Raw genomic sequence first — 53,169 nt, 5'->3', positions numbered from 1 at the left:
CGACCGCGACACCGGTGACCGCGGCGACCAGCGGCTTCGACGCGCTGCTGATGGCGCGCAGGAAACGGAACACCGGGGCATTCTCGCCGCGCGGCGGATTGCTGAGGAAATCCTGCAGGTCGTTGCCGGCCGTGAAAGCACCGGCCACGCCGGCAATCAGCACCGCGCGCACGGCGGCATCGGTCTCGGCGGCTTCGAGCGCATCGGCCATGGCGCCATACATCGCCTGGGTCAGCGCGTTCTTCTTGTCAGGCCGGTTGATGGTGATGGTCAGCACGCCATCGCTGGTCTGGGTGACGATCTCGGACATTGTTTTCAGCCTCCCTGGTCGGCGAACAGCAAAATGGCATAGTCGCCGATCCGCGTGAAGCCTAACGCCACGTAAGCCTGCTGCGCCGCATGATTGTCGTCGCCGGTGAACAGGATGGCGTCCGTCACGCCGCGGTGGCGGGCGTATTGCAGGGCGCCGGCGACCACGGCGCGGGCATGGCCGCGGCCGCGCAGCTCCGGCGGCGTCCAGACATTGCCGATTTGCACCATGTCGGGCAGCGTGGCGTTGAAACAGCAGCCGGCGACCGGCCGGTTGCCGTCGCACAGCACGAACTGGCTGCCCTCGGCGACCCAGCGTTCCACCATCTCCTGCGCATGGGCCCGCGCGGCGGCAGACTCCGTCGCGCCGTTCATCGCGACATCGAAATCGAAGCGCCAGCCGGCCAGCAGCGGCAGGTCGGGCACCGCCGCCGGGCGGCAGTGCACCCGGCCGTCCAGCAGGGCCGGCGGCACCTGCAGCCCGGCCAGCGGCAGACGGTAGAGTCCCTCGCGGCTGTCGACGCTGACCGGCCGGTCACGGGCGGCCAGCGCCGCGCGCGCCGCGGCGACTTCCGCCGGCAGGCCGATCAGTCCGGCAACATGGCGGCCGGCGGCGGCCGTGGCGGCGAGCACGGCTGCATGGTCACCGGCCAGCAGGATGACGAAGCCGTTCCAGTAATGCGCGGCGACACCGGTGATGGCATCACCGGCAAAGGCGGCGGCATAGCGGCCCTGATAGGGATGCACGCCATCGACCAGACCGCTGTGGGCGAGGTTGGCGCGCAGGAACATCGCCCGCGGCGCATGGGCCTGCAGAAACGCATCCAGCGCTGGCCGGTCCTCCGCGGCCAGCAGTCGGACGGCAGCGGTCATCCCTGCGTCTGGTTCAACCGCTCGAAGCCCGCCTTCAGGTCGGCCATCAGGTCGTCGGTCGCTTCCAGGCCGATATGCAGGCGCAGCAGCGGGCCATGGTCGCGCCACGGCTCGGCGGTGCGCATCTGGTGCGGCATCGCCACGGTGACCAGGCTCTCGAAGCCGCCCCAGGAATAGCCGATGCCGAACAGGTCGAGGTGATCGACGAAGGCGGCCACGGCCTCCTCGCCGTATTTGCGGTCGAGTTCGAAGGCAAACAGGCCGCAGGCGCCGAGGAAGTCGCGCTTCCAGATCGCATGGCCCGGGTCCTGCGGCAGGGCGGGATGGCGCACGGCAGTGACTTCCGGCCGGCCGCGCAGCCAGTCGGCAATGGTGATGGCGCTTTCCATATGGCGGGGCAGGCGTACCGCCATGGTGCGCAGGCCGCGCAGGCCGAGATAGACCTCGTCGGGCCCGGCCGCCGTGCCGAGCGCGCGCGTGCTGTCGCGCAGCTCGGCCCACATCTCCCGGGTGGCGATGGCAACGCCCAGCATGGCATCGGAATGGCCGACGATATACTTGGTCGCGGCATGCACCGAGATGTCGACGCCGTGGCTGAAGCTCTTGAAATAGAGCGGCGTGCCCCAGGTGTTGTCCAGCGCCACCTTGGCGCCATGCTTGTGGGCGATCTCGCAGATCATCGGCACGTCCTGCACCTCGAAGGTCAGCGAGCCCGGCGATTCCAGGAAGACCAGCGTGGTGTTGGGCCGCAGCAGGTCGCGGATGCCGGCGCCGATGGTCGGCGCGAAATAGGTGGTCTCGACGCCCATCTTCTTCAGCAGGGTATCGCAGAAATGCCGGGTCGGGCCGTAGGCGCTGTCGGTCACCAGAATATGGTCGCCGCTTTTCACCACGGCGAGGATGGCGCCGGAACAGGCCGCCGCGCCCGACGGATAGCTCATGGCGCGATAGCCGCCTTCAAGCTCGGCCAGCATGTTCTCGAAGGCATAGGTCAGCGGCGTGCCGATGCGGCCGTAGGAGGTCACCTGCTCGTCGCGCAGCCGCGCCGCCTGCACCTGCTTCAGGGTCTTCAGGTCGGGCTGCAGGATGGTCGAGGCGCGGTAGACGGGGATATTGACGGCGCCGTGGTGGCCGTCGGGATCGCGGCCCAGCGTGGCGAGCTTGGTTTCGTCTTTCATGTCGGACTCCGGTTGCTGGGTCCGACTATCGCAAAGCCCGGGCGTGCTGAGAAGGCCCGGCCCCCTGAGAAGGCCCGGGCCTTGCGATCAGACGTGCGGTGACGGCTCAGAAACCGGCCAGCACCAGCTTGCCGCGGGTGCGGCCGCTTTCGATGGCGGCATGGGCCTTGCGCAGGGTCGCTGCGTTGATCGGTCCCAGCACCTCGGCCAGCGTGGTACGCAAGGTGCCGGCATCCACGAGGCGCGCGACCTCGTTCAGCAGGTCATGCTGGGCCTGCATGTCGGCGGTCTGGAACATCGAGCGCGTGAACATGAATTCCCAGTGCACGGCGATGCTCTTGCGCTTGAACGGATTGATGTCGAGCGTGGCCGGATCGTCGATCAGGCCGAAGCGGCCCTGCGGCGCGATCATTTCGACGATGGCGGGCAGGTGCTGCGCCGTCTCGGTGGTTGAGAAGATGTACTCAACGCCGGCAAGGCCCAGCGCCTTGATCTGGTCGGGCATCGGCTGGCTGTGGTCGATCACATGATGGGCGCCGAGTTGCTTTACCCAGTCCCGGGTCTCGGGCCGCGAGGCGGTCGCCAGCACGGTCAGGCCGGTGAGCTGGCGGGCGAGCTGCACGGCGATCGAGCCGACACCGCCGGCGCCGCCGACGATCAGGATGCTGCCCCTGCTGTCGCGCGTCAGGCCGAAGCGGTGGAACAGCATCTCCCAGGCGGTGATGGCGGTCAGCGGCAGGGCGGCGGTGGCCGGGAAGTCGAGGCTCTGCGGCTTCATGCCGGCGATGCGCTCGTCGACCAGGTGGAACTCCGCATTGGTGCCGGGCCGGGTCAGGTCGCCGGCATAGAAGACGGCATCGCCGGGTTTGAACAGCGTCGCCTCGGGGCCCACAGCCTCGACGATGCCGGCGGCATCGAAGCCGAGGATGCGGGTGCTGCCATCCGCCGGCGCCATGTTGCGGCGGACCTTGGTGTCGACCGGATTGACCGCCACGGCCATCACCTTGACCAGCAGGTCGCGACCCTGGGGGGCGGGCTTCGCGGTTTCGAAGTCGATCAGGGCTTCGGCATCGCTGATCGGGCGGGGGGTCTTGTAACCGACGGCTTTCATGGTGGTCTCCGGGATGGGCGGACGGGTCAGGGGCTTAGGATGGTGCAGCTCAATCCATATTGGAAATTAATAGTTGCTATTTCTCATATTCGATTTAGTTATCAATTTCATGCGCTATCCCGATCTCGACCTCGATGCCCTGCGGTCCTTTGTTGCTGTCGCCGATACCGGCGGCTTCACCACTGCCGGTGCCCTGCTGGGCCGGACCCAGGCTGGTATCTCGATCAAGATCAAGAAGCTGGAAGAGACCCTGGGCCGTCGTGTGTTCGAGCGCACCAGCCGGTCGCTGAAACTGACCCGCGACGGTGAGATGCTGTTGGGCTATGCCCGCCGCCTGCTCGAACTGAATGACGAGGCGGTGCGCCGCTTTACCGAGCCCGAGGTGACCGGCGAGATCCGCCTCGGCGTGGTCGAGTATTTCGTGCCGGCCCATCTGCCCGGCGTGCTGGCGCGCTTCGCCCGCATCTATCCCCGTGTGCATATCGACGTAAAGGTCGGCATGAGCAGCAGCCTGACCGAGGCGCTGGATGCCGGCCAGCTCGACCTCGTGATCGCCAAGCGCGACGACGGCGAGACGCGCGGCCGGGTGATCTGGCGCGAAAGCCTGGAGTGGGTCTGCGGGCCCGATTTCGTCGTCGACGCCGGCGCGCCACTGCCATTCTGCGCGATGCCGCCGCCCTGCGTGTTCCGCGCCCGCGGGCTTGCCGCGCTGAAGGCGACGGGGAAAAGCTGGCGCGTGGTCTATACCAGCGAGAGCGGCATGAGCGTGCTGGCCGCGGCGCGCGCCGGTCTTGGCATCGCGGTCACCGGCATGAGCACGGTAACCGCCGGACTGCGCCGGCTGGGTGCGGTCGACGGCTTCCCGCCGCTGGGCGAGATCGAGCATGCGGTGTTCGGCGAGGGCGGAGGCCAGGCCGAGATCAAGGCCGCGCTGGTCGGATTCATCGAAGACAGCCTGCAGGGCTTGGCGGCGGGGCGTCAGGCGGCTTAAATCAGGGCTCCGTAACAGAGAGGTTGCCCCGTGTCCCGCGCTGCCGCCGTCCAAGCCGCTACCGATTATCTTGACCAGGGCGGTTTCACCGCCGATCTCGCCCGTCGCGTCGCCATCCCGACCGAAAGCCAGAATCCCGACCGCGCCGCCGATCTCGGCACCTATCTCGACCGCGAGATGCGCGCTGCGCTGGAGCCGCTGGGCTTCACCTGCACGATCCACAAGAACCCGGCGCCCAACGGCGGCCCGTTCCTGGTTGCCGAACGCCGCGAGGCCGGCGCGAAGAAGACGCTGTTCTCCTATGGCCATGGCGATGTGATCCGCGGTCTGGACGCTCAGTGGCGCAGCGGCATCGGCCCCTGGGCCCTGGTGCAGGAAGGCGAAAAGCTCTATGGCCGCGGCACCGCCGACAACAAGGGCCAGCATACGGTGAACATCGCGGCGCTGGCCGCGGTCATCAAGGCGCGTGGCGGCAAGCTCGGCTTCAATGTCGTGCTGCTGATCGAGACCGGCGAGGAGGTCGGCTCGCCCGGCCTCGATGCCTTCTGTGCTGCCCAGCGCGAGGCCTGGGGCGCCAACCTGTTCCTTGCTTCCGATGGCCCGCGGCTGTCGCCCGAGCGGCCGACGCTGTATTGCGGCTCGCGCGGCGCGATGAATTTCGATCTCACCGTCGACCTGCGGCCGGGCGCGCATCATTCCGGCAACTGGGGTGGGCTGCTCGCCGATCCCGGCATTATCCTTGCGCATGCCATCGCCAGCATTGCCGGTCCGACCGGGCAGATCCGCATTCCCGAATGGGTGCCGGCGGAACTGCCGGCCGGCGTGCGACGCGCACTCGCCGACTGCACGGTCGGCGGCGGCGAGGACGGCCCTGCCGTCGATGCCTGGTGGGGCGAACCGGGCCTCAGCCCGTCCGAGCGCGTCTACGGCTGGTGCAGTTTCGACGTGCTGGCCTTCAAGACCGGCAACCCGGACGCGCCGGTCAACGCCATCCCCGGCAAGGCCACCGCGCATTGCCAGATCCGCTTTGTCGTCGGCGTCGATTCCGAACAGTTCCTGCCGGCCCTGCGCCGCCATCTCGACCGTCACGGTTTTCCGCAGGTGCAGGTTACGCTGGCGCGTGCCGCTTACTTCCGCGCAACCCGGCTCGATCCCGATCATCCCTATGTGCATTTCGCGCTCGACTCCGTGGAACGTACGCTCGGCACGAAGCCGGCGCTGCTGCCCAATCTCGGCGGCTCGCTGCCCAACGACGTATTCGCCGATACATTGGGCCTGCCCACGGTGTGGGTGCCGCATTCTTATGCAGCCTGCTCGCAACATGCCCCGAACGAGCACGTGTTGCTGCCCGTGATGCGGCAGGGCCTCGCGATGATGGCCGGCATCTTCTGGGACCTGGGCGAAGCTGACGACGCCATCGCCGCCTGACGCGTTGCGGCGCGATGCAGGATCCGTCGCTGCTGGCCGGCTGGGTGCGCGATTGCGGCCTGGCCGGCCTGTTCTTCTGGTCGCTGCTGGCGGCGACCTTGCTGCCGCTGTCGTCGGAAGCCGCACTGGCGGCCGCGCGCGGTGCCGGAATGGCGCCAGTTACAACATTATTTCTGGTCGCCACCGCCGGCAATGTAGGGGGTGCACTGATTAACTGGGGCCTCGGCGCCTATTGCCTGCGCTTTAAGCACAGGCGGTGGTTTCCGGTCAGCGATGTGCAGCTGCAAAAAGCCGGTACCCGATTTTCGCGCTGGGGCGCCGTAGCCCTGCTTTTTAGCTGGATTCCGGTGATCGGCGACCCGCTGACCTTTGCTGCGGGTGCGCTGCGCTACCCGTTGGCCCGATTCTTGATTGCCGTAACCATCGGCAAGGCGGCGCGCTATGCCTTCGTCCTCTGGATCACCGGCGCCGTCTTGCCCGTTTTCGCAGCCTCGTGATAATTCTACATCGGTGCTGCGGAAACGCAGTCCAGTCACAACAGGGAAGGGTATTCAAATGAAATTTCTTGCAACGGCCGCGGTTGCGGCAGCGGTCGTCTTTGGTGCGCACGCTGCCCATGCGGGTGCGACCTTTGACGCGGTGAAGGCGAAGGGCTTTGTCCAGTGCGGCACCAATACCGGCCTCGGCGGTTTCGCCGCGCCGGATTCCAAGGGCGAGTGGAAGGGCCTCGATGTCGATGTCTGCCGTGCCGTCGCCGCCGCCATGTTCGGCGATGCCAGCAAGGTCAAGTACACCCCGCTGACCGCGCAGCAGCGCTTCACTGCCCTGCAGTCGGGTGAAGTCGACCTGCTGGTCCGCAACACCACCATCACCCTGACCCGCGAAGGGTCGCTCGGCCTCATTGGTGTCGGCATCGACTATTATGACGGCCAGGGCTTCATCGTGAAGAAGTCGCTGGGCGTGAAGAGCGCCAAGGAGCTGAATGGCGCGACCGTCTGCGTGCAGCCGGGCACCACCACCGAACTCAATCTGGCCGACTACTTCCGCGCCAACAAGATGGAGTTCAAGCCGGTCGTCATCGAGAAGCTCGATGAGGTCGTCGCGGCTTACGATTCGGGCCGTTGCGACGTCTACACCACCGACAAGTCCGGCCTGGCCGCTACCCGCGCAACCCAGCTCGCCAAGCCGGATGATCATATCATCCTGCCGGAGACCATCTCCAAGGAGCCGCTCGGCCCGATGGTGCGTCAGGGCGACGACCAGTGGCTGGTGCTGGTGCGCTATGCGCTGAACGCGATGATCGAGGGTGAGGAATACGGCATCACCTCGAAGAACGTCGATGACGAGCTGAAGAGCGACAACCCGAACGTCAAGCGCATCCTGGGCGTCACCCCGGGCATGGGCAAGGCGCTCGGCGTCGACGAGAAGTGGGCCTACAACATCCTCAAGCAGGTCGGCAATTACGGCGAGAGCTTCGAGCGTAATGTCGGCAAGGACAGCCCGCTCAAGCTGGATCGTGGTGTGAACCAGCTGTGGACCAAGGGCGGCGCGCTCTACGCGTGGCCGATCCGCTAAGGGCGGTGTAACGATGCAACCCGGCGACGATACAGGGCGTCGCCGGGTTGCGCTTTCTCCGCAGACGCAGACAGTCTGTTTTCAGTTATCTTTGCCATGGGGGGCACATGGCGAATAAATCTTCCGGCGGCGCAGCATCGGCACCGCCCCGGCGACTGAACTGGAACGATCCCGATGTTCGTTCCGTCGTCTATCAGGTCGTCGCACTGGGGCTGGTCGCCTTTGTCGGCTGGTTCCTGATCTCCAACACCTTGCACAACATGGAAGTCCGGAACATCGCGTCCGGCTTCGGGTTCCTCAGCCGCGAGGCGGGCTTTGCCATCGGCGAGAGCCCGATCTATTTCGGTCCGGAGAATACCTACACCCGCGCCATCGTCGTCGGCATCCTGAACACCATCCGGGTGGCGGCGATCGGCATCATCCTCGCGACCATCATCGGCACCGTCGTCGGTATCGCCCGGCTGTCGAAGAACTGGCTGATCAGCAAGCTGGCCATGGTCTATGTCGAGGTGGTGCGCAACGTGCCGCTGCTGCTACAGCTGTTCTTCTGGTACTCGGTGATTTCCGAGAACCTGCCGGGACCGCGCCAGGCCCTGCATCCGTTGCCGGGCATCTTCCTGTCCAACCGCGGCATCAAGATTCCGGCAACGACCGACCATATCGCCTTCGACTTCGCGGCAATCGGTTTCCTGCTCGCCATCGTCGCCTGCATCTTCGTCGCCCGCTGGGCCGGCAAGCGGCAGGAGGCGACCGGCCAGGCCTTTCCGGTCTGGTGGACCGGCTTCGGCCTGCTGATCGGCCTGCCGGTCGTCGGCTGGCTGGTCGGCGGCGCGCCGCTGCAGCTCGACGTACCGCATCTGCAGGGCTTCAATTTCGTCGGTGGCTCCACGCTGACGCCGGAATTCGCCGCCCTGCTGTTCGGCCTGGTCTTCTACACGGGCGGCTTCATCGCCGAGGTGGTGCGTTCCGGCATCCAGGCGGTCAGCTACGGCCAGTGGGAAGCCGCTGGCGCGCTCGGCCTGCGGCGCAGCCAGATACTGCGGCTGGTGGTGCTGCCGCAGTCGCTGCGCGTCATCATTCCGCCGATGACCAGCCAGTACCTGAACCTGACCAAGAACTCCTCGCTGGCGGTGGCGATCGGCTATCCGGACATCGTGTCGGTGGCCAACACCATGCTGAACCAGACCGGCCAGGCGATCGAGGGCATCATGATCATCATGGGGGTGTATCTCACCATCAGCCTGTCGATCTCGGTCTTCATGAACTGGTACAACAAGCATATAGCGCTGGTGGAGCGGTAAGATGGCAAGCACGACCGAATCCATGGCGCCGCCGAACCTGCAGACCGGGCCGATTGCCTGGGTGCGCGAGCGGCTGTTTTCCTCGCCGCTGAATGCCATCCTGACCATCCTGTCGATCTGGCTGCTGGCGGCGACGATTCCGCCGATCATCGAATGGGGGCTGATCCAGGCGCATTTCACCGCTGCGACCTCGGCGGAATGCCGCGGCCAGCCGGGTGCCTGCTGGGCCTTCATCGGCGAGAAATACCGGCTGATCTTCTTCGGCCTGTATCCTTATGCCGAACAGTGGCGGCCGCTGATCGCCGGCCTGATCCTGATCGGCATGATCATCGTCAGCTGCATGCCCAGCTTCTGGAAACCGCGGCTGCTGGTGATCTGGATCGTCGGCCTGGTGGCAGTGGGCGTGCTGATGTGGGGCGGCATCTTAGGCCTGCGCTTCGTCGAGGACACCCTGTGGGGCGGCCTGCCGCTGACCCTGATCCTCGCCACCTTCGGCATTGCCATCGCCTTTCCATTCGGCCTGATCCTGGCGATGGGGCGGCGCTCGAAGATGCCGGCGATCAAGACGCTGTGCATCATGTATATCGAGCTGATCCGCGGCGTGCCGCTGATCTCGATGCTGTTCATGTCGTCGGTGATGCTGCCGCTGTTCCTGCCGGAAGGTTTCAGCATCGACAAGCTGCTGCGGGCCCAGATCGCCATCATCATGTTCGCGGCGGCCTATATCGCCGAGGTGGTGCGCGGCGGCCTGCAGGCGATCCCCAAGGGCCAGTATGAAGGCGCCGACTCGCTCGGCCTGTCCTACGGCCAGAAGATGGGCCTCGTCGTGCTGCCGCAGGCGCTGAAGGTGGTGATCCCGCCGATGGTCGGCCTGTTCATCGCCGCCTTCAAGGATACCTCGCTGGTGGTGATCATCGGCATCTACGACCTGATGCAGTCGACCAAAGTCTCGCTGACCGATCCCGCCTGGCGCGGCTTCTCGATCGAGGCCTATGTCTTCATCGCCTTCATCTACTTCATCTTCTGCTTCTCGATGTCGAAATACAGCAAGGCCCTGGAAGACCGTCTGGCCACCGGGCACAAGCGCTGAGGGGATTCGCAATCATGGCTCAACCGATTATCGAACTGCAGGCCGTCAACAAGTGGTACGGCGAGTTCCACGTCCTGCGTAACATCAACCTGACCGTCACGCGCGGCGAGCGCATCGTGATCTGCGGTCCGTCGGGCTCCGGCAAGTCGACCATGATCCGCTGCATCAACCGTCTGGAGGAACACCAGAAGGGCCATATCATCGTCGATGGTACCGAGCTGACCAACGATCTGAAGAACATCGAACAGATCCGCCGCGAGGTCGGCATGGTGTTCCAGCACTTCAACCTGTTCCCGCATCTGACCGTGCTGGAGAACCTGACCCTGGGGCCGATCTGGGTGCTGAAGCAGCCGAAGGCCGAGGCCGAGGCCACCGCGATGAAATACCTCGAGCGGGTGCGCATCCCCGAGCAGGCCAAGAAGTTCCCCGGCCAGCTGTCCGGCGGCCAGCAGCAGCGCGTCGCCATCGCCCGTTCGCTGTGCATGAACCCGAAGATCATGCTGTTCGACGAGCCGACCTCGGCGCTCGATCCGGAAATGGTCAAGGAAGTGCTCGACGTGATGATCGGCCTGGCCGAAGAGGGCGGCATGACCATGCTCTGCGTTACCCACGAGATGGGCTTCGCGCGCAAGGTGGCCAACCGGGTGATCTTCATGGACCGCGGCGAGATCGTCGAGCAGAACAAGCCCGACGAGTTCTTCAGCAACCCGCAGAACGAGCGCACCCGGCTGTTCCTCAGCCAGATCCTGCACTGACAGGGCCTGGAAAGCCGGGTGGCCGTCCGAAGGCATGCTATACTCCTCCCCGTAACAGGGGAGGAACGCCATGCGCCGTCATGCCATTGCCCTTCTGTGCCCGATCCTTCTGGGCCTGCTGGTCGCGGCGCCCGCCGCGGCCCAGCTTCCCACTATCCAGCTTCCTGCCGTTGATGCTCCCGGGCAGTACCGCCTGATCGGTCCCGACGCGGGCCGCAGCGACAGCCGCTGCATCGGCCGGCCCGACACCCCGCTCTGCGCCGTCGAGACCCTGCTGGCCTGTTTTGCCCGCCGCGAGGCAGCACTGTGCTGGCGGGTCTGGCAGCCGCGGCTGGCGGGCGGCGAGCTGTTTCCCGGCGAGAAACGTCCCGGCTACTGGTGGAGCTATCGCGTGGCGGCGGCCGAGCCGGCCGGGGCCGGCGAGGTGGTGATCGCGGTGGCGGGGCGCAATTGCGGCCTGCTGCTGGCGGCGCCCGACTGCGTCACCACCCCGGCGGCGCCGACCCGCTATCGCCTGCGCCGGCAGCCCGATGGTGGCTGGCGGGTGGTCGACTGGCAGTCGCCGCCGGGCCGGCCGGAAGCGCTGCCCTGAAGCGCTGTCCCGAGGCGTCACCCTGAACGATCCATCGCGGGAACTTTCTAGCTTTCCGGGATGTTATAGACTGTTGTGAATCTTCTTCGTCAGCAGGACATGCCATGACCGGGCCGTTTGAATCTCTGCGCCACATGCCGGCCGGCTGGCGCCTGCTGCTCTGCCTGGCTGTCGGCGCTCTCGTTTTCGTGGCGCCGTTCCCGCCCCGCGATGTCGCCGTGCATGCCGGCGCCGCCTGGGTGCTCGGCATCCTGCTGTTCCTCGGCCTGACGGCGCATGCCATCCATGGCGTCACCACGGCAGTGCTGCGCCGGCGTTCGCGTGAACTCGACGATCGCGCCTGGGTAATCACGGTGCTGGTGGTGATCGCCGCCGTCATCAGCCTGCTGGCGCTGGCGCTGATCCTCTACAGCCGCCAGACCGTGCCGCCGCAGATCATGGTGTGGCGGCTGGTGGTCGGCGCCGCCGGCATGATCTGCGCGTGGTTCCTGATCCACACCGTGCTGGCGCTGCATTATGCGCATCTCTACTACGGCGATGTCACCGAAGGCGGCAAGACGGTCGACCGCGGCGGCCTCGATTTCCCCGAGACCAGGGAACCCGATTACTGGGATTTCTTCTACTATGCCTTTGTCATCGGCATGACCTGCCAGGTCTCGGACGTCGCCGCCGTGTCGCGCAGCATGCGGCGCCTGACCCTGCTGCACAGCGTGGTGGCCTTCTTCTTCAACACCACGGTGATCGCGCTGACCGTCAACCTGGTCGCCAGTGGTCAAGGTTAAGGTGGGGCCAGGGTGGCTAAGCCGGTCAGATGCCCAGCAGTCGCAGTCCGGCGGCCAGCGCCATGCCGGCCGCCACCGCAAGATCGGGCTCAGCTTCCTGAATCTTTCAACCAGGCGGCAATCGTCTGATTCAGGTAGTCCGGCACTTCATGCTGAATGAAGTGGCCAACTCCGGGCACGATTTTGACCGTGAGATTGTCGGGATTTTCAATCCATGACTTTTCCAAATCGATAGTGCTTAGCAAAGCGTGGCTCTCCTCGATTCCGTGCACATGCAAGACCGGGCATTTGATCGTGGCACCGTAGAGTTTCTTCATGGCTGGATCGAAAAGATTGAGCGTAAGCTGGGAAAACGCGTAGTTGGCTTTGTAATAATTCATCATCGACAAGATGGAAGATTTCTCGAAAGCCTCGATGTATCGACTCTTAGCCTGTGGATCGACAACCCAGTATGCCAGGTCTTGCGCCGTCAGATTGTCGCCTTTGCCTTGAGCGAAGAACCGTGTGGCGTAGGCGCTGGCCCTGGCCTGCGCGATTGGATGGTTCCAAGGCAGCAATTCCCGCGTGATGGCGCCGGGATGAGGAACGCTGAGGACGACAAGTCTTTCGATTAGATCCGGATTTTGCCCGGTGAAGAGCCACGACAAAGCGGCGCCCCAGTCGTGCCCGATCAGGATCGCCTTGCGGCCGTTTCTCTCTGCATCGATCACGGCACGGATGTCATCGAGGAGAACCGGAAACTTGTAGTTCTCGACACCTTCTGGCCGATCGCTCAAATCGTACCCGCGCAGATCAAGAGCGACCACCTGATAATTTGCTGAAAATGCCTGGATCTGATTTCGCCAGGAATACCAAAAGTCGGGAAATCCGTGCACGAACACCATAAGCGGTTTTTGATTGGAGCCCATTGTGACGTAGTGGATTTTCGTTCCCGCATTTTCCGCATATTTGTGCAGAAGGTTCGGATCCTTATCGATATCAACGGCAGGCTCGCTCAAAGCGACAGGGATCTTATTGTGCCAGATGGCATCGCTTGAAGGCTCTCCGGCAGCAACGCCAGCGAACATCGCAGTGAACATGGCAGCTCCTAAAAGCATCATCGGGCAGGGTCTGGAGGTCATCTCAGTGGTCCCGTTCGCTGGAACAGTTGCCGAAATCGTAGGTGCTCGAGTTCATTTTGAGTCTTTCCTGTGCCGCAATCCGGGGGAGTGGCATGTGCCTGCGTGCAACGTCTGGATCGGGATCTGATAACGGTGAGGCGGCGGGGCGCATTTACTATGGTGATCGCCATAGTATGGCGATCACCATAGCCGTGTCAAGCTCGGCGTGGTATGCTTTCGGCATGCCCCGTAAGACCGACGCCCGCGATCGCGCGATTGCCACTGCCGAACGACTGTTCCGCATCCAGGGCTACACTGCGACCGGATTGAACCAGATCATTGAAGAAAGCGGATCGCCTAAGGGGTCGTTCTATTTTCATTTTCCGCGCGGCAAGGCGCAGCTCGCAGAAGAAGCCATCGATCATTACGTTGCGACTAGAATGGCCGTCTTGCGGGATATCTCGGCGAATACGACGGGTGATGCCCTGCGTTTTGTTCGTCAGATTTTCGGCACGTTCGCGGCCGAAATGGTCGCCTCTGATTTCCGGTATGGATGTCTGATGCAAAATCTGGCGAATGAGCTTCCTGCACTCGACGCGGATCTGACCAAACGGGTCGCGCGCGGATTTGTCGATTCAACCGAGATCGTTGCGGAGCATTTCAGGGGGTGCGGTTTCACGTCCGCGCGCGCATCTTCTGCCGCGGCCGCATTGGTCGCTGCCGTCGAAGGCGCACGCACGATCGCTCGCCTGGAACGCACGACGGCTATATTCGAGGCGCTGGCGGATGTGAGTGTCCAGGGTTGGGCGGCCCCCGGGGGGAAACCCGGTATCGAGGTCAGCTCTCGACGGCGCGGACGGTAGCTGCGACCCCGGACTTCGGCAAATCTTCCTCCGCAACGAAACCGGAAAGCCCCGATCTGTTTGGCCTCGATCCGGATCTGGCTGCGTGCGAATGAGCCCACGCCCCGGATCGGGAGGGCTAGACGCCCAGCAGCCGCAGCCCGGCGGCCAGCGCCATGCCGGCTGCCATCGCCGTCATCGGCCGGCGCAGCCACAGCATGAGGGCGATGGCCAGCGCGAGGCCGGCCCACATGGTGCGGTCGCCGTTGACCACCGCCGCCGTGACGATCGAGACCAGCACGCCGCCGGCCATATGGCGCAGGAAGCGCTCGATGCGCGGCGAGATCGCCACATGGCCCATCAGCCAGAAGCCGCCGGCCCGGGTGAGATAGGTCAGCACGGCCATGGCGAGGATGGCGGCCAGCGCCGCGCCATCGACGGCGAGGGAGTCGAGAGTCAGCAGGTCAGTCATGGCGGCGCAACAGTCCGGCGAGGCCGGCGCAGAGCGCGCCCATCAGGATGTACCAGTTGCCCGGCAGCCACAGCAGGGCGGCCAGCGTGCCGGCGACGGCGCCGAGCCACGGCAGGATGTCGCCGCGGCCGCGATACAGCCCGATCACCGCGGTGGCGAAGACGGCGGCGATCAGCACGTCGAGGCCCCATGCCTTCGCAGCCAGCCCGGTGGCGCCGATCACCGCGCCGAGCGCGGTGCCGCCGACCCAGACCGGCCACTGCATGATGATGGTGCCGGCCAGCACGCCGAAATCGCGCTGGCCGCGCATCATCGTCTGCAGGGTGATGGCAAAACCGCCGTCGGTCATGCCGCCGGCCAGCGGCAGCACCAGCCGGCCCGGCAGGCCGCGGGTGAACGGCTGCAGTGCGGCGCCCATCACGATATGGCGCGCATTGACCAGCAGGGTGGTCAGCGCGATGGCCAGCACCGGCAGCGGGCTTGCCCACAGGCTGAGCACGGCGAACTGCGCGCTGCCGGCAAAGGCCAGCGCGCTCATCAGCACCGCCGCGCCCGGGGTCATGCCGGCGGCAACTGCGGCGGCGCCGAACGCCAGACCGAAAGGCAGCGCGCTGATGCTGTAGGGCAGGGTCAGTTTCATGCCGTGCCAGACGCCGGCGCGGGTGAAGCTGGCGGCCGGTGGCGATGTGGCGGAATCGGTTGGTACGGCAGAGTCGCTCATGGCCGGCACGCTAGGTCTTGGCGCAGCGGCCGTCAACCGGTATACTGGTTAGAATGCCCGTGTACTGGTGAGAATGACAGGCCATCGAACATGACCGAGACGTCGCGCATCCTGGCGCTGGACCTGCTGGGCGGGCATCCGGCGCTTGATTTCATCAACACCGTGGACTGGCGCGACCGCGCCGACGCGGAGGACTGCCTGGTCTCCTATGCCGCCCTGCTGGCCTGGGCGAAGCGGGTCGGCCTGCTCGATGCGGCCGAGGCGAAGGCGCTGGCGCAGGCGGCCGATGCCGAGCCCGAGGCGGCCGATGCCGCGCTCAGCGCCGCCGTCGATTTGCGCGAGACGCTGCATCGCCTGCTGACCCATGCGGGCAAGCCGGCCGCGGCGGATCTGGAGCGACTCAACCACTGGCTGGCCGAGATGCCGGCGACGGCGCGGCTGGTGGCCGCGAAAGGCGGTGGCTATGCCTGGGCCGAACCGCGCGCCGGCCTCGGCCTGTCGGCGCCGATCCTGCGGCTGGCCCATGCCGCCGCCGGGCTGCTGGCGTCCGACCGGCTGCCGCGGGTGCATGTCTGCGGCGGGCCGGGCTGCGGCTGGCTGTTCCTCGATACCAGCCCAAGCGGCCGGCGCCGCTGGTGCGCGATGGAAAGCTGCGGCAACCGCGCCAAGGCGCAGCGGCATTACCGGCGGGCGAAGGCGGGGGAGTAGTCGTTCCTGAGGTGTTTCACGTGAAACACCCTCGAGATTATCTCCTCAACATAAGCACGTAATTAGGAGTGGAATCCTCGGTCTTTATCCCGCTAAGGTGGTGAGAAACTAGGGGGAGAGCCGTGGCGGAAATTGTCATTGGGTCGGAAGCCGACCTTTGGGATTTGTTGGGGCAATGGGAAGCCGACCCAATCGGGCAACTTGGCCCGACCACAATCCGAGTATCCGGGTGGAATCCAACGATACTTCGCTTCCCTGATGAGCCGATCAACCATTCTCTTACGCGGCATACGGCGCGGGCGCTAAGCGAATTTTACGATGCTCTGGAGAAGAGCTACGCACTAGTTAAGCATGGAACAACGAATCGTAATCGACTGACGGCCGAAGACAAAGCGGCGCTGGACGACATTAAGATCGTTATCATGAAGGGGAGTACAGGCGCCGAAGCCCCCGATTCGACGGTTGAAGACTTCTTCAAGAGCCTGGTTGGGAAGATGACGGACAAGCAGGTTTTCATAATCGCGGCGCTCGCGGTCTTACTTTACTTCGGCGTGACTCCCTTCACGGAACACGTGAAGCAGACGGCTGAGGTAAAGAAGGTCGAGATTGAATCGACCACCCGGCTTGAGATGAGCAAGGAAGAAACCCGCCGACTAGAAATCATGGCATCGGCAGTCGCTAGGGCTCCCGTAGCCAAGCAGCTCGCCGAGGAAGCGGGTGAGGCTCACATTGCGCTACTGAAATCGGCTGGTAAAGCTGAGCAAGCCGAAGTGCATGGGCTTCCCTTAACCGGGGAAGAGGCAAGGAAGTTGCTGTCAAATGACAAGCAGGATGGTATCGGCAAGCCTCTTGATGGAAGGTTTGAGGTTGTAGATATCAATAACGAAATTGATGGGGGCTTCCGCGTTCGTTTTAAAAAGAAAACGGATGGTGAAAAGGTCGTTGTCACCGTTAGAAGGATCGAGGTCCCCACCGAGGATATCGCCAACCTTCTTTGGGCGCTTGACCATCCGGGGGCTGAACTGGACGTCAAAGCGAATGCGTACTACGTAAACAACGAGATCGACAAAGCTTTTCTGGTAAGGGCGGCGCGTGTAAAGAGCGGTGAGGACTGACGGCTATCCTGATCTCGAAGAAACGCGCCACGAAATATCGCGCCGGCTTCACACCCGCGGATCGAACGGTGCCTGCCGGGTCTGGTAAGGGCGGAAGCCGATCTTCTGATAGAGCGGCAGGGCGGCCGGGTGGTCGAGGTTGCAGGTATTCACCGTCAGGCGCCTGGTGCCATACGAGAACGCCTGCCTGACGCCCGCGCGCAGCAGCCAGGGGCCGACGCCGCGGCCGATGAATTCCGGCGCCAGGCCGAAATAGGCGATGTTGACCGGCCTGTCGTCGGATGCGGTCTCGTCGCGGCGGTCGAGTTCGACATAGCCGGCCGGCACGCCGCCGATATAGGGCACCCAGATCTCGACACGCGGGTCGCAGATGATCTGGCCGAGCGCCAGGTCGCTGAGCCGGTTGCGGTCGACCCAGTGCCAGGCGCGGCCGACGGTCTCGTAGAGATAGCGGTAGAAGCCGGTGGTCGGCTTATCCAGTTTCAGCAGCGAGAGCTTCGGTACCAGCGGCGGCGGGTTCGGCGCATCGGCGGCCGGGCCCTGCAGCATCTCGAGATAGACCACGGTGACATTGTAGCGGCCATCGTCCAGCAGCTCCGGCGGCGGCAGGCGGAACACCGCCTGCTCGACATTGCTGCTGAGGTCGTCGCGCGCCGCCGTCACGGAACCGGCCTGCGGTTCAGCGTTCGACCGGCAGGTCGGGGCGGCCGCCCCATTCGGTCCACGAGCCGTCATAGACCGAGACCTGGCGATGGCCGAGCAGATGCAGGCCGAGCGTCAGGATGCAGGCCGAGACGCCGGAGCCGCAGGTGGTCAGCACCGGCTTGCCGAGGTCGACGCCGGCCCTGGTGAAGATGTCGCGCAGCGCATCGGCCGACTGGAACTGGCCGGTCTTGGGATCGGTCATCAGCGAGGACGGCACGCTCAGCGAGCCGGGGATATGGCCGCCGCGCAGGCCGGCGCGCGGCTCGGCCTCGGTGCCGGCAAACCGCCCGGCGCTGCGGGCATCGACCACCTGCTCGCGGTGGCTGCCGAGATTGCCGCGCACCTGCTCGACATCGCGCACCAGCAGGTCGTTGCGGCGCGCGGTGAAATGCCGGTCGCGCGGCAGCGGCGGCAGGTCCTCGACCGGGCGGCCCTCGGCCAGCCATTTCCCGAAGCCGCCGTTGAGCACGGCGACATCCTCATGGCCGAAGACGCGGAACATCCACCACACCCGCGGCGCCGAGAGATGCACGCCCGAGCCGTCATAGACGACGATGCGGTTGCCGTCGCCGATGCCGAGTGTGCGCATGCGGCTGGCGAATTTCTCCGGGCTCGGCAGCATGTGGGGCAGGTCGCTCGCCGTGTCGGAAATCTCGTCGATGTCGAAGAACACCGCGCCGGGGATATGCTGCCGGGCATATTCGGCCTTGCCGTCGCGGTTCATCGCCGGCAGGTACCACGAGGCATCGACGATGCGCAGGTCCGGCGCATTCAGATGTTCCGCCAGCCATTCGGTCGAGACCAGCGCCTCGCTGTTGACGTAATCCATTGCGGGACTCCCCAGACTGGATCGCGGCGTCAGGCCGCGAATTCGATGTTGACGCGCCGGTTCTGCCGGCCCTTGTTTTCCACCTTGCGCACGCTGACCGCGCCGATCTCGCCGGTGCGCGCGATATGCGTGCCGCCGCAGGCCTGCAGGTCGAGCGGCTGGTCGACGCCGACCACCTCGATCAGCCGCACGCGGCCGAGGCCCATCGGCGGCTTCACCGCCATGGTCTTGACCAGCTCCGGGTTGCCGAGCAGGTCCTCGTCGGTGATCCAGCGCGCGGTCACCGCATGGTCGCCGGCGATCAGGGCGTTCAGCTTTTCGGTCAGCGTCTCCTTGTCGGGGATGCTGTCGGCCATGTCGAAATCGAGCCGGCCCTTGCCGTCGCCGACCTGGCCGCCGGTGACCGGGAAGGGCACCAGCGCCGACAGCAGATGCAGGCAGGTATGCATGCGCATCAGCCGGTGGCGGCGTTCCCAGTCGATTTCGAGCTTGCCGCTGGCGCCGACCTTCAGTGCCGCGCTGCCGCTGCCTGCCACATGGATGATGCCGTCCGGGCCGTCGCCCTTGATGGTGTTGGTGATCGCGATGATCTCGCCGGACGCCAGCAGCAGCCGGCCGCTGTCGCCGGGCTGGCCGCCGCCGGTGGGGTAGAAGACCGTGCGGTCGGTCTGGAAGCCGCGCTCGTCGACGGCGGTGATCACCGCGTCGCAGTCTTTCAGATAGGCATCTTCGCGGAACAGGAACTCGGTCATCGCCAGCCTCACGCCATCCACGGCGGAACCGGCAGGTTCTTCGACCGCAGGAATTCCGGATTGAACATCTTGCTCTGGTAGCGCGCGCCGCCGTCGCACAGGATGGTGACGATGGTGTGGCCGGGGCCCATCTGTTTCGCCAGCCGGATCGCCGCGGCGACGTTGATGCCGCTGGAGCCGCCGAGCACCAGGCCCTCGTGCTGCACCAGGTCGTAGACCACCGGCAGGGCTTCCTCGTCGGGGATCTGGAAGGCGTCGTCGGGCGTGATGCCTTCGAGGTTGGCGGTGATGCGGCCCTGGCCGATGCCCTCGGTGATCGAGCTGCCCTCGGATTTCAGTTCGCCGGTCTTGTAGTAGCTGTAGAGCGCGGCGCCCATCGGATCGGCCAGCGCGACCCGCACCTTCGGGTTCTGCTCCTTCAGGGCCATCAGGATGCCGGCGAGGGTGCCGCCGGAGCCGACCGCGCAGGTGAAGCCGTCGACCTTGCCGCCGGTCTGCTGCCAGATTTCCGGCCCCGTGGTGCGGTAATGCGCCTCGCGGTTGGCGACATTGTCGAACTGGTTGGCCCAGATGGCGCCATTCGGTTCGGTCTTCGCCATTTCCTCGGCCAGCCGGCCGGAATATTTCACGTAGTTGTCGGGGTTCTTGTAGGGCACTGCGGGCACCAGCCGCAGGTCGGCGCCGCACAGCCGCAGGAAGTCCTTCTTCTCCTGGCTCTGGGTCTCCGGCATCACGATGACGCTCCTGAAGCCCATGGCATTGGCCACCAGCGCCAGGCCGATGCCGGTATTGCCGGCGGTGCCTTCGACGATGGTGCCGCCGGGCCTGAGCGCGCCGCGGCGGATCGCGTCCTGCACGATGAACAGCGCGGCGCGATCCTTCACCGAGCCGCCGGGATTCATGAACTCGGCCTTGCCGTAAATCTCGCAGCCGGTGCTCTCGGAGGCATGCTTCAGGCGGATCAGCGGCGTGCGGCCGATGCTGTCGATAAAGTCCTTGCGAATATCCATGACGCTTCCGGTGGATGGGCCGCAACCGCAGGTGCCGGGCCGGTGAAATCTCCCCCTGCCATCCTATACCGGCGGGGGGTCAGGGTCGCAAGCCGCGCGGGTCGCGCCAGGCCTGCTGCAACTGCTCACGGTAGACCTTCAGCCACAGCAGGCCGATGGTGGCCGGCGAATTCGGCATTTTCCCGGCTTCCCACTGGGAAAAGGCCTCGGCGAAGGGCAGGGCGAAAACCCGGATATCCTCGTGCTCGTGGTCGAGGCCGTGGATGCCGCCGGCCTTTGACGCATCGACCTGCGCGCAGAACATGTGAAACCGCTCGCAGCAGAAGCCCGGTGTGGCATAGATCATGCCGATCGGCAGCAGCTCGCCGGTGGCTTCGAGGCCGCTTTCTTCCATCAGCTCGCGGCGGGCGACCTCCTCGATGCTCTCGCCGTCCTCGATCAGGCCGGCAACCGCCTCGACCATCCAGGCGCGGTCGCCGTTGTACAGCGCCGCGGCGCGGAACTGCTCGATCAGCACCACCTGGTCGGTGCGCGGATCGTAGGGCATCACGCAGACGGCATCGCGGCGCCACACGACTTCGCGTGACATCTCCTCGCTCATGCCGCCGCTGAACAGGCCGTGGCGCAGATGCAGTTCGTCGATTTTCAGGTGACCGCGGAACACCGGCTCCTGGCGGATGACCTCGACGGGGAGGGGCTGGTCTTTCACGGATGGGCGCATGGAACCGGACCTTGTGTCAGAAGCGATTGCAGGAAGCGCCGCTTGTCGCGCCGCTGCCACTGCTGTGGATGCCAGTCGGCGAAGTCCGCCGGCAGGCAGGAACCGCCGCGCGGGCTGCGGGCGGCGACGAAGACGCAGGCCCGGCCGGCGGCCTGCTCGTGATCCGGCAGCCGGCGGACCGGCAGCCGGCGTGCGGCATAATCCGGGCCTTCGTAAGCAGCCAGCCGTTCATGGTCGCGCGGCCGGCCGGGTTGGAAGACCAGCCCGCGGATGCAACCGGCCGGTGCCGGCACCAGCACGGGATAGCGGCGGCCCTTGGCGATTTTGCGGCGAAAACCTGTCAAAATCGCGGGCGTGAACTGGCGCCGGCTCGGCCGGTAGCCGAGCACGAGGCGCAGGACATCCGGATCGCACAGCGTTCCGTAGAAGAAATACGACATGGCAGGGCAGCCTGACGGGTCTGGGGATTGATCCACGGGCAAAAAACCTGCGTACATCTAGTAATCCAGTAGCGGAAGATTCGCAAAGACCATGCCTGCAACCGATCGCCATGACGCTGCACCGGCCGGCGCCACGCCGAATCACCATATCCCGGCCGAGTTGCTGCTCGATTACGCCGCCGGCAGTCTGGCCGAGTCGTGGTCGCTGGTGGTCGCCTGCCATCTGACGCTCTGCCCGCACTGCCGCCGCGAGCTGGCGGCGCTCGAACAGCTTGGCGGCCGCCTGCTGGAGCAGGGCGAGGCCCGGCCGATGCAGCCGGGCGCCTTCGCGGCAATTGCGGCACGGCTCGGGCCGCAGGAGCCAGTGAACGACCGCATCCGCCCGGCCGGTGACGGCCGGCTGCCGGCTCCGCTGCATGACTATATCGCCGGCGGCGTCGACCATATCCCCTGGCGCTGGAGCGGTACGGGGCTGAAGGCCTGCTCCCTGCCGGTGCGCAAGGCGCGCGGCGGCATGGCCACATTGCTGCGGGTCGCGCCGGGTGCCGGCCTGCCGCTGCATACCCATGGCGGCGACGAGATGACGCTGGTGCTGAGCGGCGGCTATACCGACGAGCGCGGCGCCTTCCGGCGCGGCGATGTCGAGGTCGCCGATGGCGGCATCAAGCACCGCCCGGTCGCCATGCCGGGCGAGCCCTGCATCTGCCTGGCGGTGACCGACGCGCCGCTGCGCTTCCGTGGCCGGCTCGGCTGGCTGCTCAATCACTGGGCCAGGCTGTCGTCGTGACGGCCCGGCAATGAGCGCCTCGGCCGTGAGCACGCCCGGGGTCGTCTGGATCACCGGTGCCGGCTCCGGCATCGGACGGGCGACGGCCCTGCGCTTCCTGCGTGCGGGCGCCATGGTCGCCGGCACCGCGCGGCGGGCGGAGACGCTGGAGGCGGTCGCTGCCGCGGCCCGCGATTTCACCGGCCGGTTCCATGCCCTGCCGGCCGACCTGACCGACAGCGCGGCCACCGGGGACGTGGTGCGCCGGATCGAGCGGGACATCGGCCCGCTGCGGCTCGCGCTGCTGAATGCCGGCAGCCACGAGCCGACGCCGGGCAATGCTTTCCGCGCCGATGCGGTGCGCCGCCTGCTCGACAGCAATGTGATGACGGTGGCCAACAGCCTGCAGGCGGTCCTGCCGCCCCTGCTGGCGCGCCGGGCCGGCCAGATTGCCATCGTTGCCTCGGTGGCGGGCTACAGCGGCCTGCCGACGGCGGCGGCCTATGGCGCCAGCAAGGCGGCGCTGATCAACATGGCCGAGGCACTTCGTCTTGACCTGCAGGACAGCGGCGTTGCCGTGCGTCTGGTCTGTCCGGGTTTCGTGCGCACGCCGTTGACCGACCGCAACAGCTTCCCGATGCCGTTTCTTATGCCCGTCGAAGCGGCCGCCGAACGGCTGTGGCACGGGCTGGAATTCGGCCAGGGTTTCGAGATCGTCTTCCCGCGCCGTTTCGCCCTGATTCTCAAGACGCTGCGGCTGCTGCCCTATGCAGCCTATTTTCCGCTGGTGCGGCGGATGACGCGATGACCGCTGCGCCGCAGGATGGCCGCGACGCGGTGGGCGAGGGGCTGGACCGCTATCTCCGTTTCCTGGCCGGGCTGACGCCGGAAACCCTCGACGGGCTCGACGGTCTGGTCTGCGACGATGTGCATTTCCGCGACCCGTTCAGCGACGTGCGCGGCCGGGCGGCGATGAAGACGATTTTCGCCGCGATGTACCGCGACTGCACGGATGTCGCTTTCGTCATCGACGGTGTGCTGCGCCAGGACGCCATGGCCATGGTGAAGTGGAGCTTCCGCTTCCGCCCGAAACGGTTTGGCGGCGCGCAGCCATGGACCGCCATCGGGGTGAGCGAGCTGCATCTGGCACCCGATGGCCGCATCGCGGCGCATCTCGATTACTGGGATGCCGGATCGCAGTTCTATGCCCGGCTGCCGTTGCTCGGCCCGCTGGTGCGCTTCGTGCGGCGCCGCCTGCAGCATCACTGAGCGGCATCACTGACTGGCCGCCGGCATCAGGCCCGACGGAAGCCGTAATGCGCCACGTCGATGGTGCCGGCGTTGAAGCCGCCCTCGCAATAGGCCAGATAGTACCGCCACATGCGGCGGAAGCGGTCGTCGAACCCCATCTCGCGGATTTCCGGCCAGGCCGCCTCGAACCGCTGCCGCCATTCGCACAGGGTGCGCGCATAATCGGCCCCGAAGCTGAAGCGGTCGGTGACCGCGAGGCCGGCCGCCGCGCCCTGTGCCGTGATGGCGGCGGGCGGCAGCAGCATGCCGCCGGGAAAGATATAGGCCTGGATGAAATCCATGGTGCCGCGATAGTCATCGAAAAGATCGTCGGCAATGGTGATCGCCTGCAGGCCGATGCGGCCGTCCGGTTTCAGCCGCGCGCGCAGCTGGCGGAAATACACCGGCCAGTATTTCTCGCCGACCGCCTCGATCATCTCGATGGAGGCGATGGCGTCGTAGCGGCCACCGAGGTCGCGATAGTCGCGCAGCTCGACCTGCACGCGCTCGCCCAGTCCTTCGCGCTGGATGCGCGCCGCCACATAATCATGCTGCTCGCGGCTGATGGTGACGGCATGGACCTGTACACCGAATTCGCGCGCCGCCAGGCTGGCGAAGCCGCCCCAGCCGCAGCCGATCTCCAGCACGCGGTCGTTGGGGCGCAGGGCCAGCACCGCACCGGCCAGCCGGCGGTACTTGTTGGCCTGGGCTTCTTCCAGGCTTTCGTCGCCGCGCTGCCACAGCGCCGCCGAATAGGTCATCGAGGCGTCGAGCCAGCGGGCATAGAAGGCATTGCCGAGATCGTAATGGCGGGCAATGTTGCGCCGGCTGCCGCGCCGGCTGTTGGCGGCCAGCGCGAAGCCGATGCGGCGCGCGAGCCGCAGCCAGGGCCGGCCCATCAGGGTGTCGTCGAGGTCGCCGTTGCGGCAGGCAAACTCGGTCAGGGCTGCGAGGTCGTCGCTGTCGAAGGCGCCGTCGATATAGGCACCGCCGACCGCGAGGTTACCGCCCAGCAGCAGGTCGCGGGCGAGCCGGTGGTCATGGATCTGCAGTGTCGCGGCCGGGCCGGGCTCGCTGCCGCAGACGGCCACGCTGCGGCCGTCCGGCAGGGTGATGGTCAGGCTGCCATGGCTGATGCGCGGCGCCAGCGACAGCATCAGCCGGGTCCAGCGCGGCACCCCGCGCAGGTGCAGGCCATGCTGGATCGACTGCAGCCGGATCGGTTCGCTGTCGGTGCGCCGGGCGGCCGGTTCGTCCTGCCAGGTCAGGCTGCCCTGTGCGATCGCTTCCGCTGCGGCCTGCAGCGGCGGCTTGCGGTCGGCATAGGCGTCAGTCATCCGGAGTCTCCGTTCGGGTCATGGGCGTGTCGCCGGCTGACTGCCGGAGACCGGTTCGGCCGGCGGCCGGCGCCAGCGGAAAAACGCGGCGCCCTTGCGCCAGAGCTGCAGCGCCTGCCAGTGGATGCCGGCGATCACTTTTACGGTCATCAGCGGATGGCGGATGACGGCGGCCAGCAGATTGCGGTCGGTCAGCGGTTCCTGCCGGCCGGTCTGGCTGGCGATCAGTTGCAGCGCGCCGCCCGGGCCGGTCTGGCGGATCACCAGGCCGATGGTGCGGCCGGGCGGCAGCACGCGGAAGCGGTAGGCGCCGTCGAGCGGCAGGAATGGCGAGACATGGAACCGCTTGGCCGCCTGCTGTTCGAAGGGCGCCGCCGCATCGGCCGTGTCGGGCACCGCGATCAGATAGCCGTGCTGGTCGCCGAAGGTATTCTTCACCTCGTAGAGCGTGGCGCGCAGGCGGCCAGCCGCGTCATGGCAGAAATAGACGCTGAGCGGATTGAACACATAGCCGAACAGGCGGGGGAAGCAGAACAGCAGGATACGATGGCCGGCCTCGGCAAGGCCATGCTGCTGCAGGGCCGCCTCGACCCAGGGCCTGAGCGGCGTGCCGTCGCGCGGGCCATGGTCGCGGTCGTGGAAGCTGACCAGGCCGAAGCGGTTGTGTCGTAGCAGGCGCGAGGCCCGGGCGACCTGCGGCAGCCGGTCGATGTCGAGCAGCAGCGAGAAGACGCGATATTCAAAGCGGTGGCGGAACGGCAGCAGCCGCTCATGCACCACCCGGCAGCGATACAGGCTCGCGTCAGGCAGCATCATTCGGCCGCCTGCTGCCGTGGCGGAACGCTGTCGGCAAACGGAGCGTCGACGCCGAGCGCGGCCGCCACCTGCAGGCCGGCGGTCAGGCCGTCCTCGTGGAAGCCGTAACGGCACCAGGCACCGCAGAACCACAGGCGATCCTTGCCCTGGATCTCCGGCAACCGCGCCTGGGCGGCGATGGCAGCGCTGTCGAACAGCGGATGTTCGTAGGCGAATTCGGCGAAGGTCTTGTCGGCCGCCGGCTCGGTCACCGGATTGAGCGTCACGAACAGCGGATGGCGGTCGTCGATGCCCTGCAGCCGGTTCATCCAGTAGGTCAGTGCCACCCGGCGCTGCAGGTCGCGGCGCGGTTCCGAGAGATAGTTCCAGCTCGACCAGACCTGGCGGCGGCGCGGCATCAGTGCCGGATCGCGGTGCAGCACGGCGCGGTTCGGCTGGAAACGGAAACACGACAGCAGGGTCCGCTCTTCCGGCGTGGCGCCGTCGCCCAGCAGTTCGAGCGCCTGGTCGCCATGGCAGGCCAGCACGACCTGGTCGAAATGCCGGGTCTGCCCGCCGGCAACGAGGGTCACGCCGCGGCTGTCGCGCAGCAGGCTGCGCACCGGCGTGTCGAGATGCAGGGCGAAGCCGCCGGTGGCGATCAGGCGGCGCACATACTTGCGGCTGCCGCCGGCCACCGTCGACCATTGCGGCCGGTCCTGCAGGCCGAGCAGGCCGTGGTTGTGGAAAAAACGGATGAAGGTCTCGGCGGGAAAATCCGTCATGCCACCCAGCGGTGTCGACCAGATCGCCGCGCCCATCGGCAGCAGATAGTCCAGCATGAAGGCTTCGCCGTAGCGGCCGTCCTGCAGGTATTCGCCCAGCGTACGGCCCGGCAGCCGACCGGTATCGAGGTCGGCCACGGCATGGCGATTGAAGCGCAGGATGTCGCGCAGCATGCCGTGAAAGGAGGGCCGCAGCAGGTTGCGCTTTTGCGCGAACAGCGTGGCGAGGCCGCTGCCGCTCCATTCAAGCCGGCCGCGCCGTGCGGCATCGCCGACCGACACGGCGAACGACATGTCGCTTGCGATCGACGGCACCTGCAACTGCGCGAACAGCCGCAGCAGGTTCGGATAGTTGCGGTCGTTGAAGACGATGAAGCCGGTATCGACCGGAATGCTGTGGCCATCGTAATCGACGGTGACGGTGTTGCTGTGGCCGCCGGCATAGCGGTTGGCCTCGAAGACAGTGACGTCATGGCGCTGCGCCAGCGCCCAGGCAGCGCCGAGCCCGCTGACCCCGGCGCCGATCACGGCGATGCGCTGCCGCCGGCCACTGTTGTCTGTCATCAATCCCCCACTGCCTCGCGGCCATCATTACGCAGGCTGGCGAAAGCCGCCAGTGCCGCCTTGCGCGCCCGGTCGTGATCGACCACCGGCTCCGGGTATGTGCGGCCGAGGCTCACGCCGGCCTGCCGCAGCACGTCTGGCGGGGCGGTCCACGGCTTGTGAATGAATGTGTCGGGCAGCTTTGCAAGCTCTGGCAGCCAACGCCGGATGTAGCGGACGTCCGGATCGAATTTTTCGCCCTGCAGCACCGGATTGAAGATGCGGAAATACGGCGCGGCATCGGCGCCCGATCCGGCGACCCATTGCCAGCTTGCGGCATTGCTGGCGAGGTCGGCGTCGACCAGCGTGTCCCAGAACCAGGCGGCGCCATGGCGCCAGTGCTGGCGCAGGTGCTTGACCAGGAAGGAGGCGGCGATCATGCGCACCCGGTTGTGCATCCAGCCGGTCTGCCACAGCTCGCGCATGCCGGCATCGACCAGCGGATAGCCGGTGCGGCCGCGCTGCCAGCAGTGCAGCAGGGCGGCGTCGTCGCGCCACGGGAAGGCGTCGAAATCGGGACGGAAGTTGCGCTCCGGCAGATCGGGGACGTGATAGAGCAGGTGATGCGAGAACTCGCGCCAGCCCAGTTCGGCGAGGAATTTTTCGGCACTGCCCGTGGCACCGTCATTCCGGCCGGCGCGCAGCAGCACCGCCTGCCGGATCTGGCGCGGGCCGATCTCGCCGAAATGCAGATGCGGCGACAGCCGCGAGGTGACGGCACGGTCAGGGTGGTCGCGACCCTCGGCATAGCCGGGCAGGGCGGCATCGAGGAACTCGGCCAGGCGCGCGGCGGCGCCGGCCTCGCCCGGCTGCCAGGTCTCGCGCAGCCCACCGGCCCAGTCAGGCTGTTGCGGCCGCAGGCCGAGCGCGTCGAGGCGCAGGCCGGCGGGACTATCGGTGCAGGGCGTCAGGCTCTGCGGTGCCGGTTGCGGCGCTGCGGGTGGCGGTCCGGCGCGGCAGGCCCGCCAGAACGGCGAGAAGACGCGGAACCAGCCCTTGCTCCGGGTCTGCACCGTCCAGGGTTCATGCAGCAGCGCGCTGTTGCCGGTCTCGACGGTCAGGCCGGCCTGGCGCAGCATCGCCTTGATCGTCGTATCGCGACGGATCGCCGCCGGCTCATAGCAGCGGTTCCAGTACACCGCGCCGGCCCCGGTCCGCCGCGCCAGCTCGGGCAGCAGCAGCATCGGATCGCCGCGCAGCAGCAGCAGGCCGGCGCCATAGCGTCGCCGCAGGTCGGCCTGCAGGGCGGCCAGGCTGTAATGCAGCCACCAGCGGCTGGCGCCGCCCGGCTGCCAATCCTGGGAAACAGTGTCGAGGATATAGACCGGCAGCACCGGTCGCCCTGTCGCCGCCGCGGCGACCAGCGCCGGATTGTCGGCCAGCCGCAGGTCCTGCCGGAACCACAGGATGGCTGGAGCCTGAATGTCTGCTGTCACGATTGCCCTGCCGCCAGCCTGTTGTCGTATCAGATACGCAGGCGGAGGCGGCGTGGATCACCGTGTCACGGGGGAGACCGGAAAAGGACGCGTCAGCGCTCGGTCTGGTCGGGATCGCGTTCCAGCAGGCGCAGGGCCAGCGAGGCGGCCTGGGTGCGGTTGAAGACCTGCAGCTTGGAGAAAATCTGCCGCAGGTGCGCCTTCACGGTCACTTCCTGCACGCCGAGGCGGATGGCGATGGCCTTGTTCGAGTCGCCCTGGCTGACCCATTTCAGCACTTCGCGTTCGCGATCGGTCAGCGTGGCGAGACGCGGATCGACGGCTTCATTGGCCACCGCCAGCTGGCGCGGCCGTGCCTCGCTGTCGAGCTCCTGGCGCAGCAGCCGCAGCAGCTCGCGGTCGTCGGCGCCGTCGCGGGCGCGTTCGGTGATGCTGGCGTATTTCGCCGCGGCGATATGGGCCGGCAGGCCATCTTCGTAGAGCCTGAGCGCCTTCACCACGGTGAGGATCATGCTCTGCTGGGTGATCTCGGTCTTTTCCTTGTAGTCGTTGATGCCGTGGTTCGACACCACGGTCAGCGGCGGCGCCTGGCCGGGCTGGCCGGTACGCACCACGATCTGCGTCGACTGGTTGTTCAGGTCGTTGCGGATGTAATCGACCAGCGCGAGGCCGGCATGCTCGGTTTCCATCACCACGTCGAGCAGCACCAGCGCGATGTCCGGATTGTCGCGCATCACATCGCGCGCCTCGGTGGCGGAATAGGCGCTGAGGAAGGCGAGGTTGCGCTTGCGGTAGTTGAAATTGCGCAGCAGCAGCTTGGTCAGCGAATGGACATCGGGCTCGTCATCGACGATCAGCAGCTTCCACGGCGACCGCTCGCCGGGCGGGCGGGTGCCGCCGCGCCGGTCGTCGCCGTCCTCGATGAATTTGACCGAAGGTTCGATCAAGGCCAGTCCTCGCTCGTTTGGCGAGTATATTAGCCGAGTATTCTACGCAACGGAATGCATTCCGCGGGAAATGTGACGGCCAGGAGGCAGCCGCCGGCACTCAGGCCGTGCGGACCACCCGGGTATCGGCGGGGCCGAGCCGGCGGCCGTCCGCGGCATGCAGCTCCAGCGCCTGCACCGGCAGGCCATCGACCCGGTCGACCAGCACGGTCGGGCTGGCGCCGCCGGGAAACTGGTATGTGTCGCCCCACTGCCGCAGGGCGACCAGCACCCAGTAGAGGTCGCGGCCCTTCGGGGTCAGGCGGTATTCCCGGTGCTGGCTGCCATCGGCCACCGGCACGGTTTCCAGGATGCCGAGCGCGGTCAGGCTGCGCAGCCGGGCGGCGAGAATATTCTTCGCCATGCCAAGGCTTTTCTGGAATTCGCCGAACCGGCTGAGCCCCAGCAGGGCATCGCGGACGATCAGCAGCGACCACCAGTCGCCGATGGCATCCAGCGAGCGGGCGATCGGGCAGTCGGCAGCCTGGTGACTGGTACGCTTCATGGGGGCGGCTCCTTCCGGCCGGCTTTTGTGGCGGCGGTTACACAACGTCGCGATCAAGGTTGCATATTAAAACCTATGGCCATATACCGCAAGAATAGTTTCATATTGAAACCTAGAGCTGACAGCAGGAGCGTGTCATGAGACTGAAGAACAAGACGGCGCTGATCACCGGCGGCAACAGCGGCATCGGCCTGGCCACCGCGAAAGCCTTCATCGCCGAGGGCGCGCGGGTCGCCATCACCGGCCGCAACCGGGCCACGCTGGATGCCGCGCTGAAGGAGCTCGGCTCCCAGAATGGAGAATCGCGGGCCATCGCCGTGCAGGCCGATGCCACCGACATCGCCGCCACCGAACGGGCCGTCGCCGAAGTGGCCAAAGCTTTCGGCAGGATCGACATCCTGTTCGCCAACGCCGGCATCCCCGGCGCCACGCCGATCGGCGGCACCACGCTGGAGGCCTTCGAGGCCGTGCTGAAGACCAATGTCACCGGCGTGTTCTTCACCGTGCAGGCCGCCGCACCGCATCTGAACGATGGCGCCTCGGTGATCCTGAACGGCTCGGTGATGTCGCAGATGGGCGCGCCCGGCTCCTCGGCCTATGCCGCCAGCAAGGCCGCCGTGCGCGGCATGGCCCGCGTGATGGCGTCCGAACTGGCGGCGCGCAACATCCGCGTCAACACCGTCTCGCCCGGCGCCACCCGCACGCCGATCTGGGACAAGTCGGCGCCGACCGCCGACGCGAAGGTCCAGCTCGAAAAGCGGCTGGCCGGCATGATCCCGCTCGGCCGGCTCGGCGAGGCCGAGGAAATCGCCAGGACGGTCGTCTTCCTCGCTTCGGACGATGCCTCCAACATCACCTCGGCCGAAATCTTCGTCGATGGCGGCACCAACGGCTCGCCGGTCGGCGGGCCGATGCTGCGTGGCTGACGCGTCACAGGTGTGAGAAAAAGAAGAAGAGGGGCCCGGGAAAAGAGAAGCCAGGGCCCCGCTTTTTTATGACCGCTCTGCGGCGACGATCAGGAACATCGGCCGTTCCAGCTCGGCCTGCAGGTCGGGCCGTGCGCGCAGCAGCTCCGGCGATGGCGCCCATTCGACCAGCCGGCGCAGGGCGAAACCGGCATCGAGCAGCGCATTTACCGTCGTCGCCAGCATGCGGTGCTGCTTGATGACGCCGTCGGCCAGCCAGTCGCTGCGCCGCTCGCCCTCGACGGCATAATGGTCGACCGGCCAGCAGCGCGTGCCATCGGCATGCTGCTGCCAGCCGGCCTGGCGCGACGCCATCAGGATCGGGTGTTCGATGCTGAAAACGAAGGCCGCGCCGGGCGCCAGCGCAGCGTGGACGGTTTTCACCAGCCGGGGAAAATCGGCGACGTAATGGAAAGCCAGCGAACTGTAGGCGAGGTCGAAGGCGGCCGGCGGCAGGACGAGCGTATCGAGATCGGCCTGCTCGTAACGGATCGCGCTGTCGGCGGTGTCCGCACGGGCGCGGGCCAGCATGTTGTCCGACAGGTCGAGGCCCAGCACCGATGCCGCGCCATTCTCGCGCGCCCAGCGGGCGAACCAGCCGAAGCCGCAGCCGAGATCGACGACGCGCCGCCCGGCCATGTCGGGCAGCAGGGCGCGGATCGCCGGCCATTCCGGTGCGCCGTCGAGGCCGTGCTGCGAGCGCGGCAGCCGGCTGTAGCCGGCGAAGAAATCGTCGCGGTCGTAGATGTTCTGCGCCATGCGCCCGTCGCCGCTCAGTACAGCCGCGCGGTCAGGATCTTCACGCCGGCATAGCCGAATCCGATGGCAAAGGCACCCTCGAACCAGCGGCGCAGGCGCAGGTAGCCGCGCGCCACCGGTGCGCTGGAGAACAGCAGGGCGTAGCCATGGAAGACCAGCGTGCTCTGCGCGCCGATGGCGAGGATCACGGTGGCCAGATCGGCCGGCGTGGCACCGGCCGGCACGCCGACGGCATAGAGCGCGCCGAAGAACAGGATCGCCTTCGGATTGGTCAGGTGCAGGGCGAGGCCGCTGAGGTACATGCGCTTCAGCGAGGTTTGCCCCCCGTTGTGCAATCCCAGGCCGCGCAGCGCAGGCTCGCCCGGCTTCAGCGCCGAACGCGCCGATTTCACGGCGAGGAAGATCAGGTAGCCGGCGCCGAACCAGCGCAGCACTTCGAACACCCAGGCATTGGCCAGCATCGCCGCGCCCAGCCCGCAGGCGGCCGCCGTCGACCAGACCAGCGAACCGGTGAGAATCCCGGCGGCGACGGCGAGGCCGTATTTGCGGCCCGACTTCATCGCGGTGCCGGCAATCGCCAGCGTGGCGGGGCCGGGGCTGGCAGAGGCCAGCAGCGCGGCGGCGAGAATCAGCGGCAGGTGCAGTCCGTCGGTCATGCTGCAAGCCTCGCCCGGCAGTCCGGGCAAGGCAAGCGCGAAGATGTATCGCGACAATCGGCGGTGCTGCCGGCAGGGAATTCCGGGTGGAAAGCTCCCTGCCGGCGTGATGCAGCATGTGCTTCGTCAGGCCGCCGCCGTCTCGGTGAAATCGGTGCTGAGGGACAGTTCCTCCCAGCGGTCGATCTCCTCGATCACGGCATCCAGCTTCTCTCGTGCCCGCCGCAGCGCATCGCTGCCGAGCAGCAGATGCAGCGGCGGCGTGTCGGCATTCACCGCGGCGATGATCGCCTGCGCGGCGCGGTCGGGATCGCCGAGCTGCCGGCCGGCCATGCCATCCAGCGCGGCGAGGCGGCTGTGCACGCTGGGGGCATAGGCATCGTCCGCGGCGTCGCTGCGGCGGATCGAATGCGCCGACAGGAAGTCGGTACGGAAGGCGCCGGGCGCCACCGCGGTGACGCGGATGCCGAGCGGCGCGACTTCCTGCGCCAGGCCGGCCGAGAAGCCTTCGAGCGCCGCCTTGGCCGCCGAATACAGGGCCGTGCCGGGATTCGGCGCGCGGCCGGCGATCGAGGTGATGTTGACGATATGGCCGCTGCCCTGCCGGCGCAGATGGGGCAGGGCGGCACGGATGATGCGGAACGGCGCGAAGACGTCGACGGCGAACAGCCGCGCGGCCTCGGCATCGCTTGCCTGCTCGACCGCACCGAGCAGGCCGTAGCCGGCATTGTTGACGATCACGTCGATGCGGCCGGCCGCATCGAAGGCGGCCTGCACGGCAGCCTCGGTGGCCGCGGCATCGGCGACGTCGAGAGTGACGACGCGCAGCCGGCCGGCGCTGTCCGGTAGGTCGGGGCTGCCGGAACGCACGGTACCGATGACAGTGTCGCCGGCGGCGAGGGCGGCTTTGGCCAGCGCGAGGCCGAGGCCGCGCGAGATGCCGGTGATGAACCAGGTTTTCATGAGGAAACTCCTTTGTCCTTGCCGGGCAGGAGATACCGGATATGCATCACATTTATAATGGATCGATTTCTGACTGGACTTGTAAGTCCAGCTTAAAAGATGCTGGATGGCGGCATGGACAGCCTGTTATCCGGCAGTGACTACAACCAGCTGCGCGCCTTCGTCGCGGTGGGGGAATTGCTCAGCTTCAGTCGCGCCGCCGAGGCGCTCGGTGTCTCGCCCTCGGCGCTCAGCCAGCTGGTGCGCGGCTTCGAGGAGCGGGTCGGTGTGCGGCTGCTGCAGCGGACCACGCGTTCGGTGGCGCTGACCGAGGCGGGCGAGATGCTGTTCCGCCGGGTGCGGCCGGCGGTGAGTGAACTCGGCGATGCCATCGGCCAGGTGCGGCGGACCCGCAACCGGCCGGCCGGTACCCTGCGCGTGCATGTCTTTCGCTCGGCCGCCGAAAGCTTTCTCGAGCCGATGCTGCCGGCCTTCATGGCCACCTATCCGGAGGTGGTGCTCGACATCACGCTCGACGATGCGGTGGTCGACATGGTGGCGAATGGCTATGACGCGGCGATCCGCATCGGCGAGGTGATCGAGCGCGACATGGTGGCGGTACCGCTCGGCCCCGAGCTGCGGATGGTGGCGGTGGCGACGCCGGCTTACATCGCCGCCCATGGCATGCCGCAGCATCCGCGCGACCTGGTGCGGCACCGCTGCATCCGCTGGCGCTGGCCCGGACATGTCACGCCCTATGCCTGGGAATTCTGCGAGAACGGCACCTGGTTCGAGGTGGCGGTCGACGGCCCGCTGATCGTCAGCGACAAGGATATGGACATTCGCGCCACGCTGCTCGGCCTGGGTATCGGCTTTCCCGCCGAGCATGCGGTGGCGGAGCATATCGCCGCCGGCCGGCTGGTGCCGATGCTGCAGGCATGGTCGGCGCCGTTCCCGGGTTTCTTCCTGTGCTATCCGCAGCAGCGCCAGATGGCGCCGGCCCTGCGCGCCTTCATCGACGCGCTGCGCAATCCGGCCGCCCTGCACATGAAGCAGTCTGCGGAAGACGCGGCGGTCGACCAGCGATTCAGATAAAGGATTCTGGATGAAGGGCACTTCCGATGCCATCGCTGAAGGATGGCTCCGAGGGAGGGATTCGAACCCCCGACCGGGCGGTTAACAGCCGCCTGCTCTACCACTGAGCTACCTCGGATCAGTGCGGCGCGCAACCTAGCGACAGCCGCCCCCGACTGCAAGCCTCCTGTTCGCCGCGCCGGGCAAAAAAGCGGCCGGCCGCCGCAGCCGGCTTTTCCGCAATCATTTCCGATGCTAAGCCGAAGGGGGAGGAGCCGCCGCATGAAGATGGACCGGGCCGAACTTGAGGCCTTTCTCGATACCGAGTTTCCGCAGATGCGGTCGATGCAGTACCGGATCGAATCGTGGGACGGCCGCCTGCTGCGCATGGCGATGCCGGTCGGCGAGCAGAACCTGCGGCCGGGCGGCACCGTTTCGGGCCCCACCATGATGGCGATGGCCGACTGCGCCGCCTATCTGCTGATCCTCGGGCTGATCGGCCCGGTGGCGCTGGCGGTGACGACGAATCTGAACATCAACTTCCTGCGCAAGCCCGGCCTCGACGACCTGATCGCCGAGGCCACCATGCTGAAACTGGGCAAGAGCCTTGCCATCTGCGAAATCGCGCTGCATTCGGCGGGGCAGGATGCCGGCCCGGTCGCCCATGCGGTGCTGACCTATGCGATTCCGCCCGCGAGTCCACCGGCGGCGAAGCCGGCCTGACCGGGCGGCCAAAAGACGGGCCGCTTGTCCGGCGCGCGGCCATCCCTATATCGGTCCGGACGGCGCTGCCGGGATCCCGCCGGCGTGGCGGCCGGGACCGGTCAGCACCGTCTGGGACCGGCCCCGGGCGGGCGCCAGCGGGCCGGAACGGGCAGAAACGGTCCCGAACGGTCACCGGCGGTCACCAGCGGTCCCGAACGGCTCCGAACGGGCAGAAACGGTCACCAGCGGTCAGAAACGGGCACTTCCGGGCCCGGGCGGGGTTGCGGCGGGCAGCCACGGAATCCGGCAAGCCTTTGATTTTACTTGCAGGTAGCGCGGGTATTATAATACCGCTGCATAAATAACTGAAAAACAGGGCAGTTCGCGTTTGACAGGGCCGCGGAAATCGCCATAGTGCGCGCCGATCCGCCCGCCGGCTGTCCGGCGGGTTTCTACGCAAGTCCAGGAAGTCCGATGAAGACCTACAACGCCAAAGAGTCCGAAGTGGACAAGAAGTGGGTGCTGATCGACGCCGAAGGTCTGGTGCTGGGGCGGCTCGCGTCGCTCATCGCCATGCGTCTGCGCGGCAAGCACAAGGCGATTTTCACGCCGAACGCCGATACCGGCGACCACGTCGTCGTCATCAATGCCGAGAAGGTGCGCGTCACCGGCCGTAAGGACCAGCAGAAGGTCTTTTACTGGCATACCGGCCATCCGGGCGGCATCAAGGGCCGCACCATCGGCGAGGGCCTTGCCGGCCGCTTCCCCGAGCGCGTGATCCAGAAGGCCGTCGAGCGCATGCTGCCGAAGGAGAGCCCGCTGGCCCGCCGGCAGCTGACCAAGCTGAAGGTCTACAAGGGCCCGGCCCATCCCCATGAGGCGCAGCAGCCGGTGCTGCTGGATGTCGCCGCGCTCAATCCGAAGAACAAGAGGAACGACTGAACATGGCCGAGGGACGTACACTCGCCGACCTGAGCCTGGCGAACGCGACCGCTGCTGTTGCCGCCGCGCCTGCCGCTCCGGCCCAGCCCAAGCTCGACAAGTTCGGCCGCGCCTATGCGACCGGCAAGCGCAAGAACGCCATTGCCCGCGTCTGGATCAAGCCCGGTTCGGGCAAGTTCATCGTGAACGGCAAGGACAGCGACACCTATTTCGCCCGTCCGGTGCTGCGCATGCTGCTGCAGCAGCCCTTCGTGGTGACCAACCGCACCGGCCAGTTCGACGTGTACTCCACCGTGTCCGGTGGCGGTCTGTCGGGCCAGGCGGGCGCGCTGCGCCATGGCATCTCCAAGGCCCTGACCTATTTCGAGCCGGGCCTGCGCCCGCCGCTGAAGGCCCAGGGCTTCATGACCCGCGACTCGCGCGTCGTCGAGCGCAAGAAGTACGGCAAGCCGAAGGCCCGCCGCAGCTTCCAGTTCTCGAAGCGCTAAGCCCGGATCTTTCCGGCACGTATCGCAAGGGCCGGGGGCAACCCCGGCCCTTCGTCTTTGTGCCCCCTGGTTTGTGTCGTCGGTTTGTATCGCTGGTCAGCGGGCATTTACCATTTGCCACTAAATTTGTGGCCTTCCTGTGCTAAACCGGATTCGCCATGGCCTTGTCCGACGCCTTCCTGCTGGTTGTGCCCGCCCTGCTGCTGCTGATGGGTGTCGGGGCTTTCGCGTCGCAGATCGAGCGGATGGGCTATCGCCTGCATGGCATCGAGGAGGCGGTCACCACCCGGGCCGGCCAGTCGCCGGCCGATATCAGCCGGCTGCATGCCGAACGCAGCCGCGAGGTGGCCCGCCTGCGCAATGTCGCCGCCGAACTGGAAGACGATATCGCCGCCCTGCAGCGCGAACGCGCCAATCTGCTCGGCCAGCCCCAGGCGCTGGCCGATGTCACCAGCAATTTCGTCGCCGAGGCCGGCTATCCCACTGCCGGCGCGCAGGGCCAGTACATCGTGCTGGAGGGCAAGGCGAAGGACATGCCGTTCTGCGGCTTCGCTTCGCTGGATACGCCGCTGAGCGCGCGGCGGCGGTTGCGCCTGGTGGTCTGGGGCATGGGGCCGGCCGAAGCCCAGAGCTTTGCCGTCAACTGGGCCGGCGAAGAGGCCCGGCTGATCACCATCCGGCCGTTCGACGGCCTGCTGTTCTGGCACGAGGCCTGAGCCATGGACCTGATCGCCCTGATCACCATCGCTGTCGTGCTCGCGCTGGTTTTCCTGACCGGTTTCATCGGCATCGACCGCGCCCGCATCGGCTGGAACCGCGCCGCCGCCGAGGCGACGATGCGTCGCCGGCAGTTGCAGGATGTTGCCGACCGCACCGAGCAGCTGCAGCGCAGCATCGACGAACTGACCGAAACGATTGCCGGCCGCAACGAGAAGTGCGAGGCGCTGAAGCGCGAAACCGAGGGGCTGAAACGCGACCTCGACGGCCGCGAGCTGCCGTTCCTCTACACGGCGGTGCCGCTTGCCAGCAGTGACATGTACGGCCCGTCCTGGCGCTTCGTCGCCCGCCAGCCATCGCTGGCCGGCGGGGCCCCGGCTGGCCATCCGGCGGCCCAGTGGGAACAGGGGCGGCCGTATCTCGTCGGCGCCGTGAACCAGTCCGAGGCGCGCTCGGCGATGGATCGCCTGCTGCCGCGCCACCGCGGTTTCGTGATCGTCGCGGTCGGCGCCATCGTCGGCAACGCGCCAACCTCCTGAACCGGCAAGGCAGTCCGGCGAGTCGGCCCGGCGACCTGAGCAGGCTGCCTGCCGGGCAGGCATTGCATACAACGCAAATCTTTCGTTGATTTGCACCCGGCTTTGCCTGAGAGTCCGCCGGAACAGGAGCTTTTCCCGGCTGGGCGCATGAATATCGGCGATATCGTTTCCGCGTTGCTGCCGTCGCTGCTGATGTTCTTCGCGGTTTCCCTCGGGGCGAACAGCCTGGAGCGGGCCGTGCAGAACTTCGCGCGCAACCGCTTCGAGATCGGCCGGCTGACCGGCGAGGCCGAGGCGGTGCGTGCCCGCATGGGCGAGATCCGCGGCGAATACGAAACCCTGAAGGAAGAGAAGGCCGGCATCGAGCTGAAGCTGTCCGAGCGGCAGAGCACCTATGGCCAGCTGATGGCCCGCGAGGTGCAGTTCAGCGATCCGCGCAACATGGTGGTCTACGAGATCGGCCTGCCGCGGCCGCGCCAGAGCGGCTGGTACGTCAAGGCGATCGGCCCCGAGATGCACGAGATGTTCACCGGCCCGGCCTCGACCGTATCGGCATTTCCCGGCCGCCGCGCCGCCCGGCTGGTGCTGTGGGGCATCGACGATGAGGAAGTCGCGCGCCTGCGCGCCAAGAAGGTGTTCGGCGCGCTGTCGGAGATCATGGTGATCCGCCGCTTCGACGGCAAACTGAAGCTCACCGATGCCTGACGTCACCGTCACCCAGGTCATCGGCATCCTCGCCATCGCGGCCAACATCGGCATCGCGCTGATGATCATCATCCTGCTCGGCGAGCGCAGCCATGCCGCCTGGGCGCGGGTCGGCCAGCAGGCCAGCGAACTGGTGATGATCCGCGCGCAGTTGCAGACCCAGGTGAACGAGGCTGAGGCGGTGATCCGCGACGGCCGCGGCGATATCGACGAACTGCGCAAGCAGTTGCAGAATGTCGAGGCCGATGTCGCCGCCGTGCAGCAGCGGCAGAAGGACACCGACCTGCCGGTCGGTTATGTGGCGACGCCGGTCGATGTGGTCGACCGTCGTTACCGCACCTGGCGCGTGGTGGTGCGCAATTCTGATCTGGGTGCCGAGGCCGGCGCGCTCAGCCATCCGGCCTATCGCTGGATCGAGGGTCGCTACTACGATATTCCGGCAGCGAACATGGAATACGCCATCGATGCGCTGCAGGCCCGCTTCCCGGCCCGCGACGGTTTCACCATCGAGCCGGCGCGCAGCCGCGAGCCGGACGAGCCGCTGGCCGCCGCCGAGGCGGGCTGACCCCTTCCTTACCGGTTGAGTTCCTTCATGCCGCGTTCCAGGCCGTCGATGGTCAGCGGGAACATGCGGTTGCCCATCATCTGGCGGATCACACCGACTGACGGCGTGAAATCCCAGTATTTTTCCTGCACCGGGTTGAGCCAGATCGCCTTGGGGTAGGTATCGAGCAGGCGCTGCATCCATACCGCGCCGGCTTCCTCGTTCCAGTGCTCGACGCTGCCGCCGGGCTGCACGATCTCGTAGGGGCTCATGGTCGCGTCGCCGACGAAGATGATCTTGTAGTCGTTCTGGTAGGTGCGCAGCACCTCGTGCGTCGGCGTGAAGTCGCTGTGCCGGCGGCGGTTGTCCTTCCACAGCTTTTCATAGACGCAGTTGTGGAAGTAGAAGAACTCCATGTGTTTGAACTCGGCACGGGCGGCCGAGAACAGCTCCTCGGTGACGCGGATATGATCGTCCATCGAGCCGCCGATGTCGAACAGCAGCAGCACCTTCACCTTGTTGTGGCGTTCCGGCACCATGCGGATGTCGAGCCAGCCGGCATTGGCGGCGGTCGACCTGATGGTGTCGGGCAGGTCGAGTTCGAGGTCGGCGCCCTCGCGGGCGAACTTGCGCAGGCGGCGCATCGCCACCTTGATGTTGCGGGTGCCGAGTTCGACGCTGTCGTCGAGATTCTTGTATTCGCGCTTGTCCCAGACCTTCACGGCACGGCGGTTGCGTGACTTGTCCTGGCCGATGCGCACGCCTTCGGGATTGTAGCCATAGGCGCCGAAGGGCGACGTGCCTGCCGTGCCGATCCACTTGCTGCCGCCCTGGTGGCGACCTTTCTGCTCCTCGAGGCGTTGCTTCAGCGTCTCCATCAGCTTGTCCCAGCCGCCGAGCGCCTCGATCTGGGCCTTCTCTTCCTCGGTCAGGACCTTCTCGGCCAGCCGGCGCAGCCATTCCTCGGGGATCTCGGCGACGGTTTCCTCGCCGGCGGCGCCGGTGAACTGCAGGCCATTGAAGCACTGGCCGAAGACGCGGTCGAACTTGTCGAGATTGCGCTCGTCCTTCACCAGCGCGGTGCGGGCGAGATAGTAGAAATCCTCGACGCGGTATTCGGCCACGTTCTTGTCCATCGCTTCGATCAGGGTCAGGTATTCCCGCAGGGTGGCGGGCACCTTGGCCTTGCGCAGTTCGAGGAAGAAGGTGATGAACATGGGTCTTTACCGTTCAGTTGCGCTCGCCCTCAATTGCGCTCACGCCGCGCGATGAAGGCCAGCCGCTCGAACAGGTGCACGTCCTGCTCGTTCTTCAGCAGCGCGCCGGCCAGCGGCGGGATCAGCTTGCCCTGGTCTTTGCTTCGCAACGCATCGGCCGGCAGGTCTTCCGCCATCAGCAGCTTGAGCCAGTCGAGCAGTTCCGAGGTGGACGGCTTTTTCTTCAGGCCCGGGGTTTCGCGGATATCGTAGAAGACGTTCAGCGCATCGCGCACCAGCGTCTTCTGGACGTCGGGGTAATGCACGTCCACGATCTCTTCCATGGTCTCGCGATCGGGGAAGCGGATGTAGTGGAAGAAACAGCGGCGCAGGAAGGCGTCCGGCAGTTCCTTCTCGTTGTTGGACGTGATGATCAGGATCGGGCGCACGGCGGCCTTCACCGTCTCGCCGGTCTCGTAGACGAAGAATTCCATGCGGTCGAGTTCGAGCAGCAGGTCGTTGGGGAACTCGATATCGGCCTTGTCGATTTCATCGATCAGCAGCACCGGACGCTGCGGCGCCGTGAAGGCTTCCCACAGTTTGCCCTGCTTGATGTAGTTGCGGATGTCCCTGACCCGCTCGTCGCCGAGCTGGCTGTCGCGCAGGCGCGAGACGGCATCGTATTCATACAGGCCCTGCTGCGCCTTGGTGGTCGACTTCACGTGCCAGGTCAGCAGGGGGGCGTTCAGCGCTTTCGCGATCTCGATGGCCAGCACGGTCTTGCCGGTGCCGGGCTCGCCCTTCACCAGCAGCGGCCGTTCCAGCGCGATGGCGGCATTGACCGCGACCTTGAGGTCGGTGGTGGCAACGTAGGATTCGGTACCGGTGAACTTCATGCGACGCTTCCCAGGATTCTTGTTCAAATGTGTGGCTGCCCCGAACGCTAGGTCGCAGGACGCAACCGCGCAAGCCGTGACGTTACGTCAGGTGTGACCGGATCGGCAGCAGGGCAGGGGAGCGATCAGTTCGTCGTCTTGTAGTTGACGCAGATCTTGGTCTTCTCGACCGTCGCAATGGTCTCGCCGGTCGAGCCGCACTGGCCTTCTGCGGTCTCGTTGACGCAATAGAGCGAACAATCCTGGCAGACGCCGAAATCGGCGACCTGGTGGCGGTTCTGCAGGTCGTGCAGCAGCCGGGTCAGGCCCTTCACCATCTGGGGGCCCAGTTCGCTGGCCATCTCGCCGGCGGCGCGCTCCAGCGTGCGCATCGGGTCCTTGGCCAGCATCGCCTCGCCGGCGTCGGTGAGGCAGAGATCGACCTGGCGGCGGTCGCAGGTTTTTTTGCAGCGGGTGATCAGGCCCTTCGATTCGAGGGCGATCAGGGTCTGCGAGACCGTGCCCTTGGTGGCACCGAGATATTCGGCCAGCGCCGTGGGCGAGCGGGAATACTTGTTGGCGGTCGCCAGGTAGCGCAGGGCTTCCCACTGGGCTGGATTGAGCCCGTCGACGAACTGCAGCTCGCGGGTCAGCCGCGACAGCCGGTCCAGCAGGACAATAACCCGCTGAGCCATAACGGTTTTATCGCCATCGAGAAGGTCTGCAGTGGTGGTGGTGACCGGCATCACAGTTTGGTTTCGAGTCGAAATTACCGCTTGAGGGCAGCCTTCGGGCGGGCGTAAGCTTTAATTGTATCGACACGATACTACTAGGCCAGCCCCGCCCGGCTGCCGTTCGAACCAGCAAGGTAGTGCAGCACCGGGCAAAAGTCGATGGAGGGATTACAAATGACCCTCGAGCGTTCCCCCCGGACCATGGAAGGCGCCGACCGGCGCTACCTGTCCACTGTCATGAACAAGGCGCTGCTAAGCGAGGAGGAGGAGCTCGACCTCGCCCGCCGGTGGCGCAACGATGGCAACCACAAGGCCATGCATAAGCTGGTTTCGGCTTATCTGCGGCTGGTGGTGGCCACGGCGACCCGGTTCCGCAATTACGGCCTGCCGATGCCCGACCTGATCCAGGAAGGCAATATCGGCCTGATGCTGGCGGTCAACCGCTTCGATCCCGAGCGCGGCGTGCGGTTCTCGACCTACGCCGCCTGGTGGATCCGGTCGTCGATGCAGGAATACGTGCTGCGCAACTGGTCGATCGTGCGCTCCGGCACCTCGGCCGGCCAGAAGGCGCTGTTCTTCAACCTGCGCTGGCTGCGCGCCAAGCTGGAGCGGGCCGGCGGCTCGGCCCAGCTCGACAACGCCACCCGCGACGAGATCGCCACCGCACTCAAGGTCTCGCCGGCCGATGTGTCGGCGATGGCGCAGCGCCTCGGCGGTCGCGACCACTCGCTCAACGAGCCGGTCGGCGGCGAAGAGGGCGGCGATGCCTTCCAGGATTTCCTGCCCGATACGGGCCCGAATCCGGAGGAGATCGTCACCGACAAGATGGACGGCGGCCTGCGTCGCGAATGGCTGACCGAATCGCTGAAGGAACTCAGCCCGCGCGAGCAGCTGATCATCACCGAGCGCATGCTGGGCGATGACAAGGTGACGCTGGAAGAGCTTGGCGGCCGGCTCGGCGTGACCAAGGAGCGGGTGCGCCAGATCGAGACCAAGGCCTTCCGCAAGCTGCAGGAGCGGGTCCTGCGCCGTTCCCGGCAGGCCGGCGAGAAAATCGCCGGCAAGCTGGAGGATTTCACCGACTTCGCGCCGGCCTGAGGGCCGGCGCGGGGCCCCCCCGGATATAGACCGGCCGCGCGCTTGACATTGGGGTGGGGCGAGCATAAAACCGCCGCCGCTGCGGGGGTGTAGCTCAGTTGGTTAGAGCGCCGGCCTGTCACGCCGGAGGTCGCGGGTTCAAGTCCCGTCACTCTCGCCATTCCCGCAGCTCTCCCGTTCCGGCAGGAGCATCCTGCATGACCCCCTCGGGCCCATCGGCAACAATCCTGGTGACCGGCGGCGCCGGCTATATCGGCAGCCATGTCTGTCTGGCGCTCGCCGCCGCCGGCTGGTGGCCGGTGGTCTACGACGACCTGTCCGGCGGCCATGACTGGGCGGTACAATGGGGGCCGCTGGTGCGCGGCGACCTCGCCGATGCGGCCGCGCTCGGTGCCGCCCTGGTGCAGTATCGTCCGGCGGCGGTGATTCACCTCGCCGGGCTGATCGTCGCCAGCGAATCGGTCGCACAGCCCGCGCGTTATCACCATGCCAATGTGACGGGGACGCAGGTGCTGCTCGATGCCATGCAGCGCCACGGCATCGAGCGGATCGTGTTTTCCTCCACGGCCGCGGTCTATGGCGAACCGCAGGCCGTGCCGATCCGCGAGGATCACCCGCTGGCGCCGATCAATCCCTATGGCGACAGCAAGCGAATGGCCGAGGCCCTGCTGGCGGATCATGCCCGCAGCCACGGGCTGCGGTCGGTATCGCTGCGCTATTTCAATGCTGCCGGTGCCGATCCCGAGGGCCGCATCGGCGAGGCGCATCCGCTCGAAACCCATCTCATCCCGCTGGTGCTGGGCGCGGCCGCCGGCCGGCTGCCACCGGTGATGCTGTTCGGCATCGACTATCCGACCCGTGACGGTTCCTGCCTGCGCGACTACGTGCATGTCTGCGACCTGGCCGACGCCCATGTGGCGGCGCTCGACCGACTGGCGGCGCAGCCGGGGGCGGCGGTATTCAATCTGGGCTCGGAAACGGGGGCCACGGTGCGCGAGGTGATCGCCTGCGCCGAGGCGGTGACCGGACGGACGGTGCCGGTCGTTACGGCCGGACGCCGGCCGGGCGATCCGGCAACGCTGCTGGCCGACGCCACACTGGCCCGGCGCGACCTAGGCTGGCAGCCGCGGCGTTCCGGGCTGGCCGACATCGTCGAGGCGGCCTGGCGCTGGGAATGCCGGCGTCCGGCCCTGCCACAACTTTAGCCGGCGGCGCGCGCCGAGGGCTGAACGGCAAGGTAGCTGAGGCCACTGACCGGCATGATGCGGTCACTGGTCAGCAGGCTGTCGAAGCGCTCGATATTCGGGCTGCGCATGGCGCCGGGCCGCGCATGCCACAGGTGCAGCACCACCGAGGCGAAACGTCCCGACTTGCGGGTGACGCCGGCGCGCAGCAGGCGCAGGGCGAAGTCCGAATCCTCGAGGCCGTGGCCGGTATAGGTGTTGTCGAAGCCGTCGACCCGGTCGACATCGGCGCGCCAGACCGCGAGATTGCAGGTCTGGACCTTCTGCCACTGCTCCGGATTGCGGTTGCGCCGCCAGTTGACGGGCAGGGACAGCAGCTGGAACGGCCGGTTGGCCTGGGCGAACAGGGCGCGCCAGAACCAGACAAAGCGGCGGATCCTGCGCCCGGCGGTACCGGCGGCCATCATCGCCACGCTGCGCCGCCGCTTGATGTAGCTGCGCGCGCCGGCCACGAACTTGCCGCTCTCGGCCAGCCGGCTGTGGGTGAGGATGAAATCGGACGGCGCCAGGCAGTCGCCGTCCATGAAGACCACATAGTCGCCGGTGGCCTGCAGCAGGGCGTTGTTGCGCGACTGGGCCAGCCGGAAGCCGGCATCGGGCTGCCAGGCGTGCAGCAGCGGCACGGGGTAGGCGGCCTGCAGCCGACCGATCAGGGCAGCGGTTTCGGCGCCGGACCCGTCGTCGGCAACGATCACTTCGTAGTCGGCGCAGTGGCGGCCGCGGCGCTGCTGCGCCAGCGAGCCCAGAACCATGCCCAGTACCTGCGGATTGTTATATGTGCTGACAATAACGGAAATCTTTGCCGGCTGTTGCACCGGTCATCCCCCCCATAAGCCTCAACTCCGCGCCCCACCGCGGCCCTGCATGCAAGATTAGTGTATAAAGGATAGGCGGCCCTGGCCAGCGTGCCGGCCCATAACCTCGCGAGCCTGATTCGGTAATACCGCGGCGAGGTTACAATCCGTATACTGTTGCGCAGAAAAAAAGCGCTTCGCGCACGGCTACTTGCCCGGGATTTTTGCCCGGCGGAGCGTGTTGCGGCGCGGCACAGAAACGGTTAGAACAGCCTCGACCTTGGACAGGGTGGGCCCCGTCCCGGGTATTTAGTGTTTTCGGAAGGGGAATGACCGTGGACGCCCTGCTGCGGGAATATCTGCCGATTCTTCTGTTCCTTGGCCTCGCCATCGTGCTGGCCACCGTCTTGGCCCTGCTGCCTTTCGTGGCCGCCAAGATCAACCCGGACCCTGAAAAGAATTCGACCTACGAGTGCGGCTTCGAGCCCTTTGGCGATTCGCGCAAGCAGTTCGACGTCCGCTTCTACCTGGTCGCCATCCTCTTCATCATTTTCGACCTCGAAGTGGCCTTCCTGTTTCCCTGGGCGATCTCGCTGGGTGACATCGGCGTCTTCGGCTTCTGGTCGATGGTGGTCTTCCTCGGCGTGCTGACCGTCGGCTTCGTCTACGAGTGGAAGAAAGGGGCCCTGGAATGGGAGTGAGCGGCGCGATGAATACTCCGGCCAATTCCGCTCCGGCGACCCCGGGCGACCTGAAGTCCGGGGCTTCGCAGGATGCCTTCTTCAAGGACCTGTCCGACGAGCTGGCCGACAAGGGTGTGGTGATTTCCTCGCTCGACAAGCTCGCCAACTGGGCGCGCACCGGTTCGCTGTGGCCGATGACCTTCGGCCTGGCCTGCTGCGGTGTCGAGATGATCCACGCCTATATGGCGCGCTATGACCTCGACCGCTTCGGGGCGATGCCGCGGGCCTCGCCACGCCAGTCCGACGTGATGATCGTCGCCGGCACGCTGACCAACAAGATGGCGCCTGCGCTGCGCAAGCTGTACGACCAGATGGCCGAGCCGCGTTACGTCATCTCGATGGGCAGCTGCGCCAATGGCGGCGGCTACTATCACTATTCCTATTCGGTGGTTCGCGGCTGCGACCGGATCGTTCCGGTTGACGTCTATGTCCCGGGCTGCCCGCCGACCGCCGAGGCGCTGGTCTATGGTCTTCTGCAGCTGCAGAAGAAGATCCGCCGCACCGGTACCATTGCCCGCTGAGGACGTCCGCATGACCGACAGCAAGCCGAGCGACGGCAAGGCAATCCTGCGCGAACAGGAACAGGCGCTGCGCGATCTGGGCGACCATGTCGCCGCCAGCCTGCCGAACGACATCCTCGACTGGTCGGTCGCCCATGGCGAGCTGACCGTCAACGCGCTGGCCGATCGCATGGTGAAGATCCTCACCTTCCTGCGCGATGACGGCAACTGCCAGTTCACCATCCTGGTGGACGTGCTGGGCGTCGACTGGCCGGCGCGGCCGAAGCGCTTCGATGTCGTCTACCACCTGCTCAGCATGAAGCTGAACCAGCGCATCCGCATCAAGGTGCAGACCGACGAGGAGACTCCGGTTCCCTCGGTTACCCCGGTGTTCTCCTCGGCCGGCTGGTTCGAGCGCGAGGTCTGGGACATGTACGGCGTGATGTTCTCGGGCCATCCCGACCTGCGCCGCATCCTGTCGGATTACGGCTTCGAAGGGCATGCGCTGCGCAAGGACTTTCCGCTCACCGGCTATGTCGAGGTGCGCTACGACGCCGAGCAGAAGCGGGTGGTCTACGAACCGGTGAAGCTGCAGCAGGAGTTCCGCCGCTTTGATTTCATGAGCCCGTGGGAAGGCGCCCAGTATGTTCTGCCGGGCGACGAAAAGGCGGGCGAGGGAGCCAAGTAGGATGGCCGAAGTCACAATCGCCAATTACATGGTGAATTTCGGGCCGCAGCATCCGGCGGCCCACGGCGTGCTGCGTCTGGTGATGGAACTCGACGGCGAGATCGTCGAGCGCTGCGATCCGCATATCGGTCTGCTGCATCGCGGCACCGAGAAGCTGATCGAGTACAAGACCTACCTGCAGGCGGTGCCGTATTTCGACCGGCTCGACTATGTCGCGCCGATGAACCAGGAACACGCCTTCGCGCTGGCCACCGAGCGGCTGCTCGGCCTCGAAGTGCCGGCGCGCGGCCAGGCGATCCGCGTGCTGTTCGCCGAGATCGGCCGCCTGCTGAACCATCTGCTGAACGTGACGACCCATGCCCTCGACTGCGGCGCCATGACGCCGGCGCTGTGGGGCTTCGAGGAGCGCGAGAAGTTGATGGAGTTCTACGAGGGCGTTTCCGGCGCCCGCATGCATGCCGCCTATTTCCGGCCCGGCGGCGTGCACCAGGACATGCCCAAGGGCATGGCCGAGGACATCTACAAGTATCTCGACCGCATGCTCAAGGTGGTCGACGACATCGAGGGCCTGCTGACCGAGAACCGCATCTATCGCCAGCGCAACGTCGATATCGGCGTGATCAGCGACAAGGATGCGATGGACTGGGGCTTCTCGGGCGTCATGCTGCGCGGCTCGGGCGTCGCCTGGGATCTGCGCAAGTCGCAGCCCTATGACGGCTACGAGAAGTTCGATTTCGACATCCCGGTCGGCAAGAACGGCGACTGCTTCGACCGTTACCTGTGCCGCATCGAGGAGATGCGCCAGTCGGCCCGCATCGTCCGCCAGGTGATCGAGACGCTGCCCGGTGGCCCGGTCGCGTCGGACGACCGCAAGGTGGTGCCGCCGGCGCGCGGCGAGATGAAGCGTTCGATGGAAGCGCTGATCCACCACTTCAAGCTCTACACCGAGGGCTACCACGTGCCGGAAGGCGAGGCCTATGCCGCCGTGGAAGCGCCGAAGGGCGAGTTCGGCGTCTATCTGGTGTCGGACGGCAGCAACAAGCCGTACCGCTGCCGCATCCGCGCCCCCGGCTTTCCGCATCTGCAGGCCACCGATTTCCTGTCGAAGGGCTACATGCTGGCCGATGCCGTCTCCATCGTCGGTAACATGGATATCGTGTTCGGGGAGATCGACCGATGAGCGGCGTCCATATCGCGCCTCCGGAACTGCAGCCGGCCAGCTTCGCCTTCACGGCGGAGAACATGGAACTGGCAAAGAAGCATATCGCCAAGTATCCGGCCGGCCGCCAGCAGAGCGCGGTGATGCCGCTGCTCGACCTGGCCCAGCGCCAGCATGACAACTGGCTGCCGCAGGCGGCGATCAAATGCGTCGCCGAGATGCTCGGCATGCCGGTGATCCGCGTGCTCGAGGTCGCCAGCTTCTACACGATGTACAACCTCGCGCCGGTGGGTAAGCATTTCATCCAGGTCTGCACGACGACGCCCTGCTGGCTTGCCGGTTCCGACAAGGTGCTGTCGGCCTGCAGGAAGCATCTCGGTATCGGTCCCGGCGAGACCACCGCGGACGGCGAGTTCACCGTGATCGAGGTGGAATGCCTCGGCGCCTGCGTGAATGCGCCGATGCTGCAGTACAACGATGATTTCTACGAGGACCTCGACGAGGCCAGCACCGGCAAGATCATCGACGCGCTGAAGCGCGGCGAGACGCCGAAGTCCGGCCCGCAGAACGGCCGCCTGTCCTCCGAGCCGCTCGGCGGCGCGACCACACTGACCACGTTCAATCCTGCCGGCGCCCCCGGCGGGAATGACGACTGAGGCGGAGCCCAGCGATGCTGCAGGACAAGGACCGCATCTTCACCAATCTCTACGGCCAGCAGTCGTGGCGGCTTGAGGCCGCCCGCAAGCGCGGCGACTGGGACGGCACCAAGGACCTGCTGCTGAAGGGCCAGGACTGGATCATCGACGAGATGAAGAAGTCCGGCCTGCGCGGTCGCGGCGGCGCCGGCTTCCCGACCGGCCTGAAGTGGTCGTTCATGCCCAAGCAGTCGGACGGCCGGCCGAGCTATCTCGTGGTCAATGCCGACGAGGGCGAGCCCGGTACCTGCAAGGATCGCGACATGATGCGGCACGATCCGCACAAGCTGGTCGAAGGCTGCCTGATCGCCGGCTTCGCCATGCGCGCGGTGGCCGCCTACATCTATATCCGCGGCGAGTTCTACCGCGAGGCCGAGAATCTGCAGGGCGCCATCGACGAGGCCTATGCGGCCGGTCTGATCGGCAAGAATGCCTGTGGCTCGGGCTATGACTTCGACGTCTTCGTGCATCGCGGCGCCGGCGCCTATATCTGCGGCGAGGAAACCGCGCTGATCGAGAGCCTGGAAGGCAAGAAGGGCCAGCCGCGCCTGAAGCCGCCATTTCCGGCCAACATGGGCGTCTGGGGTTGCCCGACCACGGTGAACAACGTGGAATCCATCGCGGTGGCGCCGACCATCCTGCGCCGCTCGGCCGAGTGGTTCGCCGGCATCGGCCGCCCGAACAACACCGGCACCAAGGTCTTCTGCATTTCCGGCCATGTGAACAAGCCGTGCAATGTGGAAGAGGAAATGGGCATTCCGCTCAAGGAACTGATCGAGAAGCATGCCGGCGGCGTGCGTGGCGGCTGGGACAACCTGCTGGCGGTGATCCCCGGCGGCTCCTCGGTGCCGCTGCTGCCCAAGGACATCTGCGACGATGTGCTGATGGACTTCGACAGCCTGAAGGCGCAGAAGTCCGGCCTCGGCACCGCGGCGGTGATCGTGATGGACAAGTCAACCGATGTGGTCCGCTCGATCGCCCGCCTGTCTAAATTCTACAAGCATGAATCCTGCGGCCAGTGCACGCCGTGCCGCGAGGGCACTGGCTGGATGTGGCGGGTGATGGAGCGCCTGGTCGATGGCCGTGCCGAGAAGCGCGAGATCGACATGCTGCTCGAAGTCACCACGCAGGTGGAAGGCCACACGATCTGCGCGCTCGGCGATGCCGCGGCCTGGCCGATCCAGGGCCTGATCCGGCATTTCCGCGGCGAGATCGAGCGCCGCATCGACGCGTATCACACCGGCCGGCCGGTTCTGCCGGCAGCGGCCGAGTGACGGCGAGAGCGTAGGCGGGAAGGGTAACGCATGCCGACGTTGACCATCGACGGGATCCAGGTGACGGTTGAGCCGGGCACCACCGTGCTGCAGGCCTGCGAAGCGGCCGGCAAGGAAATCCCGCGCTTTTGCTATCACGAGCGTCTGACCATCGCCGGCAATTGCCGCATGTGCCTGGTCGAACAGGAGAAGGCGCCGAAGCCGATCGCTTCCTGCGCGATGCCGGCCGCCGACAACATGGTGATCAAGACCGACACGCCGATGGTCAAGAAGGCCCGCGAAGGCGTGATGGAGTTCCTGCTGATCAATCATCCGCTCGACTGCCCGATCTGCGACCAGGGCGGCGAATGCGACCTGCAGGACCAGGCCATGGGCTACGGCAAGGGCTCGTCGCGCTACGACGAGAACAAGCGCGCGGTCAAGGACAAGTACATGGGTCCGCTGGTCGAGACGGTGATGACGCGCTGCATCCATTGCACGCGCTGCATCCGCTTTGCCCAGGAAGTCGCCGGCGTGCCGGAACTCGGCGCCATCGGCCGCGGCGAGGACATGCAGATCACCACCTACCTGCAGCAGGCGATGACCTCGGAGCTGTCGGGTAACGTGATCGATCTCTGCCCGGTCGGTGCGCTGACCTCCAAGCCCTATGCCTTTACCGCCCGCTCGTGGGAGCTGCGCAAGACCGAGACCATCGACGCGATGGACGCGGTCGGCGCCAATATCCGCATCGACGTGCGCGGCCGTGAAGTGATGCGCGTTCTGCCGCGCGTCAACGAGGACGTCAACGAGGAATGGCTCTCCGACAAGAGCCGCTTCGCCTATGACGGCCTGAAGGACCGCCGCCTCGACCGCCCCTATGTGCGCAGGAACGGCAAGCTGGAAGCCGCGAGCTGGAGCGAGGCGTTTGCTGCCATCGCCGGCGCACTGAAAGGCGTGGCCGGCAGCCAGATCGCGGCGATTGCCGGCGACATGGCCTGCGGCGAAAGCGTGCTGGCGCTGAAGGACCTGATGGAGAAGCTGGGTTCGCCCAACCTCGACTGCCGCCAGGACGGCGCCATGATCGATCCGGCGACCCGTGCCGGCTATCTCTTCAATGCCGGCATCGCCGGGATCGACGAGGCTGATGCCATCCTGATCGTCGGCAGCAATCCGCGTCGCGAGGCCGCGCTGATCAATGCGCGCATCCGCAAGCGCTTCCTGACCGGCAAGGTGAAGATCGGCCTGATCGGCGGCGAGCAGCCGCAGCTCACCTACAAGTACGATTATCTCGGCGCCGGCGCCGCCACGCTGAAGGACATCGCCGAGGGCCGCAACGCCTTCGCCGAGGTGCTCAAGGGCGCCCAGCGGCCGGGGCTGATCCTCGGCCAGGGCGCCATCGCGCGGGCCGACGGCGCCGCCGTGCTGGCGCTGGCCCGCCAAGTCGCCGATGCTTGCGGTCTGGTCAAGGACGGCTGGAACGGCTTCAGCATGCTGCATACCGCCGCCGCCCGCGTCGGTGCGCTCGACCTCGGCTTCGTGCCGGGGCAGGGCGGTAAAGATGTGGCCGGCATCCTCGCCGGCGCGCAGTCGGGCGAGATCAGGGCCGTCTATCTGCTCGGCGCCGACGAGATCGACACTACGAAGCTCGGCTCGGCCTTTGTGATCTACCAGGGCAGCCATGGCGATGCCGGCGCCAAACGCGCCGACGTCATCCTGCCGGGTGCCGCCTATGCCGAGAAGGACGCCACCTGGGTGAATACCGAGGGCCGCGTCCAGCTCGGCCGCCGCGCCGCCGCGCCGCCGGGCGATGCCCGCGACGACTGGGCGATCATCCGCGCGCTGTCGGATGCCGTCGGCCACAAGCTGCCCTATGACAATCTGGGCATGCTGCGCCGGCGCATGCTGCAGGTCGCGCCGCATTTCTCGGCCGTCGACGCGGTGACGCCGGCCGCCTGGGGTGCCTTCGGTGCCGCCGGGGCGGTGAGCGACGCGCCGTTCGTCTCGACGGTTGCCGATTTCTACCTGACCAATCCGATTGCCCGCGCCTCGGCCACCATGGCCGAGTGCTCCGCCATTGCGAAGGGCGCGGCCATGCCGAAGACGGGGACCCATGACTGACGGTTTCTGGAACATGCTCTGGGCGGGTTACGTCTTTCCGGGCGTCGTGATTCTCGTCCACATCCTGCTGCTGGTGGTGCCGCTGCTGATCGCGGTCGCCTACCTGACGCTGATGGAGCGCAAGGTGCTGGCGGCGATGTCGCTACGCATGGGCCCCAACGTGGTCGGCCCGTTCGGCTTGCTGCAGCCGTTTGCCGATGCGGCGAAGCTGATCTTCAAGGAGCCGATCATCCCCTCGGGGTCGAACAAGTTCCTGTTCCTTGCCGCGCCCTGCATCACCTTCATCCTGGCGCTGATCGCCTGGGCGGTGATCCCGGTCTCGGACGGCTGGGTGATCGCCAACATCAATGTCGGCATCCTGTATCTCTTTGCCATCTCGTCGCTTGGCGTCTACGGCATCATCATCGCCGGCTGGTCGTCGAACTCGCGCTACGCCTTCCTCGGTGCGCTGCGCTCCTCGGCACAGATGGTGTCCTATGAAGTTTCGATGGGCTTCGTCATCATCTCGGTGCTGCTCTGCGTCGGCTCGCTGAACCTCAGCGCCATCGTCAATGCGCAGAAGACGGTGTGGTTCGCCCTGCCGCTCTTCCCGATGTTCATCATCTTCTTCATCTCGGCGCTGGCCGAGACCAACCGGCACCCGTTCGATCTGCCGGAAGCCGAGGCCGAGCTGGTCGCCGGCTACCAGGTCGAATATTCGTCGATGCCCTTCGCCCTGTTCTTCCTCGGCGAATACGCGAACATGATCCTGATGTCGGGCATGACCACGATCCTGTTCCTCGGCGGCTGGCTGCCGCCCTTCGACATCGCGCCGTTCAACTGGATTCCGGGCATCGTCTGGTTCTGCCTGAAAATCTTCATTCTGCTGTTCGTCTTCATCTGGGTGCGTGCCACCGTGCCGCGCTATCGCTACGACCAGCTGATGCGTCTGGGCTGGAAGGTGTTCCTGCCGTTCTCGCTGTTCTGGGTGGTTGCCACCGCGGGCGTTCTTCTCGCCTTCGGCTGGTTGCCGAAAGGGGTGTAAGCCATGGCTCTGCTCGATCGCGGCGCGCGCTCGATCTTCCTCTGGGAAGTGCTCAAGGGGCTCGGCCTGACCTTCAGCTACATGTTCAAGAAGCGCGCGACGGTCAACT

At 66.4% G+C, this 53,169-nt stretch carries 61 protein-coding genes and 2 tRNA genes (2 of these 63 running past the window's edge); 36 read left to right on the top strand and 27 right to left on the bottom strand.

The window, feature by feature from the left end:
* From ACFOOQ_RS14225 to ACFOOQ_RS14210, 4 genes are all read right to left on the bottom strand, one after another.
* Nucleotides 1-310: the beginning of an enoyl-CoA hydratase gene (locus ACFOOQ_RS14225; RefSeq protein ID WP_379727810.1), read on the bottom strand. Its footprint begins 446 nt before the window's first position; 310 of the gene's 756 nt are visible here — the first part of the coding sequence; its start codon is at nt 308-310; its stop codon lies off the left edge, out of view.
* 5 nt (nt 311-315) lie between these two features.
* Nucleotides 316-1,182 carry a GNAT family N-acetyltransferase gene (locus ACFOOQ_RS14220; protein ID WP_379727809.1) on the bottom strand — a complete coding sequence of 289 codons (867 nt, stop codon included), beginning with the start codon at nt 1,180-1,182 and terminating at the stop codon, nt 316-318.
* Nucleotides 1,179-2,360 carry a cystathionine beta-lyase gene (gene metC / locus ACFOOQ_RS14215; RefSeq protein WP_379727807.1) on the bottom strand — a complete coding sequence of 394 codons (1,182 nt, stop codon included), beginning with the start codon at nt 2,358-2,360 and terminating at the stop codon, nt 1,179-1,181. The genes ACFOOQ_RS14220 and metC overlap by 4 nt, the downstream gene beginning before the upstream one ends.
* Nucleotides 2,361-2,466: 106 nt before the next feature.
* Complete coding sequence (locus tag ACFOOQ_RS14210) at nt 2,467-3,471, bottom strand: zinc-binding alcohol dehydrogenase family protein (RefSeq protein WP_379727805.1); 1,005 nt, start codon at nt 3,469-3,471, stop codon at nt 2,467-2,469.
* A 109-nt stretch (nt 3,472-3,580) separates the two neighbouring features.
* Here ACFOOQ_RS14210 and ACFOOQ_RS14205 point away from each other — a divergent pair, with 109 nt between their 5' ends.
* From ACFOOQ_RS14205 to ACFOOQ_RS14165, 9 genes are all read left to right on the top strand, one after another.
* Nucleotides 3,581-4,462, top strand: coding sequence for a LysR substrate-binding domain-containing protein (locus tag ACFOOQ_RS14205; protein ID WP_379727803.1), 882 nt, complete (start codon nt 3,581-3,583; stop codon nt 4,460-4,462).
* 30 nt (nt 4,463-4,492) lie between these two features.
* Nucleotides 4,493-5,890, top strand: coding sequence for a M20 family metallopeptidase (locus tag ACFOOQ_RS14200; protein ID WP_379727801.1), 1,398 nt, complete (start codon nt 4,493-4,495; stop codon nt 5,888-5,890).
* 14 nt (nt 5,891-5,904) lie between these two features.
* Nucleotides 5,905-6,387 (top strand): YqaA family protein, encoded by a 483-nt coding sequence (locus ACFOOQ_RS14195; protein WP_379727799.1) that lies wholly within the window; start codon nt 5,905-5,907, stop codon nt 6,385-6,387.
* 58 nt (nt 6,388-6,445) lie between these two features.
* Complete coding sequence (locus ACFOOQ_RS14190) at nt 6,446-7,465, top strand: amino acid ABC transporter substrate-binding protein (protein WP_379727797.1); 1,020 nt, start codon at nt 6,446-6,448, stop codon at nt 7,463-7,465.
* 107 nt (nt 7,466-7,572) lie between these two features.
* Nucleotides 7,573-8,766 (top strand): amino acid ABC transporter permease, encoded by a 1,194-nt coding sequence (locus ACFOOQ_RS14185; RefSeq protein WP_379727795.1) that lies wholly within the window; start codon nt 7,573-7,575, stop codon nt 8,764-8,766.
* A gap of 1 nt (nt 8,767) precedes the next feature.
* Nucleotides 8,768-9,856, top strand: a complete 1,089-nt coding sequence (locus tag ACFOOQ_RS14180) for an amino acid ABC transporter permease (RefSeq protein ID WP_379727793.1) — start codon at nt 8,768-8,770, stop codon at nt 9,854-9,856.
* A gap of 14 nt (nt 9,857-9,870) precedes the next feature.
* A complete protein-coding gene (locus ACFOOQ_RS14175; RefSeq protein WP_379727791.1) occupies nt 9,871-10,611 on the top strand; it encodes an amino acid ABC transporter ATP-binding protein in 741 nt (246 codons plus the stop codon).
* 70 nt (nt 10,612-10,681) lie between these two features.
* On the top strand, nt 10,682-11,203 hold the full coding sequence (locus tag ACFOOQ_RS14170; protein ID WP_379727789.1) for a hypothetical protein: 522 nt from the start codon (nt 10,682-10,684) through the stop codon (nt 11,201-11,203).
* A gap of 104 nt (nt 11,204-11,307) precedes the next feature.
* Nucleotides 11,308-11,985 (top strand): DUF1345 domain-containing protein, encoded by a 678-nt coding sequence (locus ACFOOQ_RS14165; RefSeq protein ID WP_379727787.1) that lies wholly within the window; start codon nt 11,308-11,310, stop codon nt 11,983-11,985.
* Nucleotides 11,986-12,074: 89 nt separating this feature from the next.
* On the opposite strand, the gene ACFOOQ_RS14160 is transcribed toward ACFOOQ_RS14165, so the two are convergent.
* Complete coding sequence (locus ACFOOQ_RS14160; RefSeq protein ID WP_379727786.1) at nt 12,075-13,064, bottom strand: alpha/beta fold hydrolase; 990 nt, start codon at nt 13,062-13,064, stop codon at nt 12,075-12,077.
* A gap of 215 nt (nt 13,065-13,279) precedes the next feature.
* On the opposite strand from ACFOOQ_RS14160, the gene ACFOOQ_RS14155 reads away from it, so the two are divergent.
* Nucleotides 13,280-13,948 (top strand): TetR/AcrR family transcriptional regulator, encoded by a 669-nt coding sequence (locus ACFOOQ_RS14155; protein WP_379727784.1) that lies wholly within the window; start codon nt 13,280-13,282, stop codon nt 13,946-13,948.
* 118 nt (nt 13,949-14,066) lie between these two features.
* On the opposite strand, the gene ACFOOQ_RS14150 is transcribed toward ACFOOQ_RS14155, so the two are convergent.
* Both ACFOOQ_RS14150 and ACFOOQ_RS14145 read right to left on the bottom strand, forming a co-directional pair.
* Nucleotides 14,067-14,399, bottom strand: a complete 333-nt coding sequence (locus ACFOOQ_RS14150) for an AzlD family protein (protein ID WP_379727782.1) — start codon at nt 14,397-14,399, stop codon at nt 14,067-14,069.
* On the bottom strand, nt 14,392-15,120 hold the full coding sequence (locus ACFOOQ_RS14145; RefSeq protein ID WP_379727780.1) for an AzlC family ABC transporter permease: 729 nt from the start codon (nt 15,118-15,120) through the stop codon (nt 14,392-14,394). Before ACFOOQ_RS14145 ends, ACFOOQ_RS14150 begins: the two co-directional genes overlap by 8 nt.
* Nucleotides 15,121-15,210: 90 nt before the next feature.
* Between ACFOOQ_RS14145 and ACFOOQ_RS14140 the strand changes: the two genes are divergently transcribed.
* Entirely contained in the window at nt 15,211-15,828 is a 618-nt protein-coding gene (locus ACFOOQ_RS14140) for a CGNR zinc finger domain-containing protein (RefSeq protein WP_379727778.1), read from the top strand.
* A gap of 122 nt (nt 15,829-15,950) precedes the next feature.
* Nucleotides 15,951-16,943, top strand: a complete 993-nt coding sequence (locus ACFOOQ_RS14135) for a hypothetical protein (protein WP_379727776.1) — start codon at nt 15,951-15,953, stop codon at nt 16,941-16,943.
* A 48-nt stretch (nt 16,944-16,991) separates the two neighbouring features.
* On the opposite strand, the gene ACFOOQ_RS14130 is transcribed toward ACFOOQ_RS14135, so the two are convergent.
* From ACFOOQ_RS14130 to ACFOOQ_RS14105, 6 genes are all read right to left on the bottom strand, one after another.
* On the bottom strand, nt 16,992-17,606 hold the full coding sequence (locus ACFOOQ_RS14130) for a GNAT family N-acetyltransferase (protein WP_379727774.1): 615 nt from the start codon (nt 17,604-17,606) through the stop codon (nt 16,992-16,994).
* A gap of 16 nt (nt 17,607-17,622) precedes the next feature.
* The gene (gene sseA / locus ACFOOQ_RS14125) at nt 17,623-18,477 is read right to left on the bottom strand and encodes a 3-mercaptopyruvate sulfurtransferase (protein WP_379727772.1); all 855 of its coding nucleotides are present in this window, start codon (nt 18,475-18,477) and stop codon (nt 17,623-17,625) included.
* A gap of 29 nt (nt 18,478-18,506) precedes the next feature.
* Nucleotides 18,507-19,229 (bottom strand): alanyl-tRNA editing protein, encoded by a 723-nt coding sequence (locus ACFOOQ_RS14120; protein WP_379727770.1) that lies wholly within the window; start codon nt 19,227-19,229, stop codon nt 18,507-18,509.
* Nucleotides 19,230-19,237: 8 nt separating this feature from the next.
* Nucleotides 19,238-20,239, bottom strand: coding sequence for a cysteine synthase A (locus ACFOOQ_RS14115; protein WP_379727768.1), 1,002 nt, complete (start codon nt 20,237-20,239; stop codon nt 19,238-19,240).
* Between the two features lie 79 nt (nt 20,240-20,318).
* Nucleotides 20,319-20,948, bottom strand: coding sequence for an NUDIX domain-containing protein (locus ACFOOQ_RS14110; protein WP_379727766.1), 630 nt, complete (start codon nt 20,946-20,948; stop codon nt 20,319-20,321).
* Entirely contained in the window at nt 20,945-21,400 is a 456-nt protein-coding gene (locus ACFOOQ_RS14105; RefSeq protein WP_379727764.1) for a gamma-glutamylcyclotransferase family protein, read from the bottom strand. Before ACFOOQ_RS14105 ends, ACFOOQ_RS14110 begins: the two co-directional genes overlap by 4 nt.
* A 91-nt stretch (nt 21,401-21,491) precedes the next feature.
* Between ACFOOQ_RS14105 and ACFOOQ_RS14100 the strand changes: the two genes are divergently transcribed.
* From ACFOOQ_RS14100 to ACFOOQ_RS14090, 3 genes are read left to right on the top strand one after another with little or no spacing between them, the layout of a single operon-like run.
* The gene (locus tag ACFOOQ_RS14100) at nt 21,492-22,187 is read left to right on the top strand and encodes a ChrR family anti-sigma-E factor (protein WP_379727762.1); all 696 of its coding nucleotides are present in this window, start codon (nt 21,492-21,494) and stop codon (nt 22,185-22,187) included.
* A gap of 25 nt (nt 22,188-22,212) precedes the next feature.
* Nucleotides 22,213-22,974, top strand: a complete 762-nt coding sequence (locus ACFOOQ_RS14095) for an SDR family NAD(P)-dependent oxidoreductase (RefSeq protein WP_379727759.1) — start codon at nt 22,213-22,215, stop codon at nt 22,972-22,974.
* Nucleotides 22,971-23,435 carry a nuclear transport factor 2 family protein gene (locus ACFOOQ_RS14090; protein WP_379727757.1) on the top strand — a complete coding sequence of 155 codons (465 nt, stop codon included), beginning with the start codon at nt 22,971-22,973 and terminating at the stop codon, nt 23,433-23,435. The genes ACFOOQ_RS14095 and ACFOOQ_RS14090 overlap by 4 nt, the downstream gene beginning before the upstream one ends.
* Nucleotides 23,436-23,461: 26 nt before the next feature.
* Here ACFOOQ_RS14090 and ACFOOQ_RS14085 read toward each other — a convergent pair whose 3' ends face one another.
* The 6 genes from ACFOOQ_RS14085 to ACFOOQ_RS14060 all read right to left on the bottom strand — a co-directional run bounded on the left by ACFOOQ_RS14085 (nt 23,462) and on the right by ACFOOQ_RS14060 (nt 29,903).
* Entirely contained in the window at nt 23,462-24,793 is a 1,332-nt protein-coding gene (locus tag ACFOOQ_RS14085; protein WP_379727755.1) for a class I SAM-dependent methyltransferase, read from the bottom strand.
* An 18-nt stretch (nt 24,794-24,811) separates the two neighbouring features.
* Nucleotides 24,812-25,609 (bottom strand): DUF1365 domain-containing protein, encoded by a 798-nt coding sequence (locus tag ACFOOQ_RS14080; protein ID WP_379727753.1) that lies wholly within the window; start codon nt 25,607-25,609, stop codon nt 24,812-24,814.
* A complete protein-coding gene (locus ACFOOQ_RS14075) occupies nt 25,606-26,937 on the bottom strand; it encodes an NAD(P)/FAD-dependent oxidoreductase (protein ID WP_379727751.1) in 1,332 nt (443 codons plus the stop codon). Before ACFOOQ_RS14075 ends, ACFOOQ_RS14080 begins: the two co-directional genes overlap by 4 nt.
* Nucleotides 26,937-28,412, bottom strand: a complete 1,476-nt coding sequence (locus ACFOOQ_RS14070; RefSeq protein WP_379727749.1) for a cryptochrome/photolyase family protein — start codon at nt 28,410-28,412, stop codon at nt 26,937-26,939. Before ACFOOQ_RS14070 ends, ACFOOQ_RS14075 begins: the two co-directional genes overlap by 1 nt.
* A gap of 92 nt (nt 28,413-28,504) precedes the next feature.
* Nucleotides 28,505-29,359, bottom strand: a complete 855-nt coding sequence (locus tag ACFOOQ_RS14065; protein ID WP_379727747.1) for a LuxR C-terminal-related transcriptional regulator — start codon at nt 29,357-29,359, stop codon at nt 28,505-28,507.
* 100 nt (nt 29,360-29,459) lie between these two features.
* Nucleotides 29,460-29,903 (bottom strand): winged helix-turn-helix transcriptional regulator, encoded by a 444-nt coding sequence (locus ACFOOQ_RS14060; protein ID WP_379727745.1) that lies wholly within the window; start codon nt 29,901-29,903, stop codon nt 29,460-29,462.
* Nucleotides 29,904-30,040: 137 nt separating this feature from the next.
* Between ACFOOQ_RS14060 and ACFOOQ_RS14055 the strand changes: the two genes are divergently transcribed.
* On the top strand, nt 30,041-30,829 hold the full coding sequence (locus ACFOOQ_RS14055; protein WP_379727743.1) for an SDR family NAD(P)-dependent oxidoreductase: 789 nt from the start codon (nt 30,041-30,043) through the stop codon (nt 30,827-30,829).
* Nucleotides 30,830-30,895: 66 nt separating this feature from the next.
* Here ACFOOQ_RS14055 and ACFOOQ_RS14050 read toward each other — a convergent pair whose 3' ends face one another.
* The 3 genes from ACFOOQ_RS14050 to ACFOOQ_RS14040 form a co-directional block, all read right to left on the bottom strand.
* Nucleotides 30,896-31,627 carry a class I SAM-dependent methyltransferase gene (locus ACFOOQ_RS14050; protein WP_379727741.1) on the bottom strand — a complete coding sequence of 244 codons (732 nt, stop codon included), beginning with the start codon at nt 31,625-31,627 and terminating at the stop codon, nt 30,896-30,898.
* 14 nt (nt 31,628-31,641) lie between these two features.
* The gene (locus ACFOOQ_RS14045) at nt 31,642-32,283 is read right to left on the bottom strand and encodes a LysE family translocator (RefSeq protein WP_379727739.1); all 642 of its coding nucleotides are present in this window, start codon (nt 32,281-32,283) and stop codon (nt 31,642-31,644) included.
* Nucleotides 32,284-32,409: 126 nt separating this feature from the next.
* A complete protein-coding gene (locus ACFOOQ_RS14040; protein WP_379727737.1) occupies nt 32,410-33,246 on the bottom strand; it encodes an oxidoreductase in 837 nt (278 codons plus the stop codon).
* Nucleotides 33,247-33,360: 114 nt separating this feature from the next.
* Here ACFOOQ_RS14040 and ACFOOQ_RS14035 point away from each other — a divergent pair, with 114 nt between their 5' ends.
* Complete coding sequence (locus tag ACFOOQ_RS14035; RefSeq protein WP_379727735.1) at nt 33,361-34,320, top strand: LysR family transcriptional regulator; 960 nt, start codon at nt 33,361-33,363, stop codon at nt 34,318-34,320.
* 43 nt (nt 34,321-34,363) lie between these two features.
* On the opposite strand, the gene ACFOOQ_RS14030 is transcribed toward ACFOOQ_RS14035, so the two are convergent.
* A tRNA-Asn gene (locus tag ACFOOQ_RS14030) sits at nt 34,364-34,438 on the bottom strand.
* Nucleotides 34,439-34,581: 143 nt separating this feature from the next.
* Between ACFOOQ_RS14030 and ACFOOQ_RS14025 the strand changes: the two genes are divergently transcribed.
* The 7 genes from ACFOOQ_RS14025 to ACFOOQ_RS13995 all read left to right on the top strand — a co-directional run bounded on the left by ACFOOQ_RS14025 (nt 34,582) and on the right by ACFOOQ_RS13995 (nt 38,960).
* Nucleotides 34,582-35,022, top strand: a complete 441-nt coding sequence (locus tag ACFOOQ_RS14025) for a PaaI family thioesterase (RefSeq protein ID WP_379727733.1) — start codon at nt 34,582-34,584, stop codon at nt 35,020-35,022.
* Between the two features lie 456 nt (nt 35,023-35,478).
* Nucleotides 35,479-35,946 carry a 50S ribosomal protein L13 gene (gene rplM / locus ACFOOQ_RS14020; RefSeq protein ID WP_379727731.1) on the top strand — a complete coding sequence of 156 codons (468 nt, stop codon included), beginning with the start codon at nt 35,479-35,481 and terminating at the stop codon, nt 35,944-35,946.
* Nucleotides 35,947-35,948: 2 nt separating this feature from the next.
* The gene (rpsI, locus tag ACFOOQ_RS14015; protein ID WP_379727729.1) at nt 35,949-36,434 is read left to right on the top strand and encodes a 30S ribosomal protein S9; all 486 of its coding nucleotides are present in this window, start codon (nt 35,949-35,951) and stop codon (nt 36,432-36,434) included.
* 158 nt (nt 36,435-36,592) lie between these two features.
* A complete protein-coding gene (locus tag ACFOOQ_RS14010; RefSeq protein WP_379727727.1) occupies nt 36,593-37,150 on the top strand; it encodes a hypothetical protein in 558 nt (185 codons plus the stop codon).
* A gap of 3 nt (nt 37,151-37,153) precedes the next feature.
* The gene (locus tag ACFOOQ_RS14005) at nt 37,154-37,690 is read left to right on the top strand and encodes a hypothetical protein (RefSeq protein WP_379727725.1); all 537 of its coding nucleotides are present in this window, start codon (nt 37,154-37,156) and stop codon (nt 37,688-37,690) included.
* A gap of 147 nt (nt 37,691-37,837) precedes the next feature.
* Complete coding sequence (locus ACFOOQ_RS14000; RefSeq protein WP_379727723.1) at nt 37,838-38,395, top strand: hypothetical protein; 558 nt, start codon at nt 37,838-37,840, stop codon at nt 38,393-38,395.
* Nucleotides 38,388-38,960 carry a hypothetical protein gene (locus ACFOOQ_RS13995; protein ID WP_379727721.1) on the top strand — a complete coding sequence of 191 codons (573 nt, stop codon included), beginning with the start codon at nt 38,388-38,390 and terminating at the stop codon, nt 38,958-38,960. The genes ACFOOQ_RS14000 and ACFOOQ_RS13995 overlap by 8 nt, the downstream gene beginning before the upstream one ends.
* 8 nt (nt 38,961-38,968) lie before the next feature.
* Here the strand turns inward: ACFOOQ_RS13995 and ACFOOQ_RS13990 are convergent, their stop codons facing one another.
* The 3 genes from ACFOOQ_RS13990 to ACFOOQ_RS13980 all read right to left on the bottom strand — a co-directional run bounded on the left by ACFOOQ_RS13990 (nt 38,969) and on the right by ACFOOQ_RS13980 (nt 41,705).
* On the bottom strand, nt 38,969-40,156 hold the full coding sequence (locus tag ACFOOQ_RS13990) for a vWA domain-containing protein (RefSeq protein WP_379727719.1): 1,188 nt from the start codon (nt 40,154-40,156) through the stop codon (nt 38,969-38,971).
* Between the two features lie 29 nt (nt 40,157-40,185).
* Nucleotides 40,186-41,031, bottom strand: coding sequence for an AAA family ATPase (locus ACFOOQ_RS13985; protein ID WP_379727718.1), 846 nt, complete (start codon nt 41,029-41,031; stop codon nt 40,186-40,188).
* Nucleotides 41,032-41,156: 125 nt separating this feature from the next.
* Nucleotides 41,157-41,705 carry a MarR family winged helix-turn-helix transcriptional regulator gene (locus ACFOOQ_RS13980; protein ID WP_379727715.1) on the bottom strand — a complete coding sequence of 183 codons (549 nt, stop codon included), beginning with the start codon at nt 41,703-41,705 and terminating at the stop codon, nt 41,157-41,159.
* A gap of 213 nt (nt 41,706-41,918) precedes the next feature.
* Between ACFOOQ_RS13980 and ACFOOQ_RS13975 the strand changes: the two genes are divergently transcribed.
* From ACFOOQ_RS13975 to galE, 3 genes are all read left to right on the top strand, one after another.
* On the top strand, nt 41,919-42,842 hold the full coding sequence (locus ACFOOQ_RS13975) for an RNA polymerase factor sigma-32 (RefSeq protein ID WP_379727713.1): 924 nt from the start codon (nt 41,919-41,921) through the stop codon (nt 42,840-42,842).
* Nucleotides 42,843-42,925: 83 nt separating this feature from the next.
* Nucleotides 42,926-43,002 (top strand) — tRNA-Asp (locus tag ACFOOQ_RS13970).
* Nucleotides 43,003-43,039: 37 nt separating this feature from the next.
* Complete coding sequence (galE, locus tag ACFOOQ_RS13965) at nt 43,040-44,047, top strand: UDP-glucose 4-epimerase GalE (RefSeq protein WP_379727711.1); 1,008 nt, start codon at nt 43,040-43,042, stop codon at nt 44,045-44,047.
* Here galE and ACFOOQ_RS13960 read toward each other — a convergent pair.
* Complete coding sequence (locus ACFOOQ_RS13960; protein WP_379727709.1) at nt 44,044-44,901, bottom strand: glycosyltransferase; 858 nt, start codon at nt 44,899-44,901, stop codon at nt 44,044-44,046. The genes galE and ACFOOQ_RS13960 overlap by 4 nt on opposite strands.
* A 314-nt stretch (nt 44,902-45,215) precedes the next feature.
* Here ACFOOQ_RS13960 and ACFOOQ_RS13955 point away from each other — a divergent pair, with 314 nt between their 5' ends.
* The 9 genes in view from ACFOOQ_RS13955 to nuoI are tightly spaced (at most 30 nt apart) and all read left to right on the top strand, a layout consistent with a single transcriptional unit that may run on beyond the window.
* Nucleotides 45,216-45,581, top strand: a complete 366-nt coding sequence (locus ACFOOQ_RS13955; RefSeq protein WP_379728657.1) for an NADH-quinone oxidoreductase subunit A — start codon at nt 45,216-45,218, stop codon at nt 45,579-45,581.
* A complete protein-coding gene (locus tag ACFOOQ_RS13950) occupies nt 45,572-46,144 on the top strand; it encodes a NuoB/complex I 20 kDa subunit family protein (protein ID WP_379727707.1) in 573 nt (190 codons plus the stop codon). The genes ACFOOQ_RS13955 and ACFOOQ_RS13950 overlap by 10 nt, the downstream gene beginning before the upstream one ends.
* A gap of 10 nt (nt 46,145-46,154) precedes the next feature.
* Nucleotides 46,155-46,811: an NADH-quinone oxidoreductase subunit C gene (locus ACFOOQ_RS13945; protein ID WP_379727705.1), complete on the top strand. Its 657-nt coding sequence runs from the start codon at nt 46,155-46,157 to the stop codon at nt 46,809-46,811.
* A 1-nt stretch (nt 46,812) separates the two neighbouring features.
* Nucleotides 46,813-47,991, top strand: a complete 1,179-nt coding sequence (locus ACFOOQ_RS13940) for an NADH-quinone oxidoreductase subunit D (RefSeq protein ID WP_379727704.1) — start codon at nt 46,813-46,815, stop codon at nt 47,989-47,991.
* A complete protein-coding gene (gene nuoE / locus ACFOOQ_RS13935) occupies nt 47,988-48,626 on the top strand; it encodes an NADH-quinone oxidoreductase subunit NuoE (protein WP_379727702.1) in 639 nt (212 codons plus the stop codon). The genes ACFOOQ_RS13940 and nuoE overlap by 4 nt, the downstream gene beginning before the upstream one ends.
* A 14-nt stretch (nt 48,627-48,640) precedes the next feature.
* Nucleotides 48,641-49,939: an NADH-quinone oxidoreductase subunit NuoF gene (gene nuoF / locus ACFOOQ_RS13930; RefSeq protein WP_379727700.1), complete on the top strand. Its 1,299-nt coding sequence runs from the start codon at nt 48,641-48,643 to the stop codon at nt 49,937-49,939.
* A 30-nt stretch (nt 49,940-49,969) separates the two neighbouring features.
* Complete coding sequence (nuoG, locus tag ACFOOQ_RS13925) at nt 49,970-52,036, top strand: NADH-quinone oxidoreductase subunit NuoG (protein WP_379727698.1); 2,067 nt, start codon at nt 49,970-49,972, stop codon at nt 52,034-52,036.
* 13 nt (nt 52,037-52,049) lie between these two features.
* Nucleotides 52,050-53,060 (top strand): NADH-quinone oxidoreductase subunit NuoH, encoded by a 1,011-nt coding sequence (gene nuoH / locus ACFOOQ_RS13920; RefSeq protein ID WP_379728655.1) that lies wholly within the window; start codon nt 52,050-52,052, stop codon nt 53,058-53,060.
* Between the two features lie 3 nt (nt 53,061-53,063).
* Nucleotides 53,064-53,169 carry the 5' portion of an NADH-quinone oxidoreductase subunit NuoI gene (gene nuoI / locus ACFOOQ_RS13915; protein ID WP_379727696.1) on the top strand. It continues 383 nt past the right edge of the window, so only the first 106 of its 489 coding nucleotides appear in the window; its start codon is at nt 53,064-53,066; its stop codon lies beyond the right edge, outside the window.

The sequence above is a fragment of the Ferrovibrio xuzhouensis genome (assembly GCF_042648965.1).
GTDB classification, from domain to species: Bacteria; Pseudomonadota; Alphaproteobacteria; order Ferrovibrionales; family Ferrovibrionaceae; genus Ferrovibrio; species Ferrovibrio xuzhouensis.
This window is presented reverse-complemented; position numbering and strand designations above follow the sequence as displayed.

Excerpts from the sequence above, each read along its gene's own strand:
- ACFOOQ_RS14005 (WP_379727725.1), top strand. The coding sequence starts at position 37,154 with ATGGACCTGATCGCCCTGATCACCATCGCTGTCGTGCTCGCGCTGGTT.
- ACFOOQ_RS14085 (WP_379727755.1), bottom strand. The coding sequence starts at position 24,793 with ATGACTGACGCCTATGCCGACCGCAAGCCGCCGCTGCAGGCCGCAGCG.
- metC (WP_379727807.1), bottom strand. The coding sequence starts at position 2,360 with ATGAAAGACGAAACCAAGCTCGCCACGCTGGGCCGCGATCCCGACGGC.
- ACFOOQ_RS14025 (WP_379727733.1), top strand. The coding sequence starts at position 34,582 with ATGAAGATGGACCGGGCCGAACTTGAGGCCTTTCTCGATACCGAGTTT.
- rpsI (WP_379727729.1), top strand. The coding sequence starts at position 35,949 with ATGGCCGAGGGACGTACACTCGCCGACCTGAGCCTGGCGAACGCGACC.
- ACFOOQ_RS14010 (WP_379727727.1), top strand. The coding sequence starts at position 36,593 with ATGGCCTTGTCCGACGCCTTCCTGCTGGTTGTGCCCGCCCTGCTGCTG.
- ACFOOQ_RS13975 (WP_379727713.1), top strand. The coding sequence starts at position 41,919 with ATGACCCTCGAGCGTTCCCCCCGGACCATGGAAGGCGCCGACCGGCGC.
- ACFOOQ_RS14220 (WP_379727809.1), bottom strand. The coding sequence starts at position 1,182 with ATGACCGCTGCCGTCCGACTGCTGGCCGCGGAGGACCGGCCAGCGCTG.
- ACFOOQ_RS14060 (WP_379727745.1), bottom strand. The coding sequence starts at position 29,903 with ATGAAGCGTACCAGTCACCAGGCTGCCGACTGCCCGATCGCCCGCTCG.
- ACFOOQ_RS14195 (WP_379727799.1), top strand. The coding sequence starts at position 5,905 with ATGCAGGATCCGTCGCTGCTGGCCGGCTGGGTGCGCGATTGCGGCCTG.
- ACFOOQ_RS13940 (WP_379727704.1), top strand. The coding sequence starts at position 46,813 with ATGGCCGAAGTCACAATCGCCAATTACATGGTGAATTTCGGGCCGCAG.
- ACFOOQ_RS14000 (WP_379727723.1), top strand. The coding sequence starts at position 37,838 with ATGAATATCGGCGATATCGTTTCCGCGTTGCTGCCGTCGCTGCTGATG.
- nuoH (WP_379728655.1), top strand. The coding sequence starts at position 52,050 with ATGCTCTGGGCGGGTTACGTCTTTCCGGGCGTCGTGATTCTCGTCCAC.
- ACFOOQ_RS14190 (WP_379727797.1), top strand. The coding sequence starts at position 6,446 with ATGAAATTTCTTGCAACGGCCGCGGTTGCGGCAGCGGTCGTCTTTGGT.
- ACFOOQ_RS14205 (WP_379727803.1), top strand. The coding sequence starts at position 3,581 with ATGCGCTATCCCGATCTCGACCTCGATGCCCTGCGGTCCTTTGTTGCT.
- ACFOOQ_RS14120 (WP_379727770.1), bottom strand. The coding sequence starts at position 19,229 with ATGACCGAGTTCCTGTTCCGCGAAGATGCCTATCTGAAAGACTGCGAC.
- ACFOOQ_RS13995 (WP_379727721.1), top strand. The coding sequence starts at position 38,388 with ATGCCTGACGTCACCGTCACCCAGGTCATCGGCATCCTCGCCATCGCG.
- ACFOOQ_RS14050 (WP_379727741.1), bottom strand. The coding sequence starts at position 31,627 with ATGGCGCAGAACATCTACGACCGCGACGATTTCTTCGCCGGCTACAGC.
- ACFOOQ_RS13980 (WP_379727715.1), bottom strand. The coding sequence starts at position 41,705 with ATGGCTCAGCGGGTTATTGTCCTGCTGGACCGGCTGTCGCGGCTGACC.
- ACFOOQ_RS14100 (WP_379727762.1), top strand. The coding sequence starts at position 21,492 with ATGCCTGCAACCGATCGCCATGACGCTGCACCGGCCGGCGCCACGCCG.
- ACFOOQ_RS14155 (WP_379727784.1), top strand. The coding sequence starts at position 13,280 with ATGGCGATCACCATAGCCGTGTCAAGCTCGGCGTGGTATGCTTTCGGC.
- ACFOOQ_RS14210 (WP_379727805.1), bottom strand. The coding sequence starts at position 3,471 with ATGAAAGCCGTCGGTTACAAGACCCCCCGCCCGATCAGCGATGCCGAA.
- ACFOOQ_RS14055 (WP_379727743.1), top strand. The coding sequence starts at position 30,041 with ATGAGACTGAAGAACAAGACGGCGCTGATCACCGGCGGCAACAGCGGC.
- ACFOOQ_RS14045 (WP_379727739.1), bottom strand. The coding sequence starts at position 32,283 with ATGACCGACGGACTGCACCTGCCGCTGATTCTCGCCGCCGCGCTGCTG.
- ACFOOQ_RS13990 (WP_379727719.1), bottom strand. The coding sequence starts at position 40,156 with ATGTTCATCACCTTCTTCCTCGAACTGCGCAAGGCCAAGGTGCCCGCC.
- rplM (WP_379727731.1), top strand. The coding sequence starts at position 35,479 with ATGAAGACCTACAACGCCAAAGAGTCCGAAGTGGACAAGAAGTGGGTG.
- ACFOOQ_RS14105 (WP_379727764.1), bottom strand. The coding sequence starts at position 21,400 with ATGTCGTATTTCTTCTACGGAACGCTGTGCGATCCGGATGTCCTGCGC.
- sseA (WP_379727772.1), bottom strand. The coding sequence starts at position 18,477 with ATGGATTACGTCAACAGCGAGGCGCTGGTCTCGACCGAATGGCTGGCG.
- ACFOOQ_RS14165 (WP_379727787.1), top strand. The coding sequence starts at position 11,308 with ATGACCGGGCCGTTTGAATCTCTGCGCCACATGCCGGCCGGCTGGCGC.
- nuoF (WP_379727700.1), top strand. The coding sequence starts at position 48,641 with ATGCTGCAGGACAAGGACCGCATCTTCACCAATCTCTACGGCCAGCAG.
- ACFOOQ_RS14035 (WP_379727735.1), top strand. The coding sequence starts at position 33,361 with ATGGACAGCCTGTTATCCGGCAGTGACTACAACCAGCTGCGCGCCTTC.
- galE (WP_379727711.1), top strand. The coding sequence starts at position 43,040 with ATGACCCCCTCGGGCCCATCGGCAACAATCCTGGTGACCGGCGGCGCC.
- ACFOOQ_RS14140 (WP_379727778.1), top strand. The coding sequence starts at position 15,211 with ATGACCGAGACGTCGCGCATCCTGGCGCTGGACCTGCTGGGCGGGCAT.
- ACFOOQ_RS13985 (WP_379727718.1), bottom strand. The coding sequence starts at position 41,031 with ATGAAGTTCACCGGTACCGAATCCTACGTTGCCACCACCGACCTCAAG.
- nuoE (WP_379727702.1), top strand. The coding sequence starts at position 47,988 with ATGAGCGGCGTCCATATCGCGCCTCCGGAACTGCAGCCGGCCAGCTTC.
- ACFOOQ_RS14160 (WP_379727786.1), bottom strand. The coding sequence starts at position 13,064 with ATGTTCACTGCGATGTTCGCTGGCGTTGCTGCCGGAGAGCCTTCAAGC.
- ACFOOQ_RS14090 (WP_379727757.1), top strand. The coding sequence starts at position 22,971 with ATGACCGCTGCGCCGCAGGATGGCCGCGACGCGGTGGGCGAGGGGCTG.
- ACFOOQ_RS14145 (WP_379727780.1), bottom strand. The coding sequence starts at position 15,120 with ATGAGCGACTCTGCCGTACCAACCGATTCCGCCACATCGCCACCGGCC.
- ACFOOQ_RS14115 (WP_379727768.1), bottom strand. The coding sequence starts at position 20,239 with ATGGATATTCGCAAGGACTTTATCGACAGCATCGGCCGCACGCCGCTG.
- ACFOOQ_RS14185 (WP_379727795.1), top strand. The coding sequence starts at position 7,573 with ATGGCGAATAAATCTTCCGGCGGCGCAGCATCGGCACCGCCCCGGCGA.
- nuoG (WP_379727698.1), top strand. The coding sequence starts at position 49,970 with ATGCCGACGTTGACCATCGACGGGATCCAGGTGACGGTTGAGCCGGGC.
- ACFOOQ_RS14040 (WP_379727737.1), bottom strand. The coding sequence starts at position 33,246 with ATGAAAACCTGGTTCATCACCGGCATCTCGCGCGGCCTCGGCCTCGCG.
- ACFOOQ_RS14075 (WP_379727751.1), bottom strand. The coding sequence starts at position 26,937 with ATGACAGACAACAGTGGCCGGCGGCAGCGCATCGCCGTGATCGGCGCC.
- ACFOOQ_RS14170 (WP_379727789.1), top strand. The coding sequence starts at position 10,682 with ATGCGCCGTCATGCCATTGCCCTTCTGTGCCCGATCCTTCTGGGCCTG.
- ACFOOQ_RS14180 (WP_379727793.1), top strand. The coding sequence starts at position 8,768 with ATGGCAAGCACGACCGAATCCATGGCGCCGCCGAACCTGCAGACCGGG.
- ACFOOQ_RS14175 (WP_379727791.1), top strand. The coding sequence starts at position 9,871 with ATGGCTCAACCGATTATCGAACTGCAGGCCGTCAACAAGTGGTACGGC.
- ACFOOQ_RS14080 (WP_379727753.1), bottom strand. The coding sequence starts at position 25,609 with ATGATGCTGCCTGACGCGAGCCTGTATCGCTGCCGGGTGGTGCATGAG.
- ACFOOQ_RS13950 (WP_379727707.1), top strand. The coding sequence starts at position 45,572 with ATGGGAGTGAGCGGCGCGATGAATACTCCGGCCAATTCCGCTCCGGCG.
- ACFOOQ_RS14150 (WP_379727782.1), bottom strand. The coding sequence starts at position 14,399 with ATGACTGACCTGCTGACTCTCGACTCCCTCGCCGTCGATGGCGCGGCG.
- ACFOOQ_RS13945 (WP_379727705.1), top strand. The coding sequence starts at position 46,155 with ATGACCGACAGCAAGCCGAGCGACGGCAAGGCAATCCTGCGCGAACAG.